Origin of the sequence: Streptomyces sp. NBC_01317 (assembly GCF_035961655.1) — a bacterium.
Classification (GTDB): Bacteria; Actinomycetota; Actinomycetes; order Streptomycetales; family Streptomycetaceae; genus Streptomyces.
Genome location: NZ_CP108393.1, coordinates 5826552 through 5883172, shown reverse-complemented (window position 1 = coordinate 5883172; position 56621 = coordinate 5826552). Strand labels below are relative to the sequence as shown.

50 protein-coding genes and 1 pseudogene (2 of these 51 cut by a window edge) are annotated in these 56621 nt (G+C 71.1%); 24 read left to right on the top strand and 27 right to left on the bottom strand.

Going from position 1 to position 56621, the window contains the following annotated elements:
• On the bottom strand, positions 1 to 1910 hold the 5' portion of the coding sequence (locus tag OG349_RS25545; protein WP_327236808.1) for a phosphoribosyltransferase. The gene continues 649 nt to the left of window position 1, outside the view; 1910 of the gene's 2559 nt are visible here — the first part of the coding sequence; its start codon is at positions 1908 to 1910; the stop codon falls past the left edge of the window.
• A gap of 71 nt (positions 1911 to 1981) precedes the next feature.
• Positions 1982 to 3145, bottom strand: coding sequence for an HpcH/HpaI aldolase/citrate lyase family protein (locus OG349_RS25540; RefSeq protein ID WP_327236807.1), 1164 nt, complete (start codon positions 3143 to 3145; stop codon positions 1982 to 1984).
• A 177-nt stretch (positions 3146 to 3322) separates the two neighbouring features.
• Between OG349_RS25540 and OG349_RS25535 the strand changes: the two genes are divergently transcribed.
• Positions 3323 to 4216: a TerD family protein gene (locus tag OG349_RS25535; protein WP_327236806.1), complete on the top strand. Its 894-nt coding sequence runs from the start codon at positions 3323 to 3325 to the stop codon at positions 4214 to 4216.
• A 53-nt stretch (positions 4217 to 4269) separates the two neighbouring features.
• Here OG349_RS25535 and OG349_RS25530 read toward each other — a convergent pair whose 3' ends face one another.
• The 5 genes from OG349_RS25530 to OG349_RS25510 all read right to left on the bottom strand — a co-directional run bounded on the left by OG349_RS25530 (position 4270) and on the right by OG349_RS25510 (position 8845).
• Complete coding sequence (locus OG349_RS25530) at positions 4270 to 5010, bottom strand: TerD family protein (protein ID WP_327236805.1); 741 nt, start codon at positions 5008 to 5010, stop codon at positions 4270 to 4272.
• Positions 5011 to 5205: 195 nt separating this feature from the next.
• The gene (locus OG349_RS25525; RefSeq protein WP_327236804.1) at positions 5206 to 6354 is read right to left on the bottom strand and encodes a DUF475 domain-containing protein; all 1149 of its coding nucleotides are present in this window, start codon (positions 6352 to 6354) and stop codon (positions 5206 to 5208) included.
• Positions 6355 to 6404: 50 nt separating this feature from the next.
• Complete coding sequence (locus OG349_RS25520) at positions 6405 to 6980, bottom strand: TerD family protein (RefSeq protein ID WP_161310873.1); 576 nt, start codon at positions 6978 to 6980, stop codon at positions 6405 to 6407.
• 165 nt (positions 6981 to 7145) lie between these two features.
• Positions 7146 to 7724 carry an HD domain-containing protein gene (locus OG349_RS25515; RefSeq protein WP_327236803.1) on the bottom strand — a complete coding sequence of 193 codons (579 nt, stop codon included), beginning with the start codon at positions 7722 to 7724 and terminating at the stop codon, positions 7146 to 7148.
• 17 nt (positions 7725 to 7741) lie between these two features.
• Positions 7742 to 8845: an XRE family transcriptional regulator gene (locus OG349_RS25510; RefSeq protein WP_327236802.1), complete on the bottom strand. Its 1104-nt coding sequence runs from the start codon at positions 8843 to 8845 to the stop codon at positions 7742 to 7744.
• Positions 8846 to 9006: 161 nt separating this feature from the next.
• On the opposite strand from OG349_RS25510, the gene tgmA reads away from it, so the two are divergent.
• Genes tgmA through tgmC form a run of 3 tightly spaced genes read left to right on the top strand, consistent with a single transcriptional unit; the run spans position 9007 to position 11385 of the window.
• Positions 9007 to 9264, top strand: coding sequence for a putative ATP-grasp-modified RiPP (tgmA, locus tag OG349_RS25505; protein WP_327236801.1), 258 nt, complete (start codon positions 9007 to 9009; stop codon positions 9262 to 9264).
• A gap of 4 nt (positions 9265 to 9268) precedes the next feature.
• Positions 9269 to 10225, top strand: coding sequence for an ATP-grasp ribosomal peptide maturase (tgmB, locus tag OG349_RS25500; protein WP_327236800.1), 957 nt, complete (start codon positions 9269 to 9271; stop codon positions 10223 to 10225).
• Positions 10222 to 11385 (top strand): ATP-grasp peptide maturase system methyltransferase, encoded by a 1164-nt coding sequence (tgmC, locus tag OG349_RS25495; protein ID WP_327236799.1) that lies wholly within the window; start codon positions 10222 to 10224, stop codon positions 11383 to 11385. The genes tgmB and tgmC overlap by 4 nt, the downstream gene beginning before the upstream one ends.
• 64 nt (positions 11386 to 11449) lie before the next feature.
• Here the strand turns inward: tgmC and OG349_RS25490 are convergent, their stop codons facing one another.
• The 3 genes from OG349_RS25490 to OG349_RS25480 all read right to left on the bottom strand — a co-directional run bounded on the left by OG349_RS25490 (position 11450) and on the right by OG349_RS25480 (position 13257).
• On the bottom strand, positions 11450 to 12025 hold the full coding sequence (locus tag OG349_RS25490) for a TerD family protein (protein WP_161310879.1): 576 nt from the start codon (positions 12023 to 12025) through the stop codon (positions 11450 to 11452).
• Between the two features lie 180 nt (positions 12026 to 12205).
• On the bottom strand, positions 12206 to 12700 hold the full coding sequence (locus tag OG349_RS25485; protein ID WP_327236798.1) for a peroxiredoxin: 495 nt from the start codon (positions 12698 to 12700) through the stop codon (positions 12206 to 12208).
• 119 nt (positions 12701 to 12819) lie between these two features.
• Positions 12820 to 13257: a DUF3052 domain-containing protein gene (locus OG349_RS25480; RefSeq protein WP_161310881.1), complete on the bottom strand. Its 438-nt coding sequence runs from the start codon at positions 13255 to 13257 to the stop codon at positions 12820 to 12822.
• A gap of 392 nt (positions 13258 to 13649) precedes the next feature.
• Here OG349_RS25480 and aceE point away from each other — a divergent pair, with 392 nt between their 5' ends.
• Positions 13650 to 16394: a pyruvate dehydrogenase (acetyl-transferring), homodimeric type gene (gene aceE, locus OG349_RS25475; protein ID WP_327236797.1), complete on the top strand. Its 2745-nt coding sequence runs from the start codon at positions 13650 to 13652 to the stop codon at positions 16392 to 16394.
• A gap of 194 nt (positions 16395 to 16588) precedes the next feature.
• On the opposite strand, the gene OG349_RS25470 is transcribed toward aceE, so the two are convergent.
• Together OG349_RS25470 and OG349_RS25465 are read right to left on the bottom strand one after the other, a co-directional pair.
• Positions 16589 to 17002: a peptidase inhibitor family I36 protein gene (locus OG349_RS25470; protein ID WP_327236796.1), complete on the bottom strand. Its 414-nt coding sequence runs from the start codon at positions 17000 to 17002 to the stop codon at positions 16589 to 16591.
• Positions 17003 to 17181: 179 nt separating this feature from the next.
• Positions 17182 to 18789 (bottom strand): MFS transporter, encoded by a 1608-nt coding sequence (locus OG349_RS25465; protein WP_327236795.1) that lies wholly within the window; start codon positions 18787 to 18789, stop codon positions 17182 to 17184.
• 126 nt (positions 18790 to 18915) lie between these two features.
• Between OG349_RS25465 and OG349_RS25460 the strand changes: the two genes are divergently transcribed.
• The 3 genes from OG349_RS25460 (at position 18916) to OG349_RS25450 (ending at position 21939) form a co-directional block, all read left to right on the top strand.
• Complete coding sequence (locus tag OG349_RS25460; RefSeq protein ID WP_327236794.1) at positions 18916 to 19578, top strand: TetR/AcrR family transcriptional regulator; 663 nt, start codon at positions 18916 to 18918, stop codon at positions 19576 to 19578.
• Positions 19579 to 19753: 175 nt separating this feature from the next.
• On the top strand, positions 19754 to 20974 hold the full coding sequence (locus OG349_RS25455) for an alpha/beta hydrolase (RefSeq protein ID WP_327236793.1): 1221 nt from the start codon (positions 19754 to 19756) through the stop codon (positions 20972 to 20974).
• A gap of 56 nt (positions 20975 to 21030) precedes the next feature.
• The gene (locus OG349_RS25450; protein ID WP_327236792.1) at positions 21031 to 21939 is read left to right on the top strand and encodes a DUF4429 domain-containing protein; all 909 of its coding nucleotides are present in this window, start codon (positions 21031 to 21033) and stop codon (positions 21937 to 21939) included.
• 509 nt (positions 21940 to 22448) lie between these two features.
• Here OG349_RS25450 and OG349_RS25445 read toward each other — a convergent pair.
• A complete protein-coding gene (locus OG349_RS25445) occupies positions 22449 to 23477 on the bottom strand; it encodes an aldo/keto reductase (RefSeq protein WP_327236791.1) in 1029 nt (342 codons plus the stop codon).
• Positions 23478 to 23483: 6 nt separating this feature from the next.
• Positions 23484 to 23948 (bottom strand): MerR family transcriptional regulator, encoded by a 465-nt coding sequence (locus tag OG349_RS25440; protein WP_327236790.1) that lies wholly within the window; start codon positions 23946 to 23948, stop codon positions 23484 to 23486.
• 86 nt (positions 23949 to 24034) lie between these two features.
• On the opposite strand from OG349_RS25440, the gene OG349_RS25435 reads away from it, so the two are divergent.
• Positions 24035 to 24505 (top strand): GNAT family N-acetyltransferase, encoded by a 471-nt coding sequence (locus OG349_RS25435; protein WP_327236789.1) that lies wholly within the window; start codon positions 24035 to 24037, stop codon positions 24503 to 24505.
• A gap of 17 nt (positions 24506 to 24522) precedes the next feature.
• Positions 24523 to 25341, top strand: a complete 819-nt coding sequence (locus OG349_RS25430; RefSeq protein ID WP_327236788.1) for a serine hydrolase domain-containing protein — start codon at positions 24523 to 24525, stop codon at positions 25339 to 25341.
• Positions 25342 to 25369: 28 nt separating this feature from the next.
• On the opposite strand, the gene OG349_RS25425 is transcribed toward OG349_RS25430, so the two are convergent.
• The gene (locus OG349_RS25425; protein WP_327238721.1) at positions 25370 to 26026 is read right to left on the bottom strand and encodes a pirin family protein; all 657 of its coding nucleotides are present in this window, start codon (positions 26024 to 26026) and stop codon (positions 25370 to 25372) included.
• Positions 26027 to 26101: 75 nt separating this feature from the next.
• On the opposite strand from OG349_RS25425, the gene OG349_RS25420 reads away from it, so the two are divergent.
• The 5 genes from OG349_RS25420 (at position 26102) to fabF (ending at position 30987) form a co-directional block, all read left to right on the top strand.
• Positions 26102 to 27283 carry a PucR family transcriptional regulator gene (locus OG349_RS25420; protein WP_327236787.1) on the top strand — a complete coding sequence of 394 codons (1182 nt, stop codon included), beginning with the start codon at positions 26102 to 26104 and terminating at the stop codon, positions 27281 to 27283.
• 89 nt (positions 27284 to 27372) lie between these two features.
• Positions 27373 to 28314, top strand: coding sequence for an ACP S-malonyltransferase (locus OG349_RS25415; RefSeq protein WP_327236786.1), 942 nt, complete (start codon positions 27373 to 27375; stop codon positions 28312 to 28314).
• A gap of 14 nt (positions 28315 to 28328) precedes the next feature.
• Complete coding sequence (locus OG349_RS25410) at positions 28329 to 29330, top strand: ketoacyl-ACP synthase III (protein WP_327236785.1); 1002 nt, start codon at positions 28329 to 28331, stop codon at positions 29328 to 29330.
• A gap of 66 nt (positions 29331 to 29396) precedes the next feature.
• A complete protein-coding gene (locus OG349_RS25405) occupies positions 29397 to 29645 on the top strand; it encodes an acyl carrier protein (RefSeq protein ID WP_327236784.1) in 249 nt (82 codons plus the stop codon).
• A gap of 79 nt (positions 29646 to 29724) precedes the next feature.
• Positions 29725 to 30987: a beta-ketoacyl-ACP synthase II gene (gene fabF / locus OG349_RS25400; protein WP_327236783.1), complete on the top strand. Its 1263-nt coding sequence runs from the start codon at positions 29725 to 29727 to the stop codon at positions 30985 to 30987.
• A gap of 104 nt (positions 30988 to 31091) precedes the next feature.
• Here the strand turns inward: fabF and OG349_RS25395 are convergent.
• Together OG349_RS25395 and OG349_RS25390 are read right to left on the bottom strand one after the other, a co-directional pair.
• A pseudogene (locus OG349_RS25395) lies at positions 31092 to 32033 on the bottom strand (NAD(P)-dependent oxidoreductase); the annotation flags it as partial.
• Entirely contained in the window at positions 32014 to 32508 is a 495-nt protein-coding gene (locus OG349_RS25390; protein WP_327236782.1) for a DUF3145 domain-containing protein, read from the bottom strand. The gene OG349_RS25390 and the pseudogene OG349_RS25395, both read right to left, overlap by 20 nt.
• A 343-nt stretch (positions 32509 to 32851) precedes the next feature.
• Between OG349_RS25390 and OG349_RS25385 the strand changes: the two genes are divergently transcribed.
• Positions 32852 to 33847: an SGNH/GDSL hydrolase family protein gene (locus OG349_RS25385; RefSeq protein ID WP_327236781.1), complete on the top strand. Its 996-nt coding sequence runs from the start codon at positions 32852 to 32854 to the stop codon at positions 33845 to 33847.
• 32 nt (positions 33848 to 33879) lie between these two features.
• Positions 33880 to 34869, top strand: coding sequence for an aldose epimerase family protein (locus OG349_RS25380; protein ID WP_327236780.1), 990 nt, complete (start codon positions 33880 to 33882; stop codon positions 34867 to 34869).
• A gap of 97 nt (positions 34870 to 34966) precedes the next feature.
• On the opposite strand, the gene OG349_RS25375 is transcribed toward OG349_RS25380, so the two are convergent.
• Complete coding sequence (locus OG349_RS25375; protein ID WP_327236779.1) at positions 34967 to 37459, bottom strand: glycoside hydrolase family 3 protein; 2493 nt, start codon at positions 37457 to 37459, stop codon at positions 34967 to 34969.
• Positions 37460 to 37597: 138 nt separating this feature from the next.
• Between OG349_RS25375 and OG349_RS25370 the strand changes: the two genes are divergently transcribed.
• Both OG349_RS25370 and OG349_RS25365 read left to right on the top strand, forming a co-directional pair.
• Entirely contained in the window at positions 37598 to 38182 is a 585-nt protein-coding gene (locus OG349_RS25370) for a TetR/AcrR family transcriptional regulator (RefSeq protein WP_327236778.1), read from the top strand.
• 96 nt (positions 38183 to 38278) lie between these two features.
• Positions 38279 to 39574 carry a pyroglutamyl peptidase gene (locus tag OG349_RS25365; RefSeq protein ID WP_327236777.1) on the top strand — a complete coding sequence of 432 codons (1296 nt, stop codon included), beginning with the start codon at positions 38279 to 38281 and terminating at the stop codon, positions 39572 to 39574.
• Positions 39575 to 39593: 19 nt separating this feature from the next.
• Here OG349_RS25365 and OG349_RS25360 read toward each other — a convergent pair whose 3' ends face one another.
• Positions 39594 to 40448: an EI24 domain-containing protein gene (locus OG349_RS25360; RefSeq protein WP_327236776.1), complete on the bottom strand. Its 855-nt coding sequence runs from the start codon at positions 40446 to 40448 to the stop codon at positions 39594 to 39596.
• A gap of 115 nt (positions 40449 to 40563) precedes the next feature.
• Here OG349_RS25360 and OG349_RS25355 point away from each other — a divergent pair, with 115 nt between their 5' ends.
• Positions 40564 to 43140: a M14 family zinc carboxypeptidase gene (locus tag OG349_RS25355; RefSeq protein WP_327236775.1), complete on the top strand. Its 2577-nt coding sequence runs from the start codon at positions 40564 to 40566 to the stop codon at positions 43138 to 43140.
• Between the two features lie 107 nt (positions 43141 to 43247).
• On the opposite strand, the gene OG349_RS25350 is transcribed toward OG349_RS25355, so the two are convergent.
• Together OG349_RS25350 and OG349_RS25345 are read right to left on the bottom strand one after the other, a co-directional pair.
• Positions 43248 to 43676: an organic hydroperoxide resistance protein gene (locus tag OG349_RS25350; protein WP_161307978.1), complete on the bottom strand. Its 429-nt coding sequence runs from the start codon at positions 43674 to 43676 to the stop codon at positions 43248 to 43250.
• Positions 43677 to 43755: 79 nt separating this feature from the next.
• On the bottom strand, positions 43756 to 44775 hold the full coding sequence (locus tag OG349_RS25345; RefSeq protein ID WP_327236774.1) for an NADP-dependent oxidoreductase: 1020 nt from the start codon (positions 44773 to 44775) through the stop codon (positions 43756 to 43758).
• A gap of 120 nt (positions 44776 to 44895) precedes the next feature.
• Here OG349_RS25345 and OG349_RS25340 point away from each other — a divergent pair, with 120 nt between their 5' ends.
• A complete protein-coding gene (locus OG349_RS25340) occupies positions 44896 to 45330 on the top strand; it encodes a MarR family winged helix-turn-helix transcriptional regulator (protein WP_327236773.1) in 435 nt (144 codons plus the stop codon).
• Between the two features lie 6 nt (positions 45331 to 45336).
• Here OG349_RS25340 and OG349_RS25335 read toward each other — a convergent pair whose 3' ends face one another.
• On the bottom strand, positions 45337 to 46134 hold the full coding sequence (locus tag OG349_RS25335; protein ID WP_327236772.1) for an SCO2400 family protein: 798 nt from the start codon (positions 46132 to 46134) through the stop codon (positions 45337 to 45339).
• A 182-nt stretch (positions 46135 to 46316) separates the two neighbouring features.
• Between OG349_RS25335 and OG349_RS25330 the strand changes: the two genes are divergently transcribed.
• From OG349_RS25330 to OG349_RS25320, 3 genes are all read left to right on the top strand, one after another.
• Entirely contained in the window at positions 46317 to 46880 is a 564-nt protein-coding gene (locus OG349_RS25330; RefSeq protein ID WP_327236771.1) for a hypothetical protein, read from the top strand.
• Positions 46881 to 47084: 204 nt separating this feature from the next.
• Positions 47085 to 48128 (top strand): rod shape-determining protein, encoded by a 1044-nt coding sequence (locus OG349_RS25325; protein WP_327236770.1) that lies wholly within the window; start codon positions 47085 to 47087, stop codon positions 48126 to 48128.
• Positions 48129 to 48145: 17 nt separating this feature from the next.
• Positions 48146 to 49765 (top strand): GAF domain-containing protein, encoded by a 1620-nt coding sequence (locus OG349_RS25320; protein ID WP_442806311.1) that lies wholly within the window; start codon positions 48146 to 48148, stop codon positions 49763 to 49765.
• Between the two features lie 67 nt (positions 49766 to 49832).
• On the opposite strand, the gene OG349_RS25315 is transcribed toward OG349_RS25320, so the two are convergent.
• The 5 genes from OG349_RS25315 to OG349_RS25295 form a co-directional block, all read right to left on the bottom strand.
• Positions 49833 to 52964, bottom strand: a complete 3132-nt coding sequence (locus OG349_RS25315; protein ID WP_327236769.1) for a ThuA domain-containing protein — start codon at positions 52962 to 52964, stop codon at positions 49833 to 49835.
• Between the two features lie 258 nt (positions 52965 to 53222).
• Positions 53223 to 54062 carry a hypothetical protein gene (locus OG349_RS25310; RefSeq protein WP_327236768.1) on the bottom strand — a complete coding sequence of 280 codons (840 nt, stop codon included), beginning with the start codon at positions 54060 to 54062 and terminating at the stop codon, positions 53223 to 53225.
• Positions 54063 to 54181: 119 nt separating this feature from the next.
• Positions 54182 to 55210, bottom strand: coding sequence for an LLM class flavin-dependent oxidoreductase (locus tag OG349_RS25305; RefSeq protein WP_327236767.1), 1029 nt, complete (start codon positions 55208 to 55210; stop codon positions 54182 to 54184).
• Positions 55211 to 55340: 130 nt separating this feature from the next.
• A complete protein-coding gene (locus tag OG349_RS25300; protein ID WP_442806310.1) occupies positions 55341 to 56108 on the bottom strand; it encodes a metallophosphoesterase family protein in 768 nt (255 codons plus the stop codon).
• Between the two features lie 110 nt (positions 56109 to 56218).
• On the bottom strand, positions 56219 to 56621 hold the 3' portion of the coding sequence (locus tag OG349_RS25295) for a hypothetical protein (RefSeq protein ID WP_327236766.1). The gene runs 23 nt beyond the window's last position; only the last 403 of its 426 coding nucleotides appear in the window; its start codon lies off the right edge, out of view; it ends in the stop codon at positions 56219 to 56221.

Below are 56621 nucleotides of genomic sequence, written 5' to 3'. Positions count from 1 at the left end.
CCCTTGCCGGTCCAGCCGTCGACGAACACAACGTCGGCCGGGTCGTGGTGGGCGGCCAGCCAGCGGACGGCGTTGGCGTCGATGCCCCGGCCGCGCACGATGGACACCGCGTAGTGCGGCAGGTCCAGGCCGTGCCGGTGCTGGGCCCAGCGGCGCATCAGGACGCCGACGGGGGTGCCCGCGCGGGCCAGGGAGACCAGGACGGGGCGCGGCGAGCGCTCGGCGAGGACGGTCTCCGTCACCGTGCCGACGGCGCGGGCGATCCGGGCGGCCGAGGTCTCCAGGGCGGCCTTGAACAGCTCCTGGTACTGGTCGCTGGGCTGGTACTCGACGGGGAGGGACTCGGCGTAGTGCGCGCCACCGCTCTGTATCGCCTCCTCCCGCTCCTCCGTGGGGGCCTCCAACTCCACGTCGGACAGGTCCTGGAGGAGCCAGCCGACCTCGTCGGCCGCGTACGAGGAGAAGGCGGGGCCACGCAGGGGTTCGGGCAGCATGGGGCGTTCCTGCCGTTCGGGGTGGTTCACGGGTGGGGGGACGTACGGGGGCGGAGCGACGTACGCGGGCACGGGAAGGTACGTAGGGACCACGGCCAGCACCACACGCGGGACGTGCGCCGCGAGGCGGGCCAACAGGCCGCCGGGGCCGTGCAGTTCGGCGGAGTCGGCCAGGGAGTCGACCACCGCGACCACGGCGTCGAAGCCGCCGCCCGCGACGTTGTACGCGTACCGGTCGCCGCGCCCGTCGGCGCCCTCGCCTGCCTCGTTGGCCGGGAAGGCAGCGGTGTCGTGCGCGGGGAAGACCAGCCGGGTCCGTATCGCGTACCCGGGGTCGTCCACGGCCAGGACGGGCGAGCGGGTGGTCGTTGAATACCGCACCTCGGCGGGGGCGGGCAGGGTCCGCTCCAGCTCCTGGGCCAGCCGCAGCGGCACGTACATCAGCTCCTCGAAGCCCAGGACGAGCACGTTCCTGGCGCCGCCCAGCTCGGCGGCGAGGGTGGCCGCCATGCCGGGGAGGGCGGATTCCAGCCGGGCGCGGTGGGCGGGGGTGAAGCCGTGCCGGCCGCCGTCGGGCAGCCCTTCGGGCCAGCCGAGATCGACCCGGGTCACCGGGCGGCCCGGCGTACCGGCACCGGAGGCGGCGCGAGAGTCACCGGCGGCGGACCCGAGGGCCGCAGCCGCAGCCCGCACCTCCGCCTCGTGCTCCGCCACCAGCGCCTGCCCCTTCTCCAGCACGCCCTCCGGCAGCACCACCGTGCCCGAGGCGAGGGCTATCAGGTCGACCCGCGCCCCGATCTCCCCCGCGAACTCCGCCAGCCGCCCCTGGTCCGCCGCCGAGCGCATGTCGACCAGGGCCACGATCACGTACCAGGAGCGGGGATAGCGCTCGTGGAGGGCCCTGATGGTGTTCAGGACGGTGTTCCCGGTCGAGAACTCGTCGTCCACCAGCACCAGCGGACCGTCCCCGGCGAACGCCTCGGGGTCCTCCGGCAGCAGCAGGTGCGAGGTCGCGTGCGAATGCGACTCCTCGAAGCCGCCCGCCCGCGCGACACCCGGCACAGGACGTCGGGTGGAGTGCAGATACGGCGCGTCCCGCACCCCGTCCGCGACCGCGTGACCGAGACCGGTCGCGGTCTCCGCGTACCCGAGCACCAGCGCGCGGGCGACGTCGGGGCCGAGGAGCGTACGGACCCGCTCGCCGAGGGCGACACCCGTGCCGTATACGAGTCCGGGGTGCTGCGGCACGTGTTTGCCTAGGACGTTCGAGACAAGGAGGTGCGCCCGTTTGGGGTTGCGCCGCAGGGCCAGACCGAGCAGATCCCGCAGGTTCTCAGCGCCGGCGGGATCGTCCGCGACACCACCCGCGAGTTCGACTCCCAGCCGTTCGGCGACCCATGTACCCGACCACACCATTCCGGGGATCGCTTCCTTCCCTGTGGATTCCGGCCCTGTGGATTCCGGCCCTGTGGATTCCGGCGCTTCGCTCACTCCGCGAGGCCGGCGGTGAGCAGCTCCACGAAGCCGACGTCCTCGCGCGCGACACCGAAGACCTCGGCGCGCTGGAGGGTGCGTTCGGCCCACGCGCGGTGGGGCTTCACCTCGTTCATCTTGTTCGTGTACGCCGACCTCAGCACACCGCCCCCGCCCCGCTCGGGCCGCAGGATGTCCTGCGCGTCCGAGAACTCCTCGTGACTGACGACCGACAGCGCGTGCACGGGCAGGACGTGCGAGGGATGGATGCAGGTCTTGCCCTGGAGCCCGTTGGCCCGGTCCAGCTCGATCTCGCGCAGCAGCCCGTCCAGGTCGTGCTCGATCAGGGCCGTACGCAGCTCCTCGGCGCGCCCCTCCTGGAAGGGGCTGCGGCGCAGCTGGGGCTTGAACATGCGCTCCTGCGTCCTGAAGTACTCCCAGACGGGGCCGGTGACCGTGAAGCCCGTACCGTCCGCGCGGCCCAGGACGTTCACGACGTCCTCGATGATCCCGGCGACGATCCGTACGTCGTACGCCGTCATGTCGGGCGAGCGCCGGAGGCCGTACGCCGAGCAGAAGTCGGTGACGCCCAGGCGCAGTGCCAGGACCCGCTCGCGGTACTTGTCGACGACCCCCGCGATGCCGGTGAGCGTCTCGGTCCTGGTCTCCAGATGGAGCAGCTCGGGCGATTCGAGGACGGGCATGGCGAAGAGCCGGTGGCCGGTGCGCTCCTCGGTATCGGTGATCGCTTCCAGGAAGGGGGTGCCGCGTTCGGCGGTGAACTTGGGGAGTACAAATCCGGACAGCAGCCCGGCGGCGGGTCCGATCCGCGCCACGAGGTCCGGAATCTGCTCCGGTTCACGGACGCGGATGAAGAGCAGGGGCAGTTCGTCCCCGCGTGTGTCAAGATCGGCGAACTGCCGGACGAGGTTGTCCTCGCCGGCCTCGACCTCCGAGTCATCGATGGAATCTTCCAGGCAGAGCACCATGGAGACCACTCCGGAGCGGTGCTGTTTGATCACGTCGTCGGCGAGGCGCGGGCGCGTCGCCGGGCTGTAGAGCGTCGCCCCGAGGGCGGCCGACATGATGCGTGCCGGGGAGTCGGCGGTGAACTCGCACGGCTCCTGATGGAAGAGGCCCTCGCGGGCAGTGGGCGGGATATGCCCGAAATGACGCATGTGGATCCCCCGTACTGCCGGTGTGGCCGGTTGGACATGTGGCCGGTAATAGTACGTATGGACAGGTGTCAAGAGTTCCCCGTGTGCGTGAAATCCAGGTAACTCGTCCGCTTCGTGGCTGTGTCCTGGACATGGAGGGCGGCCCCACGTTGTCCCTACTGCCCTGGGGAAGGCAGGATGACCCGCATGACGCACGCGATGCTGAAGGGCTCGAACGTCCCGCTCGACGCCACCGCCGTACGGGCCGTGCTGCGCTGGTCCCCGGGCACCGGAGTGCCCGATGTGGACGCCTCGGCCCTGTTGCTCGGGACCGACGGCCGGGTGCGTTCGGACGACGACTTCGTCTTCTACAACCAGCCCCGTCATCCGTCCGGGCTGGTCAGAAGGCTGTCCAAGAAGCAGGTCAGCGAGGGGCTGACCGATTCCGTCGAGGCGGACCTCGGCGCGCTCGACCGCACGGTGGACCAGGTGGTCCTCGCGGCGTCCTGCGACGACGAGGGGGAGGACGCGGGCACCTTCCGGCAGGTGCGTGACCTGCGGATCCTGCTGTACGACGCCCAGGTGACCGACGGCGAGCCGCTGGCCGTGTTCGACGTGCAGCCGGAGACCGGCGACGAGACCGCCGTGATCTGCGGCGAGCTGTACCGGCGCGGGGACGGCTGGAAGTTCCGGGCGGTGGGGCAGGGCTATCTGAGCGGTCTGATCGGCCTGGCCACGGCGTTCGGCGTCTCCGTGGACGACACGGCCGATCCGGCCGACTCCGCCCCTGAGCCGGCCGCGCCCTCCCCCGACGACCAGGCGACCGCCGCCTGGCCGGGGCCGGGGCCCGTGACGGCCGTACAGCCGCCCGCCCCCGCCGCGTACGTACCGCAGCCGCCGCTGCCGTCCCAGCCGCCCGCGTACGGCTACCCCCAGCCCGCCGCGGGCGACCCGTCCGGATACGGCTATCCGCAGCCGGCGGCGTCGCCGCAGCCCGCGTACGGATATCCGCAGCCCGCCGCGGCGGCCGCCCCCGCCCCCGACCCGAATTTCCGGCTGCCCCCGATGGGCCCCCAGTTCCTCAGCTCCTAGGAGCTGAGGAACACACCCCGGGGTGCGCCGGGGTCTCCGTACGGGGGACATGCTCAGGTCTTCGTCTTGTAGCCGCGTCCCCATTGCAGGCCCCAGCCGTACAGCCGGTCCAGCTCCGCCTGGAAGCCGTAGACGAACTTCACCTCGCGCCGCACGATCAGCTCGCCCTTGACGGTCTCCAGTGAGAAGACCGCGCAGGAGCGGGCCTGCGGCGCGTGCTCGTCCAGTTCGATCTCGACGCGGGGGCCGTTGCTCGGATAGAGCGTGATCGTGGCGTGCGTACGGTCGAAGGCCGGCGTCTGGTCGTAGATGTAGACGAAGACCAGGAGCCGCTTGATCTCCTCGCGGTGGTCGAGGTTGATGAAGATCGTCTCGCCCGAGGAGCCGCCGAACCGGTCGTCACCGCTGAGCTTGATGTACGGCGCCGCATTGAGGTCGCCGAAGAAGCCGCCGAGCGGCTGGACCACGCCCTTGCTGCCGTCGGTCAGTTCGTACATGCAACCCAGGTCGAGGTCCACGTTGACGAACCCCTGCGTGTGCGCCTGCACCACCTCGGGCTGGAAGAACTTCAGGGGGTGGCGCAGCAGCTGGCCGCTCTGCTTGGAGCGGCCGCCGATGTCGGACGTACGCATCCGCCAGGAGAGGTTCACCCGCAGATTGCCCGCCGCCGCGCCCTGCTTGGAGAGCGAGACCGACGGGCGGCGCTTGGTCAGTTCGATGGAGTTGGTGTGCGAACTCCCCGAATCGAACTGCGAAGCGCGTCCCCCCTGCCACAGGTTGTCCCAGAACGCCATGTCCCACCCCAAACTTCGTCGTCGACTCACCGGCACCCCACCGGACAACGGGGCGGCCGCGAGGCTTCCGCCTCTCGGCCGCCCCGTCCGGAGCGTTCCCTCGTTCCCCGTCCTGCCACACCCGGCGGGCCCGGGCTCACCACGGGCTCACCGGAGCACGGGTCCCGCGCGGGTCAGGTACGGATCAGGTACGGATCAGACGCTGACCGCTGTTTTGTCCTCGTCCGGATCCTTGCGGTCCTCGTCACCGCCCGCGGCCTCCAGCGCCCTGTTACGGCGCACGGAGGACCAGAAGGAGGCGGCGATCAGAACAATCCCGACAAGTCCGGTGATCACTTCGTTGATCGAGTGCTGGATGGTGACCAGCAGGATCACGGAGAGCGCACCGATCGCGTAGTGCGCGCCGTGCTCCAGGTAGACGTAGTCGTCCAGGGTGCCCTGGCGGACCAGGTAGACGGTGAGCGACCGGACGTACATCGCGCCGATGCCGAGGCCGAGCGCCATCCAGAAGATCTGGTTCGTGATGGCGAAGGCGCCGATGACCCCGTCGAACGAGAAGGAGGCGTCGAGGACTTCGAGGTAGAGGAAGAGGAAGAACGCGGCCTTGCCGGCCAGGCCGATCGCGGAGATCTCCTTGCCCTCGGCCCGGGCCTTCTCCTCCGCCTCGTGCTCCTGCTCCTCCTGCTCCTCCAGGCGGTTCTCGAAGAACGAGGAGAGTCCGCCGACGACGAGGTAGGTGATCAGTCCGGCGACCCCGGCGAGCAGGACGGTGGCCGACTTGTCCTGGGTGCCGGTGCTGGTGTGGGCGTGGGTGGCGAAGGTCAGCGCGGTGCCGAGCAGGGCGATCAGCGCGACGCAGACGGACAGCATGTCGACCTTGCCGAGCTTGGCCAGCGGGCGCTCCAGCCAGGCGAGCCACTTGATGTCCCGGTCCTCGAAGATGAAGTCGAGGAAGATCATCAACAGGAACATGCCACCGAAGGCGGCGATGCCCGGGTGCGCGTCGGTGACGAGGTCCTTGTAACGGTCGGGATCGTCGAGCGCGAGCTGCACCGCGTCGATGGGACCGACCTTGGCGCTGATGGCGACAATGACGACGGGGAACACCAGCCGCATGCCGAACACCGCGATGAGGATGCCCACGGTGAGGAAGATCTTCTGCCAGAAGGCATTCATCTTCTTCAGGATCCCGGCATTGACGACCGCGTTGTCGAACGACAGGGAGATTTCGAGGATCGACAGGATCAGTACGATCCCGAACGCCTCCCACCCCCACTGCCAGGCCGCGAAGGCCAGGCCGACCGCCGTGATGGCGAACGACCAGCCAAAGGTTTTCAGGATCACTGGCTACCCCATCTGGTTTTACGAGGTTTTCCCCCGCGCAGAGCTCTGCTTTACGAAACGTTGACCCCGAAGTCTAGAGCGATGCCCCGCAGACCGGACGCGTACCCCTGCCCTACCGCACGGAACTTCCATTCACCGCCGTACCGGTAGAGCTCGCCGAAGATCATCGCGGTTTCGGTGGAGGCGTCCTCGCTCAGGTCGTACCGGGCGAGTTCCTGCCCGTCCGCCTGGTTGGCCACCCGGATGAAGGCATTGCTGACCTGACCGAAAGTCTGCCCGCGATTGTCGGCGTCATGGATGGACACCGGGAAAACGATCTTGTCGCAGTGGGCCGGCACCTTGGAGAGATCGACCAGCAGCGATTCGTCGTCGCCGTCCCCCTCACCGGTCAGGTTGTCGCCCGTGTGCTCGACGGAGCCGTCCGGGCTCGTCAGGTTGTTGTAGAAGATGAACCATTCGTCGCCCAGCACCCGGCCCGACTGGCAGAGGAGTGCGCTGGCGTCCAGGTCGAAGGGCGCTCCGGTGGTGGAGCGCGCGTCCCAGCCGAGACCGACCAGCACCTGGGTGAGATCGGGTGCGGCCTTGGAGAGGGAGACATTGCCTCCCTTGGCGAGCGTGACGCCCATGATGGTGAGTCCTCCCCGAGGTGGTGTGATGCGGTACTGCCTGCCATGACGCGCCTGACGTCATGCCCGTTCCCGCCCTGTTCATGCCGTTCGGGCCCGTACCGTACCCGTGAACATCCGGACGAGCACCGTCCGGGGTCCTTCTTCTTGGCGGCTCGCAGCCGGTCAGGACAGGTACGTCTTCTGCCATTCCACCGAGGTCATGTTCAAGGCGGCCTCGGCAAGCGCCTGAGCCGAGGCGGTCTTGAGCTTCTCAAGGCTGCTGTCGATCCATCCCTGAACGTTCGCGCAGCCCTGCTCGCGATACTCGACCGCCTGGATGAGGCACTCGAGTTTGTCCGCGTCGTGCGCACAGATGACTTCCAGGGAGTCGCCCGTCTCGTACTCCTCGACGATCCGCTGAGCCCCCGCTCGCACCGCCGGGTGCGCCGCCGACACCTGGTCCGCGGTCACCTTCTCGTTCGATGCCGCGTCGAGGTAGCGGCGGCCAATGTGAGGGATGTCGCTGACGCGCGTCTCCTGCGTGTCGTGCCAGAGACCGAGCAGCGCCGTCTTCGCCGGGTCGGCGCCTTCCATCATGGCGAGGACCGAACCGATGAGGCCGACACGGAAGGAGTGCTCGGCGATGGTCTCCGGGTCCTTGACGCCGGCGATCCACCACCCGGACCGTTTGGCCCGCTTCAGCATGCCCATCTCGAACAGGAATCCTGCGGTGCCCTTCGCCTGATCCGTGTCTTCCGCCATGTCGTGCGCCTCCCTTTTCACCTGCGGTGGTCGCGTAGAACGTAGTGCACCTCACTGAGTTCCCGCCTTGAACGCGGTGAGATCCGGCAGCCGTCGAGCAGTGCCCCAGTCTGCTCGCAAAGCCGGACGGCCAGATCGGGCGAGACGAGAGGGAGCCACTTGTGGGCCGTCACGAGCGCCCAGAGGGAGTGCACGTACAGGTCGACATAGCCGGGTGCCTGATGAAGACCCTCGACCAACGAGCGCAGGAGTGACGGAGGCTCCCACCCCGGGGGTACCCGGCTCCGCATGAAGCCGTCGTTCGCCTGCGGCAGGGGCGAGACGCCCAGCCAATACGCCCAGTAGTTGAGGTTCGCGGTCTCGGCGGTGTCGTCATCGGCCATCGAGCGTTCGATGAAGTCGAGCAGGGGCTGCGGGTCTCCGAGACGTGCGAGAGCGGTCGTGGTCGAGCGGGCCTCGGCCCAGCGCGGCGTCCAGCCTCGGACCGCGAGGACGTCTCGGCGGGCGTGAAGGGCTTGGGCCCGCCATCCCGACGCCTCCGGACTCCGATCGTACGAGGTGAGGTAGAGCGCCTGGCGGTGGAGCAGGGCGCCGCCCTCCCCCGAGCCGCCGGCGGACTCGGCCACTTCCCAGAGGTGCGTGAAAAAGGCGTCGCGCTCCTGCGAGCCGAGGAGAGGAGCTTTGGCCACAGGGCCCCGGCGGGGCGGAACCGGACAGTTCGCCAAGGCGGGCGGAGTGGTGCCGTTCACAGCCCAAGCGATCATGTGGGCGGTGTCCCGGGTGTGCACCCAGCCGGCGAGGGGGTGCTCGCGCACAGGACCCGGGGGATCGAGAGCCGTACCGATGAGACGGTCGGCGTCCATCGCGGCGTCGAGCAGTCGAAGGACCGAAGCGGCCGCACCCAGGGCGGCCAGTCGGCGCCGCAGGTCTGAGAGAGTGCCTGCCTTCACGTTGGCCAGCGGACGACGACCGGACTCCCATCCCTGCACCGTGGCGAGGTCTGCCGTCAACTCCTCCGCCAACTGAGCCTGGGTACGCGGGATGCTCTCGCGTGCGAGACGGAAGACGAACCCCGCGACTGCGCCCGTAGCGGCACGGCTCGCCGGCGACCTGGCGATCATGAGGCCCCCCGTGCGCTCATCCGTCCAACCCGTACTCACAGTCAGTCCTACCGCACTCACGGCAACTTTACGGTGGTTTCGACGGATCCAACCAGGGCCTCCACGCTCCGTCCGTCCGTACGTTCCAGTTCCGACATCCACTCCGCTTTTGAGGAGACGCCGTGACAACCGCCGTCGAACAGCCCGCCACCGCGCCGTGGGGCGTCGCCCGCCTCGCCCCGTACCCAACCACCGTCCAGCGCCCGCACGCCTCGGTCGCCGTCGACGCCGGCACGCAGCTCGGGGTGTTCCGCGACCTCGCCGGCCGGGTGGTCGAGATGGGTGCGCACGGCACCAGCAAGGGCACCGAGACCTCGACCACAACGAACTCGGACTCCAAGAACGATCAAGGGCAGGACCAGGACTCCGAGCAGGACTGACGACGTGACCGAGGAGAGGCCGGTCCTGGTGGCCACGGAGGCGGACGACCTGACCGCCGACATGGTGATCACCGAACTCAACCGGCGGAACGTGCCCGTGGTCAGATTCAACCCTGCGGACATCGGCGCCGATCTCACCGTCTCGGCTCGGTTCGGCACCTGCTCGGCCTCCATGACCGGGCAGATTCGTACTCCATCGAGAGCCGCTGACCTGACCCGCGTCCGGGCGGTGTACTGGCGCCGCCCCGAGTGGCCCGCCTTCCCTCACCTGGAACCGGACGACGCGCGGTTCGCGGCAGCGCAGGTTCGCTTCGGGCTCGGGGGCGCCCTCTACGGGATGGACTGTCCGCTCTGGGTCAACCACCCCCTGCGTATCGCTGCCGCCGACTACAAGCCCGCTCAGCTCGCTCTCGCTCAGCGGCTCGGTCTCGGCGTACCCCCTACCCTCGTCACCAATGACCCGGCCGAGGCTCGCGAGTTCATCACCGACCGGCGCGACGTGATCTTCAAGACCTTGCGCTGGACGCCGTACGCACGGGACGGCGTGCCGGTCACCGGATGGGCTGATCCGGTAACGGCCGACGAGATCGACGAAAGCGTTCGTGTCACCCCGCACTTGTTCCAGTCCCGCGTGGACAAGGTCGCCGACCTCCGTGTGCTGATCGTCGGCCGACACACGTTCGCCGTACGGATCGAATCCGACCTGCTGGACTGGCGCAAGGATTACGGCGCTCTCACCTACACCGTCGAGCACCTCCCCGACCAGCTGACGAAGGGACTGCACCGTTACCTGGAGTTCCTCGGCCTGGTATCGGGGAGCTTCGACCTCGCCGTGGACCGGGCGGGAAACCACTGGTGGCTGGAGCTGAATCCGAACGGCCAGTGGGGGTGGCTCGAGAGGGAGACCGGCCTCCCGATGTCCTCCGCGTTCGCCGACCTGCTCACACAAGGAGAAACATGACCGACTCCGCGCGCGAGCGCCGCCGACTCGCCGCACTGCTGGCGGAGAACGGCGTCCTCACGTCCCCATCGCTGCGCACTGCCGTCGAAGCCGTGCCACGCGAACTGTTCCTTCACCCAGGGGTGTTTCTCGATGAGGGCGCTGTCTGGCGGCCCGTCACGGCCGCCGGAACCGATCCGGCCGAGTGGCTCAAGATCGCGTACAGCTACGACACCCTCACCACTCAACTGGACGGACATCTGACCGCCGACCGGACCGCTCAGCCCGTTGCGGGAGTGCCCACCTCTTCGTCCACCACCCCGGCCACGGTGGTCAGCATGATCGAGAGCCTCGGCCTGACAGCGGGAACCCGCGTGCTGGAGATCGGCACCGGCACGGGCTACTCCTCCGCTCTGATGTGCCACTGCCTCGGCGCGGACAACGTGACCACGGTCGAGGTCGATCCGGACGTGGCGGAACGCGCGGACACCGCGCTGGAGACGCTCGGATTCTCGGCCTGGACCGTCACCGGCGACGGTCTCCTCGGACACCCCCGAAACGCACCGTACGACCGCGTGATCGCCACCTGTGCCGTTCGGCGCATCCCGCACACCTGGGTCCGCCAGACCAAGCCGGGCGGCGTCATCCTGGGCACGGTGGGCTCCTGGCCGTACGGGACCGGCCTGGCCAAGGTGACCGTGGACAACGACGGCAATGCCGAGGGCCGGATCATCGGCCGCTCCTCGTTCATGCGGGCGCGGTCCCAAGCCGTCGTGCCGGTGGCCGGCGACCTGTCCGCCAGGACCGCCTACGTGGATGACGAGCGGGAGACCAAGGTGTCCCCTGCCCTGCTGGACGACTGGATGCCCGCGTTCCTCGCACAGCTCGCCGCGCCCGGCGCGCATCTCGTCCGCGCCGCCCGGGCCGACGGAACCCGACTGCTCTACCTCTTCGACCCCGATCTGGAGTCTTTCGCGGAGTTCGTCGTCCAAGGTGACGGGTGGATGGTCCGACAAGGCGGCCCTGTGCTCCTCTGGAACAGGATCGAGGAGACGCTCGTCGCCTGGGAGGCCGCGGGACGCCCCGAGATCGACACTGTCCAGCTCCGCATCACGCAGGCATCACATCGCTATTGGATCGAGGGAGCACCGGTTCTGAACTGGGAGCACCGTCTCGGCTGATGCAGGTCAGGGAGGGGACGCCCCTTTAAGGGGCGTCCCCTCCCTGACCTGCATGTTTGCTATTTCAGACGTTGACGCCGAAGTCCTGGGCGATGCCGCGCAGGCCCGAGGCGTAGCCCTGGCCGATGGCGCGGAACTTCCACTCCGCGCCGTTGCGGTACAGCTCGCCGAAGACCATCGCGGTCTCCGTCGAGGCGTCCTCGCTCAGGTCGTAGCGCGCCAGCTCGCTGTTGTCGGCCTGGTTCACGACGCGGATGAACGCGTTGCGGACCTGGCCGAAGGACTGCTGGCGGCTCTCGGCCTCGTAGATCGAGACAGGGAAGACGATCTTGTCGACGTCGGCGGGGACGGCGGCCAGGTTGACCTTGATCGCCTCGTCGTCGCCCTCGCCCTCGCCGGTGAGGTTGTCACCGGTGTGCTCGACGGAGCCGTCCGGGCTCTTGAGGTTGTTGAAGAAGACAAAATTGCCGTCGGTGGCGACCTTGCCCTCGGCGTTCGTCAGCAGCGCGCTGGCGTCGAGGTCGAAGTCACCGCCGGTGGTCGTACGGACGTCCCAGCCCAGACCCACGGTGACCGCGGTCAGGTTGGGCGCGGCCTTGGTCAGCGAGACGTTTCCGCCCTTGCTGAGGCTGACTCCCACGAGTCCTCCCTATGTGTTCTCGGGGCCGGGCAACCATGGTCGGCGACTCACGCCGCGGGCCGCGCGCCCCCTGGAGCGTTGGCATCGGATCAACGACTGGATCCTAGTGACCGGTTCCCGGCGGCTGTGCGATTTCCCGGGGTCCTGACCGATTGGTCCTGACCGGTTCACCGGACGGATTCAGAGGGCGTCGAGTGCCCGGACGTACTGCTGGAGGTCCCTGGCGTCCGGCAGACCGTTGACGATCTTCCAGCGCACCACGCCCTCCTTGTCCATGATGAACGTCCCGCGCACCGCGCACCCCTTTTCCTCGTCGAAGACGCCGTACGCCCGCGAGACCTCGCCGTGCGGCCAGAAGTCCGACAGGAGCGGGAACTCCAGCCCCTCCTGCTCGGCGAAGACACGCAGGGTGTGGATGGAGTCGTTCGAGACGGCGAGCAGGACGGTGTCGTCGGCGGTGAGCGCGGGCAGCCCGTCGCGCAGGGCCCGCATCTCGTCCGTGCAGACACTGGTGAAGGCGAAGGGGTAGAAGACCAGCACCACGTTCACGGCGTCGGCGTCGGCGTCGGCGTCGCGCCCGTGCCCGTGCCCGTGCAGGTCGGACAGCCGTACCGTCCGCCCGTGGTTGTCCCGCAGCTCGAAATCCGGGGCGGTGTCGCCCACCTCGATGGCCATGGCGTACAGCCTACGGACGCACGGGGCCCCCGCCGACCTGGGTCGGCGGGGGCCCTCAGGGCTGCCTCGAAGGCTGCTGACTGCTGCGGCTTGCGCGCTCGGATGCGGCGCTCGGAGTGTCAGCGCTTGGACTTCGCCGCCTTGGGCGTGACGAGCCTGCTGCCTGTCCAGTCCTTGCCGGCGCTCACGCTCCGGGTCTGGGACAGGCCCGCGGTCTGGCCGGCCTCGTTGATGTCGCTCGGCTCGACATAGCCATCACGGCCGGTCTTCGGCGTCATCAGCCAGACCGCACCGCCGTCCTCGATCAGACCGATGGCGTCCACCAGCGCGTCCGTAAGGTCGCCGTCCTCGTCACGGAACCAGAGCAGGACGGCATCCGCCACATCGTCGTAGTCCTCGTCGACGAGGTCCTGGCCGATGAGTGCCTCGATGGACTCGCGGAGCTCCTGCTCGACGTCGTCGTCGTAGCCGATCTCCTGGACCACCTGTCCGGGTTCGAACCCCAGCCTTGCGGCAAGGTTGGTCCGTTCCTCCGCGTGGTCCGCGGTCGCGCTCACGGATTGCCTCCTGATCATGTTTTGGGAAATGCGTCAGCCGCGCGCGTACGCGGGGCATTGGCCGTAGTCCACACGGGCGGGGCGGATCGCGCAAGTACCCGGAGGTCGAGACCGCCGAAACGGTGACGTTCCGGGCCCCTTCGTCGCATCTCCTGCCACTTCGACACCGCCTCCTGTGATGCCCGCCACACTTTTCGTCCTTCTTTGCAAGGTTATGCCGGATCGGTACGCCATTCGGGTCGCCCTCATCGAACAGAACACGGGGACGGGGCGGGCGTAAGCTTGCGGTCCGACGGGTTACCCCACAGTAGAGATGACGTTTCCGCCGCCGCGGTACACGATGGATCGACCCCGTGCAGCGGCACGCCCCGACCGAACAGCGAAGGAACAGCGTGGCTTCCGGATCCGATCGCAGCCCGATCATCATTGGCGGCCTTCCCAGCCAGGTCCCGGACTATGACCCCGAAGAGACCCAGGAGTGGCTCGACTCGCTCGACGCCGCCGTCGACGAGCGCGGGCGCGAGCGTGCCCGTTACCTGATGCTCCGGCTGATCGAGCGGGCCCGCGAGAAGCGGGTTGCTGTGCCGGAGATGCGCAGCACGGACTACGTCAACACCATCGCCACCAAGGACGAGCCGTTCTTCCCCGGCAACGAGGAGATCGAGCGCAAGGTCCTCAACGCGACGCGCTGGAACGCGGCCGTGATGGTCTCGCGCGCCCAGCGCCCGGGGATCGGCGTCGGCGGCCACATCGCCACGTTCGCCTCCTCCGCCTCCCTCTACGACGTGGGCTTCAACCACTTCTTCCGGGGCAAGGACGACGGCGACGGCGGCGACCAGATCTTCTTCCAGGGCCACGCCTCCCCCGGCATCTACGCCCGCGCCTTCCTGCTCGACCGGCTGAGCGAGGCGCAGCTCGACGCGTTCCGCCAGGAGAAGTCGAAGGCGCCGTACGGCCTGTCCAGCTACCCGCACCCGCGGCTCATGCCGGACTTCTGGGAGTTCCCGACCGTCTCGATGGGCCTCGGCCCGCTCGGGGCGATCTTCCAGGCGCGGATGAACCGCTACATGGAGGCGCGCGGCATCGCCGACACCTCCGCCTCGCACGTCTGGGCGTACCTGGGCGACGGCGAGATGGACGAGCCCGAGTCGCTGGGCCAGCTGTCCATCGCCGCCCGTGAGGGCCTGGACAACCTGACCTTCGTCGTGAACTGCAATCTCCAGCGGCTCGACGGCCCGGTGCGCGGCAACGGCAAGATCATCCAGGAGCTGGAGTCGCAGTTCCGGGGCGCCGGCTGGAACGTCATCAAGCTGGTCTGGGACCGCTCCTGGGACCCGTTGCTCGCGCAGGACCGGGACGGCGTGCTGGTCAACCGGCTGAACACGACGCCGGACGGTCAGTTCCAGACGTACGCGACCGAGACCGGCGCGTACATCCGCGACCACTTCTTCGGGGACGACCAGCGGCTGCGCGCCATGGTCGAGAACATGACCGACGAGCAGATCCTGCACCTGGGGCGCGGCGGCCACGACCACAAGAAGGTGTACGCCGCCTACGCCGCGGCCAAGGCCCACAAGGGCCAGCCGACGGTGATCCTGGCGCAGACCGTCAAGGGCTGGACCCTGGGGCCGAACTTCGAGGGCCGCAACGCGACCCACCAGATGAAAAAGCTCACGACCGCCGACCTCAAGGGGTTCCGCGACCGGCTGCACCTACCGATCCCGGACAAGGAGCTGGAGGACGGCGCGCCGCCGTACTACCACCCCGGCAAGGACTCGGAAGAGATCCAGTACATGCACGACCGGCGCAAGGCGCTGGGCGGGTACGTGCCCACGCGGGTCGTCCGGGCGAAGCCGCTGGCGCTGCCCGAGGACAAGACGTACGCGGCGGTGCGCAAGGGCTCCGGGCACCAGTCGATCGCCACGACGATGGCGTTCGTACGGCTGCTCAAGGACCTGATGCGGGACAAGGAGATCGGCAAGCGGTTCGTGCTGATCGCGCCGGACGAGTACCGCACGTTCGGGATGGACTCGTTCTTCCCGAGCGCGAAGATCTACAACCCGCTGGGGCAGCAGTACGAGTCCGTGGACCGCGAGCTGCTGCTCGCGTACAAGGAGTCGCCGACCGGCCAGATGCTGCACGACGGCATCTCGGAGGCGGGCTGTACGGCCTCGCTGATCGCGGCGGGCTCGGCGTACGCCACGCACGGCGAGCCGTTGATCCCGGTCTATGTCTTCTACTCGATGTTCGGTTTCCAGCGGACCGGTGACCAGTTCTGGCAGATGGCCGACCAGCTCGCGCGCGGTTTTGTGCTGGGCGCGACCGCCGGCCGTACGACACTGACCGGTGAGGGGCTCCAGCACGCGGACGGGCACTCGCACCTGCTGGCGTCGACGAACCCGGCGTGTGTCGCGTACGACCCCGCGTACGGCTTCGAGATCGCGCACATCGTGAAGGACGGCCTGCGCCGGATGTACGGCCCGGCCGTGGAGGGCGAGAGTCAGGACGTCTTCTACTACCTGACGGTCTACAACGAGCCGATCCAGCACCCCGCCGAGCCGGCCGACGTGGACGTCGAGGGCATCCTCAAGGGCATCCACCGCTTCAAGCAGGCTGAGCGGGGCGAGATCCCGGCGCAGATCCTGGCATCGGGTGTGGCCGTGCCGTGGGCCGTGGAGGCTCAGCGGCTGCTCGCCGAGGAGTGGAACGTACGGGCCGATGTCTGGTCCGCGACGTCGTGGAACGAGCTGCGCCGCGAGGCGGTCGACGTGGAGCGGCACAACCTGCTGCACCCGGAGGAGGAACAGCGCGTCCCGTACGTGACGCGGAAGCTGTCCGGCTCGCGGGGTCCGTTCGTGGCGGTGTCCGACTGGATGCGGTCCGTGCCGGACCAGATCTCGCGCTGGGTGCCCGGTACGTACCAGTCGCTGGGCGCGGACGGGTTCGGCTTCGCGGACACGCGGGGCGCGGCCCGGCGCTTCTTCCACATCGACGCGCAGTCGATCGTGCTCGGGGTCCTCACGGAGCTGGCGCGGGAGGGCAAGGTGGACCGCTCGGTGCTCAAGCAGGCCGTGGACCGCTATCAGCTGCTGGACACGGCGGCGGCCGACCCCGGCCCTGAGGGCGGCGACGCGTAGCCCGTACCCGTGGCGGATACGCCGAAGGGCGGCGGGACTCCGGTCCCGCCGCCCTTTGTGTCGCCGAACCCGGCTTCCGTGATACGCCGGGTGTTTTCCGCGGGCCGGCCCGGTCCGCGACCTCCGCGGCCGCACGAGCGGGGGCCCGCACCCTGCGGGTACCCCCGCTCAGCGACTCAAACATGCGTTCCCCGTCAGGTCTCCCAGACCTTGAACGCCCGGACGCGGTACGGCGAGCGCGGCACCCACGTGCCGCCGCCCGGGTACGTCTCGAACTCCCCCGTCTCTCCGCACTCCGCGGACTGGTAGGTGGTCACGGGCCGTCCGGTGCGGTTGGCCAGCGAGGCGGCCGTGGCCCCCGCCGGGAGCGGTACGCAGCTGTCGATGTCGAGTCCCGACAACTCGTGGATCCACCGGGAGCCGGTGAAGTCGTCCTTCCCCCAGAGGCACAACTCGCCCGCCGCGCACGCCCCCAGACGCGGCGGTGCGGCGGTGGCGCTGCCGGCCGGCAGCAGGGTGGTGGCGAGCAGCGCCCCCAGGGCGAACAGGCTCGTGCGTGTGATGGTGCTGATTCGGTTGGTTCCGTTGAATCCGTTGGTTCCGCGCATGCGGATCATCCCCCGTCGTCGTACGTGTTCTTGTCGGTCATCCGTACCCTGACCTGCGCGGGACCCGCCGGGGAAGAGGTCTCGGGGCGTACCACCCGGATAGGCGACGGCCCCGCCGGAAGGTTCCGGCGGGGCCGTGTGGGGAGCGGAATTGACGTCGGGTCAGCCGGAGGCTGACATCAGATGTGCACCCCCGCGTCGGCGGCGTCCGCGTTGACGCCCCGCTTCGTCAGCAGCGCGACGAAGACCGCCACGGCGCCGACGCCGGCGGCGACCAGGCAGGCCAGCCCCATGCCGGACATGAAGGTGTCGTGCGCGACGGAGGTGATCTTCGCGGCGATCTCGGCGGGGGTGCCTGGCGCCACCGGCGGCACACCGACCTGGACGGCCTCGGCCGCCTTGTCCGCCTGGTCAGGCGTGAGCGGCGGCAGGCCCGCGTCGGTCCAGTTGCCCGGCAGGTCGTTGGAGACCTTCGAGGCCATGACCGCGCCGAGCACGGCCGTACCGAGGCTGCCGCCGATCTGCATGGAGGCCTGCTGGAGGCCGCCCGCGACACCGGACAGCTCCATCGGGGCGTTGCCCACGATGACCTCCGTCGCGCCCACCATGACCGGCGCGAGACCCATGCCGAGCAGGGCGAACCAGATCGACATGACAAAGCTGCTGGTGCCTGTCTCCAGCGTGGACATGCCGAACATGGCGACGGTGGTGAAGATCATGCCGGCCGCGAGCGGGATCCGGGGGCCCACCTTGGTGATGACCACCCCGGCGAGCGGCGAGGCGACGATCATCATGCCGGTGAGCGGCAGGAGGTGCAGACCGGCGTCGACCGGGCTCATGCCGTGCACGTTCTGGAGGTAGAACGTCACGAAGAACAGGCCGCCGAGGAAGGCGATGGCCATCAGCGCCATCAGCACCACACCGGCGGAGAGCGGTACGGAGCGGAACAGGCCCAGCGGGACGAGCGGTTCCTTGACCTTCGTCTCCCAGAAGGCGAAGAGCCCGAAGGCGACGAGGGAGCCGATGATGAAGAGCCAGGTCAGGCCCGAGCCCCAACCCCACGTCGGGGCCTGGATGATCGCCCAGACCAGGCAGAACATCGCGGTGGAGAGCAGCAGGATGCCGAGGACGTCGAACGACTTCGGCGCCTTCTCGGCGCGGTGGTCCTTGAGGATCACGATGCCGATCCCCAGGGCCACGATGCCCACCGGCACGTTGATGAAGAAGACCGACTGCCAGCTGACGTTCTCGACGAGCAGACCGCCGATGATCGGGCCGCCCGCGGTGGAGGCGCCGATGACCATGCCCCAGATGCCGATGGCCATGTTCAGCTTCTCGGCGGGGAAGGTCGCACGCAGGAGACCCAGCGCGGCGGGCATCAACAGGGCGCCGAAGAGGCCCTGGAGCACACGGAAGACGACCACGAGCGCGATGCTGTGGGAGAGGCCGATGGCCCCCGAGGCGGCGGCGAAGCCGGTGACGCCGATGAGGAAGGTCTGGCGGTGGCCGAAGCGGTCACCGAGCTTGCCGGCCGTGATCAGGGCGACGGCGAGGGCGAGGAAGTAGCCGTTGGTGATCCATTGGACGTCCGCGAAGCTCGCGCCGAGGTCCTTCTGGATGGCCGGGTTGGCTATCGCCACGATGGTGCCGTCGAGCGCCACCATCATCACACCGATGGCAACTGAGAAAAGAGTCAACCAGGGGTGGCCGCGCAGCCCTTTGGCGGGCGTCGGTGCCGGGGGTTCCGGGGTCTGCGGCGCTGTGTCGACGGTGGTCTGACTAGTCATACCGAGCACGCTAGTGTCAGTCACTGACAGTTGACAAACCATTTCACAAGTCGGTAACTGTCACGTAGCTCACAGATACACTGAGCAGGTCAAAGCGGTGCGAAGCGGTGGAACGAGGACCAATCGGTGGTGCATGAAACGGTGACCGGGCATCCGGTCGGGCTGCGCGCCCGCAAGAAACAGCGCACCCGCGACGCGCTGTTGCGCGTGGCACTGGAACTCTTCACCACACAGGGGTACGAACAGACCACGGTCGACGAGATCACGGACGCCGTCGAGGTCTCCCAGCGCACCTTCTTCCGCTACTTCGCCGGCAAGGAGGAGGTCGTCTTCTCCGTCGTACGGATGGTGGAGGGGCGGTTCGTCGAGGCGCTGCGTGTACGGCCCGCCGCCGAGGGGCCGTTCGAGGCGATGCGCCGGGCCGTCACCTCCGCCTGGCAGGGTGTCAGCGAGGCGATCGAGGCCGTCGTCCCCGTCGAACTGCACATGCGGACCTATCAGCTGATCGAGTCGACGCCCGCGCTGCTCGCCGTGCACCTGCGGCGTTCGGCCGAGTTGGACGAGGAGATCGCGCGGCTGATCGCGGACCGCGAGGGGCTGGACGTGGACGCCGACCCCCGGCCCCGGGTGGCCGTCGCCGCGTTCACCGGCGTGATGCGGGTGACGGGCCGGCTCTGGGGCCAGGGCCAGGACACGAGCGTGGAGTCGCTGGGCGCGCTGTCGGAGACGTACCTGGACCATCTGGGTCCCGCGCTCGCGGAGGACTGGCGGCGGCCGGACACGCCCTAGGGCCGATTCGACCTTACGCGACGTCATCTTCGGTGACTTGCACGCGTGTCGCGCGCCGGAGCGTACGCGCCGCGCGTACCCATGGTGACGTTACCGTCGGTTCATTCCTTCGTTGCGCGTGATGTGCCTCACCCTCGCCACGAGGGCACCTACGCGCGTCCTAGGCTGGTAGTTAGTGACTTCCTTCGAAACTGATCCTCCGTTGAGCGCCTGGCGCATGCTTCTCGCGCTCGCCGTTGTCTTCGTCCTCCTGGCCACCACCGGGTGGACCGCGGTACGCCATCACCGCGGCCCCAGCGAGCCCCTGGAGATCGCCGTCTCCGCGTGGGAGCGGGGCCGTATAGGAGCACGGGACCTCCCCGACACGGACACCTCACCGAAGCTGATCGCGGCCTTCTTCACGTCGCTGACGGCCGCTCAGCAGACCGCGCTGGTGCGCAGATACCCCCTCGTCGTGGGCAATCTCAACGGCGCTCCGGTGACGTTGCGTTACCGGGCCAACCGGCTGGCGCTCCATCAGGCGCGTGAGGTCGAGCGGCGCCGTACGCACGACGTCCGGTTGTCGCCCGACGGGCGCAGGCAGGCGGGGCGCACGATGAACCGCTACACCTCGATGCTCCACCCGGACCGGCGGATGCTCGCCTTCGACCCGTCCGGGAAGGGCCGCGCCGCCGAGGTGTTCGGCGATCTGGACCACGCCGAGCGGGTCTCGATCGTGGTGCCGGGTGTCGACACGAACGTACTGACCTTCGAACGGACCGAACGCAAGTACTCGGCGCCCGCCGGGATGGCGGGGGCGCTGTACGCGGCCGAGCGGGAGGCGGATCCGGACGCCCGTACCGCGGTCATCGCCTGGGCCGACTACACCTCGCCCGCCGGTCTCGGCATGGACGCGGCCATCGGGAAGCTCGCGGAGGCCGGCGGCGTACGGCTCACCGCGCTCGTCCGGGCGCTGCCCGGCCGGTCGCGGGTCTCCCTCTTCTGCCACAGTTACGGCTCCGTCGTGTGCGGGGTCGCCGCAGACGAGCTGCCGGCGCGGGTGACGGACGTGGCGGTCGCCGGGAGCCCGGGGATGCGGGTCGGCAACGCCGCCCAACTGCACACCACCGCCCGGGTGTGGGCCATGCGCGACCGCGACGACTGGATCCAGGACGTACCGTACCTGGCGGTCGGCGGACTCGGGCACGGCGCGGACCCGGTGAGCGGGCACTTCGGGGCGCGGATCCTGTCGGCGGACGGCGCGGTCGGGCACAGCGGGTACTTCGTGCCGGGCACGGACAGCCTCGACAACTTCGCCGACATCGGGGTCGGGTCGTACCGCGCGCTGCGGTGCGCCGACACGGACAGCGACTGCCGGAGCGACCTCCTCCGGGCGGACGCGATCGGACGCGCGTAGAACTCCCCCCGCCGGTGCGGGCGACGCGGCGGCGCGCGGCGCCTACGATGTGCCGTATGGGTGATGTGCTGGGCGGAATTCATGCCACCTGGGAGTTCGAGAGCGATTCCGTGCTCGTCCGCTTCGAACGGGGGATACGCGCGCCGAAGCTCTTCCAGGCCCTCGGTGAACGCCGTGTCCCGCACGCGGCGTTGTCGTCGGTGACGCTCTCCCCCGGCAAGCGCGGGACGGTCGTGCTGCACGCGGTCCCGAGGCCGGGCGCCGATCCCCTGATGGAGGCGGCGGCCGGCCAGCTCAGGGGGAGCAGCGATCCGTACCGGCTGGTGCTGCCGGCCGAGCGCGAGACGCTCGCGGAGTACTACGCGGACGAGCTGCGGGCGGCGCTCGCGGACGGGCCGGGCGCGCGGGAGCGCCTGGAGCCCGCCGAGCGGTTCCTGGTGGACCCGCCGGAACGGCCCAGGACCTTCAAGGCGTTCGACGGCAAGGCCGTCTTCGACGGGGAGCAGGTGTCCTTCCGCTGGTCGTGGACGGGCGCGTCCTCCGCCAAGTGGAAGGCCGGCGACCAGAGTTTCGCGGTCAGGGACCTGCACGGGGTCGAGTGGCGCTCCCCCGAGGTCTTCGACGGCTACCTGCGGCTGCTGCTGCGCGACGGCCAGGGCGCGGACCTGCCGCGGGCCCCGCAGCCGGCCCAGGCCGACCACGACCCGGCGGCCGTGGTCTTCGGCCTCGGCTACGGCCCGGTGCACGAGTCACTGCCGTTCGCGGCGGCGGTCCTCCACGCGGTACGGGGCGCTGGGGCGGCCCCGGGCCCGCCGCGGGTCCCGGTCCACGCGGTGGCGGCGGCCCGCAGCGACCCGGCGGACGTGGCGGAGCGAATCCGCCACCTCGGGGAGCTGCACCAGGCGGGCCTGGTGACGGACGACGAGTTCAGCGCGAAGAAGGCGGAGTTGCTGGCGGAGCTGTGACGGGCCGGCCTCGCGGCCGGGGCCGGCACGGGGGGCGTACCCACGCGCGGGCGCGACCGCCGGCCGACAGAGGGCGCGTGCGATCCCGACCCCGAGCGCGCCCGTCGGCCGGGGCGGGCACGAGCCCGCGCCGCCTGCCCGCAGGGGCGGCCGGCGCGAGGACCGCACGGTCGTACGCCCCCGGCCCCGTACGAGGCGCGACCACCGACCTGGGCAGGACGCGTACGAGCCAGTGCCGCCCGCCAAGCAGCGGCGGGCCGACGCCCAGATCGCAGGGTCGTACGACCCCGACCCCGTACGGGCGAGACCGCCGGCCCGCGCGGGACGCGTACAAGCCTGGGCTGCCGGCCGGCGCCACGGCCGCACCGGCCTGCGCACCCGACCCACACGGCCGAGGCCGACGACCGGCGCCGGGTCGTAGCGGCGTACGCAGCCCGGTCCGCGCGGGCGAGGCCGCCGACCGGCGCCGGGGCGTACCGGAGTACGTAAACCCGCCCGCTGCCCCGCGGCTACTCGCGGCCCTCCGAGACGAACGTCAGGTCCGCGGACCTGCCGCCCGCCACCCGCGACGCGATCGGCTCCAGGAGGTCCAGTTCGCTGTCCGTCAGGACCAGGCGGGTGGCGGCGGTGTTCTCCTCCACCCGGGCGCGGCTGCGTGTGCCCGGTATCGGGACGACCGTCAGTCCGTGGATCGCCGAGCGCTGCTGCGCCCAGGCCAGGGCGACCTGTCCGAGCGTCGCGTTGCGGCCCTCGGCGATCTTGCGTACGGGCTCCAGCAGCGCGGCGTTCGCGCGGGCGTTCGGGCCGTTGAAGCGCGGCTGCCTGCGGCGGAAGTCGTCCTCGCCCAACTCCTGCTCGGCGTTGACGAACGAGCCGGTCAGGAAACCGCGGCCGAGCGGGGAGTACGCCACGAGCGCGACGCCCAGTTCGACGGCGGCCGGCACGATCCGCGCCTCGATGTCGCGGCTGAACAGCGACCACTCCGACTGGAGCGCCGCGATCGGGTGCACGGCCTGCGCGGCGCGCAGCTCGCCGGCGGTGACCTCGCTCAGCCCGAGGTGTTTGACCTTGCCCTCGGCGACCAGTTCGGCCATGGCCCCCACGGTCTCCTCGACGGGGACGCTCACGTCACGGCGGTGCATGTAGTAGAGGTCGATCACGTCGACGCCGAGCCGCGTCAGACTGCCCTCGACACACGCGCGCAGGTACGCCCGGTCGTTGCGGATGGTCCGCAGGGCCGGGTCCGTCGCGGAGACGCCGATCCCGAACTTGGTGGCCAGCACGATCTCGTCGCGGTGCGCCTGGACGAAGGGGGCGATGAACTTCTCGTTCTCCCCCTGCCCGTAGACGTCCGCCGTGTCGAACAGCGTCACGCCGAGCTCCAGCGCGCGCTCCAGCGTCGCCCGCGCCTCCACCACGTCCGTGGTGGGCCCGTAGGTGTCGCTCAGGCCCATGCAGCCGAATCCCTGGGCGCCCACCTCCGGGCCCGTGGTGCCGAGTCGTACCTGGGTCAGGGGTGTGATCGTGCTGTCGCTCATGGGTCTTCAGACCCTTTCCGGCGCCCGACGGGCACCCGCGTAGAAGCTGATCTTGTGGTCGAGCACGGCGACGGTGTCCTGGAGTTCGCTGATCCGGTCGATCACGTCGCGCCGGGTCCGCTCCAGCAGTTCCTGCCGTTCCTCGAACGTCTCCTCGCCTACCCGGATCAGCTCCGCGTACCGCACCATGTCCGCGACCGGCATGCCGGTCAGCCGCAGCTTGGTGACGAACTCCAGCCAGTCGAGGTCCTGGTTGGAGAACCGGCGCTGCCCGGTGTTCGACCGGTCGACGTGCGGCATCAGCCCGATCCGCTCGTACCAGCGCAGGGTGTGCGCGGTCAGTCCGGTGAAGGCGGCGACCTGGCTGATCGTGTAGCGGTCCTTGCCGTCGGGACACGGGTGGGGGCGGGGAGGCGCGGCGCAGACGTCGACAGGTTCTGTCACGGCGGGGCTACTCTCCATCAGCGTCATGCGTCACACGCTAGAACCTTCGAGTGCACTCGAAGCAAGCGAATAATGCGACGAGATTCGCGGCGGGTGGCGCTAGCGTCGTCCGCATGACCCTCGCACGACCCGCCACCCCCGCCGACGCCGAGGAACTCGTCCGGCTCCGCAAGGTGATGCTCGACTCCCACCTCGGGCCCAGTACGGATGTCGGCTGGCAGCCCGCCGCGGTGGAGACCCTCCGGAGGAAACTCGCCGACCCTTCGGGCGATTTGGCCGCTTTTGTCGTGGACCGGCCGGACACCCCCGGCGCACTCGCGGCGACGGCCGTCGGCATCATCGAGTACCGCCTCGGCGGCCCCGCCAACCCCACGGGCACCAGCGGCTATGTGTTCAGCGTCGCCACCGACCCCGACCTGCGCCGCCGCGGCCACTCGCGGGCCTGCGTGGAGGCGCTGCTCGACTGGTTCCGTACGCGCGAAGTCCGGAAGATCGACCTGCGCGCGTCCCGCGAGGGCGAACCGCTGTACGCCTCGCTGGGGTTCGTCCGTACCCCCGACCCCGCCATGAGGCTGACTCTCTAGACCTCTACGCTCGTTGTATGCAGAGTCTGGCGTTGATCGACAACTGGCCCGTGCCGACCGCGGCCGCCGCCGTCGTGCGGGCGGACGGCAGCGTCGTGGGGTCGCGCGGTCCCACCTCGCACCGCTTCCCCCTGGCCTCCGTGACGAAGCCGCTGGCCGCGTACGCCGTACTGGTGGCGTACGAGGAAGGGGCGGTCGAACTGGACGAGCCGGCCGGTCCCGAGGGCTCCACCGTCCGGCATCTGCTCGCGCACTCCAGCGGACTGGCCGCCGACGAGAACCGCGTGACGGCCCCGCCCGGCACCCGCCGGATCTACTCGAACGCGGGCTTCGAGGCGCTGGGCGACCATGTCGCCAAGGCGACCGAGATCCCGTTCGGGGAGTACGTGCGCCAGGCGGTCTTCGAACCGCTCGGTATGACGTCCACCACACTGGACGGCTCCCCGGCCAGGGCCGCCGTCTCGACGGTGGACGACCTGACGCGCTTCGCCGCCGAACTCCAGGCGCCCCGCCTGCTGGACCCGCGCACGGTGCTGGAGGCCATGACGGTCGTCCACCCCGGGCTGTCCGGCATCCTGCCCGGCTACGGGCGGCAGAAGAACAACGACTGGGGCCTCGGCTTCGAGATCCGCGACACCAAGTCCCCGCACTGGACGGGCGGTTCGTCCTCACCGCGCACGTTCGGCCACTTCGGGGTGTCCGGTACGTTCCTGTGGGTCGACCCGGACGCGGGAGCGGCCTGTGTCGCCCTGTCCGACCGGGACTTCGGCCCCTGGGCGATCGAGGCGTGGCCCCCGTTCACGGAAGCGGTGCTGGCGGAACTGCGCGCGGGCTGAGCGACGGGGCCGGTCAACAAGAAAGCGCCTAGAACCGGCCCGACATCTCCCACAACAGGACCTCCGCCGGTCCGCCCGTCACGTCCAGGCCCTCCGCGTCCGTGATCCGCGCCGAGTCCCCCGGTCCCAACTCCTCGCCGTCCAGCCGGACCCGGCCGCGTACGACATGGACGTACACGAACGCCGCGTCCGGTACGGCCGCGCGCTCGTCCTCCCGCAGCCGGCGCACGTGCAGCATCGCCCCGGCCTGCGGCAGGGCGTACGGCGTGGAGTCGGCGATGCCGCGCACGATCTCGTACCCGGGCTCCCCGCCCGGCTCCAGCGGCGCGAGCCACATCTGCACGAACACCAGGGGCAGTTCAGCGTCGTTGCGCTCCACGTGGCGTACCCCGCCCGCCGCGCTGAGCCGCTGGACGTCCCCGGCCCTGACCACCGTGGCGTGACCCGCCGAGTCGCGATGGGTCAGCTCGCCCTCCGCGACCCAGGTGACGATCTCCGTGTGGCTGTGCGGGTGTTCGTCAAAACCGGCGCCCGGCGTGAGCCGTTCCTCGTTGCAGGCGAGCACCGCGCCGAAGCGCAGATTGTCCGGGTCGTAGAACCGTCCGAAGGACAGGGCGTGCCAGGATTCGATACCGGCGGAGGGATCGCCGCCCCGGTAACGCTCCTCTGCGCGCACGACTCGCATCACAGGTCCCACCGTAGGGGATGCCGAGCGCCCCGGCGGCTCCCTCACCCGTACCGATAAGGCAGTCTTGTCCCCGTGCCTGAACCAGCGAACGTAGCCCACTCCCACCCCGCGACACTGCGCCGCCTGGAGCAGTCTGCCGGGCGGCTCGCCGCGAACGCCATCGCGCGCATGGACGCGACGCTGCCGTGGTACCGCGCGATGCCGCCGGAGAACCGTTCGTGGATCGGGCTGGTCGCGCAGGCGGGCATCGCCGCCTTCACCGAGTGGTTCCGCCACCCGGAGACCCCGCAGGCCATCTCCACGGACGTCTTCGGTACGGCTCCGAGGGAGCTGACCCGGGCGATCACCCTGCGCCAGACCGTCGAGATGGTACGGACGACCATCGAGGTCATGGAGACGGCGATCGAGGAGGTCGCCGCCCCCGGCGACGAGTCGGTGCTGCGGGAGGCCCTGCTCGTCTACGCGCGCGAGATCGCCTTCGCCACCGCACAGGTGTACGCGCAGGCCGCCGAGGCCCGGGGGGCCTGGGACGCGCGGCTCGAATCCCTCGTCGTCAACGCGGTCCTCTCCGGGGAGGCCGACGAGGGCGCGGTCTCCCGGGCGGCGGCGCTCGGCTGGAACTCCCCCGAACACGTCTGCGTCCTGCTCGGCACGGCCCCGGACGGGGACAGCGAGCTGACCGTCGAGGCGATCCGCCGGGCCGCCCGGCACGCCAAGCTCCAGGTCCTCACCGGGGTGCTCGGCGACCGGCTCGTGGTGATCGCCGGCGGCAGCGACAACCCGCTCCAGGTCGCCAAGGCCCTGATCGGGCCGTACGCGGCGGGACCCGTCGTGGCGGGCCCGGTGGCGCCCGATCTGCTGGCCGCGACGAAGTCCGCGCAGGCCGCCGCCGCCGGGCTCAAGGCCTGTTTCGCCTGGCAGGACGCCCCCCGCCCGGTCCTCGCCGACGATCTGCTGCCGGAGCGCGCGATCGCCTCCGACCCGGCCGCGCGGGACCAGCTGGTGGAGGAGATCTACAGACCGCTGGAGGAGGCGGGCTCCGCGCTGCTGGAGACTCTGAGTGTCTATCTGGAACAGGCGAGTAGCCTGGAGGGCGCCGCCAGGATGCTCTTCGTCCACCCCAACACCGTGCGCTACCGGCTTCGACGAGTGACTGACGTCACCGGATGGTCACCCTCCGATGTACGGTCCGCGTTCACGCTCCGGATCGCCCTCATCCTCGGGCGCTTGGCCGAGCGGGACGCCCAGTCCTAGACTTTTGTCGTACTCCAACAATTCCCCCGACGGTTCTTCGTCCCTGTCGTCACGGGCGGTGAAGGCCATCCACAAGAGAGAGTGTGAGGGTGCTCGTACTCGTCGCTCCCGGCCAAGGCGCTCAGACGCCCGGCTTCCTGTCTCCCTGGCTCGATCTGCCCGGCGCCGAAGACCGGCTGCGGGCCTGGTCGGCCGCCATCGACCTGGACCTCGTCCACTACGGCACGAAGGCCGACGCGGACGAGATCCGCGACACGGCCGTCGCCCAGCCGCTGCTGGTGGCCTCCGCGCTGCTGTCGGCCCGTCAACTCTTCCCCGTCACCGGCGACCTGGCGCGTGACGTCGGCGCGGTGGCCGGTCACAGCGTCGGCGAGCTGGCGGCCACCGCGCTCGCCGGTGTCCTCACCGACGAGGCGGCCATCAGGCTCGTGCGCACCCGCGGCCTGGCCATGGCCGACGCCGCGGCCGTCACCAGGACGGGGATGTCCGCCCTGCTCGGCGGGGACCCCGACACCACCGTGGCGCACCTGGAGACACTCGGGCTGACGCCCGCGAACGTGAACGGGTCCGGCCAGATCGTGGCCGCGGGCACGCTGGAACAGCTCGCGGCGCTGGAGGCGAACCCTCCGGAGGGTGTACGGCGTGTCGTGGCGCTCAAGGTGGCCGGGGCGTTCCACACGCACCACATGGCCCCGGCGTCCTCGGCGCTCGAAGAGGCCGCCCGCGCGCTCGACCCGGCGGACCCGGCCGTACCGTACGTCTCGAACAAGGACGGTCGGGCCGTCGCCACCGGCGCCGACGTACTGACCCGTCTGATCGGCCAGGTGGCCAGCCCGGTCCGCTGGGACCGGTGCATGGAGACCTTCCAGGAGCGGGGCGTCACCGCGCTGATCGAGCTCTGCCCCGGGGGTACCCTGACCGGTCTCGCCAAGCGCGCCCTGCCCGGCGTGAAGACCTTGGCCCTGAAGACCCCCGACGATCTCGACGCGGCCCGCACCCTGATCGCCGAGCACTCCTCCACGGCTGACTAAAGGAGCCAGAGAGCATGTCGAAGATCAAGCCCAGCAAGGGTGCTCCGTACGCACGCATCATGGGCGTCGGCGGCTACCGCCCGACCCGGGTCGTGCCCAACGAGGTGATCCTCGAGACGATCGACTCGTCCGACGAGTGGATCCGCTCCCGCTCCGGAATCACGAGCCGCCACTGGGCCTCCCCCGAGGAGACCGTGGCCGCGATGTCCATCGAGGCGTCCGGCAAGGCCATCGCCGACGCCGGGCTCACGCCCGAGCAGATCGGCGGGGTGATCGTCGCCACCGTCTCGCACTTCAAGCAGACCCCGGCCATCGCCACGGAGATCGCCGACGCGATCGGCGCGGGCAAGCCCGCCGCGTTCGACATCTCCGCGGGCTGCGCCGGCTTCGGCTACGCGCTGACCCTCGCCAAGGGCATGGTTGTCGAGGGTTCGGCCGAGTACGTCCTCGTCATCGGCGTGGAGCGGCTCTCCGACCTGACCGACCTGGAGGACCGTGCGACGGCCTTCCTGTTCGGCGACGGGGCCGGCGCCGTGATCGTGGGCCCCGCGAAGGAACCCATGATCGGCCCCACGATCTGGGGCTCCGAGGGCGACAAGTCCGACACCATCAAGCAGACCGTGTCGTGGGAGGAGTACCGCCACGGCACGGTGGAGAAGTTCCCCGCCATCACGCAGGAGGGCCAGGCGGTCTTCCGCTGGGCCGTCTTCGAGATGGCGAAGGTCGCCCAGCAGGCCCTCGACGCGGCGGGCATCACCTCCGCCGAACTGGACGTCTTCATCCCGCACCAGGCGAACATGCGGATCATCGACTCGATGGTGAAGACTCTCAAGCTGCCGGACAGCGTCACGGTCGCGCGTGACGTGGAGACCACCGGCAACACCTCGGCCGCCTCGATCCCGCTCGCGATGGAGCGGCTCCTGGCGACCGGACAGGCGAAGAGCGGCGACACGGCGCTCGTCATCGGCTTCGGGGCGGGTCTCGTGTACGCCGCTACGGTCGTTACCCTCCCCTAGTCACGCCGGACCCTCCGGTACGTGTTCCCATATATCCCTCTGCTCAATATCGAAGGAGCGCCCCACATGGCCGCCACGCTGGAAGAAATCGTCGAAGGTCTCGCCGAGATCGTGAACGAGATCGCCGGTATCCCGACCGAGGACGTCCAGTTGGACAAGTCCTTCACCGACGACCTCGACGTCGACTCGCTGTCCATGGTCGAGGTCGTCGTCGCCGCCGAAGAGCGCTTCGACGTGAAGATCCCGGACGACGACGTCAAGAACCTGAAGACGGTCGGCGACGCCGCGAACTACATCCTCAAGCACCAGGACTGACCGCACCGCGCGGCTGACGCCACCCGGTGGTGGCGCCGTATAAAATTCAGCACCCTCTACACGTGGAGAAAGAATTCCAGTGAGCTCGACCAATCGCACCGTGGTCGTCACCGGTATCGGCGCAACCACACCGCTGGGTGGCGACAGCGCATCGACCTGGGAAGGTCTGCTCGCCGGCCGCTCCGGGGTGAAGCCCCTGGAGGGCGAGCGCTTCGCCGGTCTGCCGGTCCGTATCGCCGCCGTCGCGGCGGTCGACCCGGGCGATGTACTTCCCCGTCCGCTCGCCCGCAGGCTGGACCGCTCGGCGCAGTTCGCGCTGATCGCGGCCCGCGAGGCGTGGGCGGACGCGGGTTTCACCGCTCGCGCCGGTGACGACACCTCCGTCGACCCCGACCGCCTCGGGACCGTGATCGCCTCCGGCATCGGTGGCGTCACGACCCTGCTCGACCAGTACGACATCCTCAAGGAGAAGGGCGAACGCCGCGTCTCCCCGCACACCGTGCCGATGCTGATGCCCAACAGCCCGGCCGCCAACGTCAGTCTGGAGGTGGGCGCCCAGGCGGGCGTGCACACCCCCGTCTCGGCCTGCGCCTCGGGCGCCGAGGCCGTCGGCTACGCGGTGGAGATGATCCGCAGCGGCCGGGCCGACATCGTGGTCGCCGGTGGTACGGAAGCGGCCATCCACCCGCTGCCCATCGCCGCGTTCACGAACATGATGGCGATGTCGAAGAAGAACGACGACCCGGCCGGCGCCTCCCGTCCGTACGACACGGGCCGCGACGGCTTCGTCCTCGGCGAGGGCGCCGGCATCGTCGTACTGGAGTCCGCCGAGCACGCGGCCCGGCGGGGCGCGCGGGTCTACTGCGAACTGCTGGGCCAGGGCATCTCGTCGGACGCGCACCACATCGCGCAGCCCGAGCCGACCGGCCGGGGCATCGCGAAGGCGCTGGAGAACCTGCTGGCGTCGACGGACCTCAAGGCGTCCGAGGTCATGCACCTCAACGCGCACGCCACGTCCACCCCGCAGGGCGACGTCGCCGAGATCAAGGCGCTGCGCCGGGTGCTGGGCGACGAGCTGGACCATGTCGCCGTGTCCGCGACGAAGTCGATGACCGGCCACCTGCTGGGCGGCGCGGGCGGTATCGAGACGGTCGCCACCGTGCTGGCGCTGTACCACCGCACGGCCCCTCCGACGATCAACCTGACCGACCAGGACGAGGAGGTCGACGCGGACATCGTCAAGGGCGAGCCGCGCGCGCTCCCCGGCGGGACGATCTCCGCGATCAACAACTCGTTCGGCTTCGGCGGCCACAACGTGGTCCTGGCGCTGCGTACGGTCTGAGTCCGTACGAGCGGCACGCACAACCGCACGGCACGAGGCCCGTCCCCAGGTGGGGACGGGCCTCGCCGCGTGAGGGCTCACGTCACTCGCCCGAACGCCTCATGTCACTCGTCGAAGCTGGCGAAGTACGAGGCCGCCATGTCCTCCTCGCCGTGGCCCAGGTCCCTGGCGCGGCGGAAGCGCTCGGCGCACGCCGCCACGACGTCCAGGTGGACGCCCTCGGCCTCCGCCGCCTCGATGATCAGCCGGGCGTCCTTGGCGCCCGTGTTGACGGAGAAGCTCGGCGTGTAGTCCCCGTCGAGGATCATCCCGGCCTTGGTGTGGAGGTAGGGCGCGTCCATCGGGCCGCCCGAGGTGAGGTCCAGGAACGCCCTCGGGTCGGCGCCGATCCCCTTGGCCAGGGCGAGCGCCTCGGCCGCCGCGTTGGTCAGGGTCAGGGTCCAGCCGTTGGCGACGAGCTTGAGGCGGGTGGCGGAGGCGGAGGCGCCGTCCTCGCCCAGCCAGAGCGTGCGCCGCCCGATGACGTCCAGGACGGACCTGAGGCGGTCCCGGTGCTCCTCGGGGCCCGCCGCCAGCACCGCGAGCTGTCCGTTCTCCGCGGGGCCCTTGGTGCCGACCACGGGCGCGTCGAAGAAGACGACGCCGTACTCCGCCGCGAGGGCCGCCAGCGTGGGGACGTCCGCGAGTCCCACGGTGGTCGACTGGAGCCAGAGGGTGCCGGCGCCCAGGCCGGGCGCGGCGGCGGTGAAGGCGTCCCGGACGGCGGCCGCGTCGTACACGACGGTGAGGACCACGTCGGCGCCCGTCACCGCCTCGGCCGCGGAGGCCGCGACCCGCGCGCCGTCGGCGGCGAGCGCCTCGGCCTTCGCGGGGGTACGGTTCCACACCCGGACGTCGTGTCCCGCGCGGCAGAGGGTGCGGGCCATCGCGGAGCCCATGATTCCGGTGCCGAGGACGGCTACTGCGAGATGATCGGTCATGGGTCCACGGTAGGACGCCCGGACACGGCCCGGCGCTCGGGAGCGCTCAGACGACCTGGTGGAGCCAGCGGACCGGCGCGCCCTCGCCCGCGTACCGGAAGGGCTCCAGCTCGTCGTCCCACGGCTTGCCGAGCAGCTTGGCGACCTCCGCCTCCAGCTGGGTCTCGCCCTGCCGGGAGCGGGCCAGCGCGGCGCGCAGCCGGTCCTCGGGGACCAGGATGTCGCCGTGCATGCCGGTGACCGCGTGGAAGATGCCGAGGTCGGGCGTGGCGCTGTAGCGCTCGCCCTCCGCCGTGGCGCAGGGCTCGGCGGTCACCTCGAAGCGCAGCATCTGCCAGCCGCGCAGGGCGGAGGCGAGCTTGGACGCCGTGCCCGGTTCGCCCTTCCAGGAGAACTCGGCTCTCCAGGTGCCGGGTGAGGCCGGCTGCCGGATCCAGTCGAGCTGGACCCGCAGGCCGAGGACTCCGGCCACCGCCCATTCGACGTGGGGGCACATCGCGCGCGGTGCGGAGTGAACGTACAGAACTCCACGTGTCGTCACCGGGACCTCCAGTGTGGGACGAGGTTCGCCTTTCCCAGCGGCCTCAGTAAACAGCATCGGGAGTGAAACTCCACAAAAGGGACAGTATGTGACATGAGGTAATTTACCGGAGCCACGCGTTCGGGGCCTCTGGTCCGACGTGGGAAAAGCTACCGTGCGGCGGGGTGCCCGGGGTGACGTACCGTCGGTCCTGGGGCCGATATGCGCGAAGCTTTCACTCGCCGGGGCGCCGCCGGATGCCAGGCGCATGTGCCACCGGTACGGGCCGTTCCTGAGCGGCCGGAAGGCGCCGGGAACGGCCCCAGGAGCAACGTCGAACACGAACCGACGGGGAGGACCGCGGATGCGGGAGAGCCGACGGACCGGGAGTGCGACCCCGGCGCGCCGCCGTACGGACGACGGGCGCGCGTGGCGCCGGCGTGGCGGCGCCCGTCCGCGTGTCGCCCGCCGTCCGCGTGTCCTGCTGGCGGCGGTGACCGCCCTGGTGCTCGCCGGTGGCGGGGTGCTGGCCGGCTGTGACACGTCCGGCGGCTCGTCCGCCGACGGCGCGGCGGGCAGGAGCGCCCCGGCCCCCCGGCCGGGGCCCGTGTGGGACCCGGCCCCCGACTCGGTGGCCGCCGTGGGTGACTCGATCACCCGGGGTTTCGACGCCTGCGCGGTGCTCACGGACTGCCCCGAGGCGTCCTGGGCGACCGGGACGGACGGCGAGGTCCGCAGCCTGGCCCAGCGCCTCCTGGGGGCGCCGGGCGCGTCGGGGCGGAGCTGGAACGAGGCCGAGACCGGCGCGAAGGTGTCCGACCTGCCCGCGCAGATGACCCGCGCGGCCCGGCACGACCCCGGTCTGGTCACGGTCATGGTGGGGTCCAACGACGCCTGCCAGGACTCGGCCGCGCAGATGACCCCGGTGGACGCCTTCCGCGCGTCCTTCGAGGCGTCGATGGAGCGGCTGCGGGCCCGCGCGCCGCACGCGCAGGTGTACGTGTCCAGCGTGCCGGATCTCAAGCGGCTCTGGTCCACCGGGCGCGGCGACCCGCTGGGGCGGCAGATCTGGAAGCTGGGCATCTGCGCCACGATGCTGGGGGACGCGCAGGACGTCAGCGCGAAGGCCTCGGCCAGGCGGAGCATGGTGTACGACCGGGTCGTGGCGTACAACGGCGTGCTCAGGGACGTCTGCGCGGAGGACCCGCTGTGCCGGTACGACGGCGGGGCGGTCTTCGACTTCCGGTTCACCGTCGAGCAGCTGAGCCACTGGGACTGGTTCCACCCGAGCAAGGACGGGCAGAGCCGGCTGGCCGCGATCGCGTACCGGAACGTGACGGCGGCGCGTCCGCCGGTCTGACAGCGGGGCGGGACGGTCTAAGGTGCTTGACCGTGACTGCCATAACCACGGAACACGTCGGCGCGACCGACGAGGGCACACCCGTCCTGCGCTGGACCCTCGAACGGGCCGGGACCCTGGTGCGCCTGCTCACGTACGGCGGGGTCGTGCAGTCGGTCGAGGTGCCCGACCGGCACGGGACGGTGGCGGACGTCGTGCTCGGCTTCCCGGACGTCGCGGGCTACCTGGGCTCCCGGGGGCCGTACTTCGGCGCGCTGGTCGGCCGGTACGCGAACCGCATCGCGGGCGGGGCCTTCACGCTCGACGGCCGGACGTACCGGCTGGCCCGCAACGACGGCCCGAACAGCCTGCACGGCGGTGAGCGGGGCTTCGACCGGTGGGTGTGGGACGCGGAGCGGGACGGCGACGGCGTACGGCTGTCGCGGGTCAGCCCGGACGGCGAGGAGGGCTTCCCCGGCCGCCTCGCGGTCAGCGCGACGTACACGCTGGAGGCGGACGGGGCGCTGCGGATCGACTACCGCGCGGAGACCGACGCCCCGACGCCGGTCAACCTGACCAATCACACGTACTGGAACCTGGGCGGCGCGGGCAGCGGCCTCGCGACCGGGCACGTGCTGCGGATCGCGGCGGGCCGGATCACGCCGGTCGACGCCACGGGCGTGCCGACCGGGGAGCTGGCGCCGGTCGGCGGGACGCGCTTCGACTTCCGGGAGCCCCGGGTGGTGGGGCCCGGCTACGACCACAACTACGTGCTGGACGGGGCCCAGGGCGGTACGGGCGTGGCCGCCGAGCTCCACGACCCGGTGTCGGGGCGGGTGTTGACCGTCACGACGACCGAGCCGGGGATGCAGCTCTACACCGGTGACCACTTCGACGGGAAGCCGTACGGTCCCGGGGACGGGATCGCCCTGGAGACCCAGCACTTCCCGGACTCGCCGAACCGCCCGTCGTTCCCGGACACGGTGCTGAGGCCGGGTCAGGTCTTCAACTCCACGACGAGGTACGGGTTCTCGGTGCGCTGAGGCGCGTACGACGCGGTACGTACGGCCCCGAGGCGGTGTCAGGTGCCGCCCCGGGGCCGTACGGTCTGTGTGCCCTGGCCCGCCGAGGGCCCCGCCGTCAGGGCCGTACGTCGATCGTCGTGGTGAGGCGGCGGTCGGCGACCGAGTGGCCGGCCTCGATCTCGTACGTTCCGGAGACCAGCGCCCAGGCGTCCGTCCGCTCGTCCCAGATCTCGAACGCCCTTCGCCGCAGCGGGACATGGACCTCGACCGTCTCCCCCGGGGCCGCCTCGACCGAGGCGAAGCCGGCCAGCCAGCGGGCCGGGCGCTCGGGGGCCACCGCGGGTCCGTCGGCCGGTGTGCCCGTCGGGGCGACGTAGATCTGGACCACCTCGCGGCCCGTACGGACACCGGAGTTGCGCAGCCGGACCCGTACGTCGTCGTGCGTGGCGGAGAGCGTCTCGTACACCCAGTCGGTGTAGCCGAGGCCGTGTCCGAAGGGGTACGCGGGGGTGGTGCCCGCCTTCTCCCAGGCGCGGTAGCCGATGAACAGGCCCTCGTCGTAGCGCAGTCGGCCGTCGGTCGGGGTCGTCGCCGAGACGGGCGCGTCCGCGAGGGTCACCGGCCAGGTGGTGGGCAGCCGGCCGCCGGGCTCCTCGGCGCCGAGGAGGACGTCGGCGAGCGCCGCGCCGCCCTCCTGGCCGGGGAACCAGCTCAGCAGCACCGCCGCGACGTCCTCGCGCCACGGAAGCTCCACCGGGGAGCCGGTGTTGACGACCACGACGGTGTGCGGGTTGACGGCGGCGACGGCCCGTACGAGGTCGTCCTGGCGGCCCGGCAGCCGCAGGCTCGTACGGTCGAAGCCCTCGGACTCGACGCGGGCGGTGGTGGCCACGACCACGACGGCCGTGTCCGCGCCGCGCGCGGCCTCGACGGCCTCCGCGATCAGCTCGTCCGGGTCGTACCGGGGGCCGAGGTGGAGCAGGGAGAAGGCGACGGCCCTGATCGGGGCGTCGGGGAGCGCGAAGACGGTGTGCAGCAGCGAGACCTCGACCGGCTCGCCCGCCGTGAGCACGGCGTGGGCGCGCTCGACCGGGGTGCCGAAGAACGCCTCGAACGGGTCGGCGGCGTCGCCCGGTTCCTGGGTTCCGTCGAAGAGCGTCCCGCCGTCGACGGTCAGGACGAAGCCGCCGAGACCGCGCGTGCCGAAGGCGTGCTCACCGCTCTCCCTCGGCACGAAGCGGCCGGTCAGCTCCACGGTGTGCAGCGTGTCGTGGGTGACGCCGTCGGGCAGGTCGCTGCCCGCCCACTGCACCCGGCCGCCGGGGACGTTCGACGTGCCGAGCACCCGGCCGTCCTCCGCGCGGCAGACGGCGGTCAGCTCGAACCCCTTGTCGGCGTCGGCGAGTTCGTCGCTGGGGTCGGCGCCGAGGGAGTAGGTCAGGGCGCCCTCGGGGAGCGCGGTGGTGAGCCCGTCGAGCGGGGAGACGATGTGGTGCGGGAAGACGACGGCGGAGCCGCCGCCGAGGATCCGCGCGTCGCGGGCGGCGGCGCCGCTGAGGGCGACCGTACCGGCGCGGGCCGGGTCGACCGGCAGGACGGGGTGGTCGCCGCGCACCTCGTTCCGTACGAGCACGAAGGAGCGGCGGGCGACCTCGCGGGCCAGCGCGTCGCCGTCCAGGGGCGCGGGGAGGTCGGTGACGACGGGGGGCGCGCCGTCGAGGGCGCCGACGCGGGCGGCGAGCCGCAGGACGTTCCGTACGGCCTCGTCGACGGCCGGCTCGTCCACCTCGCCGGCCCGGACGGCGGCGGCCAGCGCCTCGCCGTACACGGTCCTCGGTCCCGGCATGGCGACGTCGAGGCCGCCGAGGAGCGCCCCGGTGGTGGAGCGGGCGGCGAGCCAGTCGGAGACGATGAAGCCGTCGAAGCCCCACTCGCCGCGCAGCACCTCCTGCTGGAGGTAGCGGTGTTCGGTCATGGTCGCGCCGTTGACCTGGTTGTACGCGGCCATGATGCCCCAGGGGTGGGCGTTGGCCACGATGGTCTCGAAGGGCGCGAGGTACAGCTCGCGCAGCGGCCGGGGGGCGACGAGGTTGTCGACGGTGAAGCGGTCGGTCTCGGCGTCGTTGGCGACGAAGTGCTTGACGGTCGTGCCGACCCCGCCGTCCTGGACGCCGAGTACGTAGCCGGTGCCGATCTCTCCGGTCAGGTAGGGGTCCTCGCTGTACGCCTCGAAGTGGCGCCCGCCCAGCGGCGAGCGGTGCAGGTTCACCGTCGGGGCCAGCAGGACGTGCACGCCCTTGCGGCGGGCCTCCTGGGCGAGCAGCCGGCCGGCGCGCCGGGCCAGTTCCGGGTCCCAGGTGGCGGCCAGCGCGGTCGGGGAGGGCAGGGCGACCGACGGGTCGTCGGCGGTCCAGCGGACCCCCCGGACGCCGATGGGGCCGTCGGACAGGACGAGGGAGGCGAGTCCGATCTCGGGGAGCGCGGGCAGGGACCACATGTCCTGGCCGGCCAGGAGGCGGGCCTTGGCGTCCAGGTCGAGCTTGCCGAGCGCCGCCTCGACGGCGGCGGTGCGTGCCTGATCGGCCCGGGTGGTGGGTGCGCCTGCCACGGCCGTACCTCCTCGTCGAGTTCGGGTGGACGGTTACATGGTGACCCTGCATCCTGTAAGGAGGTAGGGTTCGTTATTGATTTGTAATATTCGTCGGATGTTCGCGACGGAGCACGGCGGGGTGGGAGGAGCGGGCCGATGGCGAGAGCCAGGAGCGAGGAGCGGCGGGCGGACATCCTGCGCGCCACCCTCGAAGTGATCGCCGAGCGCGGCTACCGGGGGACCACCCTGGGCGGGGTGGCCGAGCGCGTCGGCCTCACCCAGCAGGGCCTGCTGCACTACTTCCCCTCCAAGGAGGCGCTGCTCGTCGCCGTCCTGGAGGAGCGCGACCAGTGGGACACCGGCGGCGGGGGCCGGGGGCGGCGGGGCTGGCGGCTGGAGTTGCTGACGTCGCTGGTGGAGTACAACGCGATGCGCCCCGGGATGGTGCAGACGTTCTCGGCGCTGCTGGGCGAGAGCGTGACGGAGGACCATCCGGCGCGGGAGTTCTTCACCCACCGTTACGACCAGGTACGGGGCAACATGACGGCGGTGCTGCGCGACGAGTTCGGGGACCGCCTGCCGGGCGGGCTCACCCCGGAGCAGGCCGCGCCGCTGCTGACGGCCGTCATGGACGGGCTCCAGTACCAGTGGCTGCTGGACCCGGAGTCGGTCGACATGCCGGGCGCGTTCCGCGACTTCCTGACGCTGCTGCGGGCCGGGGGGCCGGCGCCCGGTTCCTGAGCGGTGTCGTCGAGCGGCGTTCCGGACCGGTATCGCACCATGGTCATCCGGCCGCCCCGAGGCGATACTTCCGCCATCCGACGGAAGGAGCACCCCATGAGGCTCAGGAGCCACACGCGCGTTGGTCTTGTCCTGCTCACCACGGCCGCGCTCGCCCTCGTCGTCCCCGCGCCGTCCGCCCTCGCGCAGGCGCGGGCCGCGTCCGGCCGACAACCCCCCGCCGCACCGGCGTTCACCGTCGAGGAGGCGCGGCTCGACCGGGCCGTACCGCAGGAGATCCTGCGGCGCAGCGGCTTCGACACGGTTGCTCCGGGGCTGGCGCGGGCGCTGGACGGGGCCGGGTCGTACGCCGCCGCCGAGCGGGTGGTCGTACGGCAGGGGCAGCGGCTGTGGCAGCGGGCGGTGGACCGGGTGCAGGGGCGGGGTCCCGCGCGCGGTGACCTGAGCCGGGACGACGACCGGCCGCTGTACTGGGCGCGGTTGGGGATGACCCGCGAACTGCGGGCGTGGCAGCCGGAGTTCCCGCTGTCCGACGCGGCGCGGACGCGGCTGCTCGGGAAACTGGAGCGCGCGTCGCGCGGCCAGGACTCGATGGCGTTCCCCGGCAGGGACCGGCACGGCAAGGCCGTCAAGCGGATCGTGATGACCGGCTTCGACCCGTTCACGCTGGACCGGGACGTCCGGATCAGCAACCCGTCGGGGGCGACGGCCCTGGCCCTGGACGGCACGGTCGTCACGACCGCCGACGGGCCCGCCCGTATCGAGACGGCCGTCTTCCCCGTCCGCTGGGACGACTTCGCGGCGGGAACGGTCGAACAGGCCCTGCGCGGGCCGCTGTCGCGGGCCGACCTCTTCACCACCGTCAGCCAGGGCCGGGTCGGCCGGATCGACGTGGAGCGCTTCAACGGCGCCTGGCGCGGGGGCTTCGGGGACAACGAGAACCTCTCGCGGACCGGGCTCGTCCCCGTCTCCGACCCGGCCTCGCAGCCGCAGTGGACGACGACCAGCCTGCCGTACAGCGCGATTCTCGCGGCGAGCACGGGGCGGTTCCCGGTGTACGACAACACGTCGGTGACGGAGGTGCCGGCGGGTGCGACGGCTCCGGTGGTACGTCCCGGCGGCCCGACCCCGGGCTCGGCGGCCCGCGCCGGGGGCGGCGGCGACTACCTGTCCAACGAGATCGCCTACCGGGCGACGCTGCTGCGCGACCGGCTGGGCCGGGACATCCCCGGCGGCCATGTGCACACGCCGGTCCTGGAGTTCGGACCCGGGAACACCGACCCGGCGACCGGGACGGTGACCGACCCGCAGTTCGTCCGGAACAGGCTGGACATCGTCGCGCAGATCAGGTCGATCATCGTCGTGGCGGCGGGGGGTAGGACGGGAGCGTAGGCCGGGAGCGTAGGCCGCGTCAGAACCGGGGCGGGGTCTGCGGCTCCTGTCCCGGGGCCGGGGGCCAGGTGGTCGTTCCCAGGGTGAGGGTCGCGTCGGGGGCGGGTACGGCACCGTCCCCGGGCGTCGACTCCCGCTCCGGTTCGGTGAGATCGCGGGCCATCAGCGTCGCGCCCGCCACCGCGCCGGGCATCAGGAAGATCGCCACGACCGGGATCAGGAAGGCCAGCGTCAGCGGGACACCGAAGCCCAGGGTGAGCATCCGGCGGCCACGGAGCAGCGCGAGCCGTGCCTTGAGGTCGACCCGCCGCCGCTGGAGGGCCACCGCGACCAGTTCCTCCGTCAGGAAGAACCCGGACACGCAGAAGCCGATCGCGGGCACGACGGTCTGCCCGACGACGGGGATGAACCCGGCGGCGAAGAGCAGCACCCCGTACAGCGCCACCCGCGCCAGAATCCGCACGCTGTCGCGCGCGGAGATCCACAGCTCACGCCAGAGCGGCAGGCCCGACTCCGGGACCTCGCCGCCCTCCGCCCGGTCGACGGCCTCGGACAGCGACTCGTAGAAGGGCTGGCCGACCAGGAGGGTCACCGCCGTGAAGGCGATCACCGCGAGGAAGAGGACCAGTGCGAAGAGGAGCACGACCAGGAAGCCGCGGAAGAGGCCCTGCCACGGCGAGGACCAGTCGTCGGCGAAGGGGGTCGCCCAGGCTGTCAGGTCGTCCGCGCCGTAGCTGAGGCCGACGAGGACCGCCGCGTAGAGCAGGAGGGTGACCAGACCGGGCAGGAGCCCGAATCCGAACCACCGGCCGTGGCCCGCGACCCACCGCTGGCCCTTCATCAAGTAGCCGAAGCCCACACCGAGATCGCCCATGAGGACCACCCTACCGGCGCCTCCGAGACCCTCTTGTTGTCCGGGGGCCACAACCGGTAGACCCTGCGTCACCGATCACTTCCCGTCCACGCGCGCACGCCCCGGAGGCCCTCGCATGCGAATACCCAGACCGGCCCTGATCGCCACCGCCGCCCTGACCGGTGCCCTGCTGCTCGCACCGCCCGCCGCGTCCGCCGTCCACGGCGACGGCGGACAGGCGAACGGCCCGAAAGGCCCGCACCACGTCAGGGAGAGCGGGCGGGAGACCGCCCCGGGCGCCACTCCCCGCACCCGCACCACGAGCCTGCCTTCCGCTCTCACAGGACCGGCGGCCTCGCGCCCGGAGGCCGGCTATCCACGGCGTACGGTCCTCGACGCGCCGCCCGTGGACCCGGCCGACAAGTCGGTCAAGCTCGGCCTGGCGCCCTATCATTCGCTCGCCCCGCGCCTCAACGCCCTCCAGAAGCTGGGCAATCGGGTCAGTGTCGAGGTCGCGGGCCGGTCGGCGGGCGGCCATGAGCTGTATCTCGTCACCGTCACCGCTCCGGAGAGCGCGGGCGAGGCTCGCGAACAGGAGCGGATGCGCGAGCTGATCGAGAACTCCCCGGCGCGGGCCGCCAAGGACCGCCGTATCAAGTCCTCCTACAAAACACCCCTGTTCATCAACAACAACATCCACGGCAACGAGTGGGAGGGCACGGACGCGGCCCTGGAGCTGATCGAGGAGCTGGCGACGGCGCGGGACGCCCGTACCCGCGATCTGCTGGCCACGAACCGGATCCACATCAACGTCACGGCCAACCCGGACGGCAGGATCGCCGGGACCCGGGCCAACGCCGACGGCTTCGACCTCAACCGGGACATGATCACGGCGTCGCAGCCCGAGACCCGCGCGATCCGGCGGATCGCCATCGACAAGCAGCCCGCCGTCATGCTCGATCTGCACGGGTACGTCAACGGCACCCTGATCGAGCCGACCACCCCGCCGCACGGCGAGAACTACGAGTACGACCTCTTCCTCAAGAACGCCTACGCCAACGCCCTCGGCATGGAGAAGGCGGTGAACGACCTCGGCTACACGCCCGGGAAGGACGGTGTGGAGCCGCCCGTCATCCCCTTCCGGGACCAGGAGGAGGGCTGGGACGACTGGCCGCCGGTCTTCACCCCGCAGTACATGCCGTTCCAGGGCGCGGTCGCCTCGCACACCGTCGAGTTCCCGATGACCGTCAACAACCGGTCGTACGACACCCTGCCGGTCGAGGAGCTGCGCCGCCGGGCCGCCATCAACACGGACATCGCGGGCGCCGTGATGCGCGCGACCCTCAACTACACCCTGGACCACCGGACTTCGGTGATCGCCGACCAGATCGAGACGTTCCGGCGGGGCGCGGCGGGTGAGGCGCAGCGGCCGGTGTCGGAGGAGACCGTACCGGGGGTGCCGGGCATCGGCCCCGAGGACGTGTACACCACCGACTTCCCCCGCGCCTTCGTGATCCCGGCCGGGAGCGGGCAGCGCTCGGCGACCGCCGCCGCCCGGCTGGTGGACCACCTGACCGCCAACGACGTCCGGGTCGACCGGGCCACGTCCGGTTTCCGGATCGACGGCCGGGCGTACCAGGCCGGTTCGTACGTCGTCGACCTGCACCAGCCCAAGCGCGGCATCGCGAACGTGATCCTCGGCGAGGGCCGGGACATCAGCGCGGACGTCTCCACGATGTACGACATCTCGGGGTGGAGCCTCGGGCTGCTGTGGGGCGCGAACGTGGACACCGTACGGACCGTGGCGGGCAAATTGCGCGTCCCGGGCCGCCCGGTGACGGCCGCCTCCCCCACCGGCTCGGTGGCCCGCCAGGGCGATCTGCGGCTGCGCCTGGACGACCCGAAGGAGCTGCTCGCCCTCAACTCCCTGCTCGCGCAAGGGGTGAAGGTGCGGCGCGCGGCCGACGGGGCGGCGATCGTGCCGTCGTCGGCCCGCCGCCTCGCGACCGTCCTCGCCGAGCGCCACGGGGTGGTCTTCGCCGCCACGAAGGAGCGGGGGACCACGGCGCTCCACCGCACGCGGGTCGCCGCCTCGGTGACGGCCGGGGAGCAGGCCGCCCTCCGGGAGATGGGCTTCGAGGTGCTGCCGGTGTCGACCGCGATCCTGAACGCGGGCTTCGACTGGTCGTCGGCGGACGTGCTGTACGTCTCCACGGGGCTCCAGTACGGCACGCTCACCCCGGCCGCGCGTACGGCGCTGGACGGCTTCCTCGCCGGGGGCGGCGGGGTGGTCGGCCTCGGTTCCGGGGGTACGGCCCTCAACTCCGCGGCGGGGCTGCTGCCCGTGACGGCGGTCGCCGGGAACGGGGACGCCAACGGCGTGGTGCGGGTGGCCAACGCGGGAGGCGCGATCACCGGCGGCGCACCGGCGCACACCTTCGTCTACGGGCCGCGCTGGTTCACGGCCCTGGGCGCCGGGGTGCGGACGGAACAGTCGTACGGCACCCGCAAGTTGCTGGTCTCGGGCCACTGGCGGGCGAACGAGGACAGCGCGGGTGGTCCCGCCGACGCGGCGGGCCGGGCGTCGGTCGTCAGCGGTACGGCGGCGTCGGGCGCGCGGGTGGTGGTCTTCGGCACCGAGCCGCTCTTCCGCGACCACCCCAAGGGCGTGTTCGCGCAGGTGGGCCGGGCGCTGCTCGGCGCGGCCGGCTGAGCGGGCCGCCGCCGGGGCCGTACCGGACGGTGTGACAGACACGCGGGGCCCGTGTCCCCTGAGGGGATACGGGCCCCGCGCCTCACCGCCTGCTGACCGCTGTGCGATCAGGCGACGGCGAGCGTCACGCTGATGTTGCCACGGGTCGCGTTGGAGTACGGGCACACCTGGTGCGCCTTCTCCAGCAGATCCTTGGCGGTCGCCTCGTCCACGTTCGGGATGACGGCGACGAGTTCGACCTCAAGGCCGAAGCCGCCGGCCTCGGTCTTGCCGATGCTGACCTTGGCGGTCACGGTCGAACCGGATATGTCGGCCTTCGCCTTACGGGCGACCACACCGAGCGCACCCTGGAAGCAGGCGCTGTACCCGGCGGCGAACAGCTGCTCCGGGTTCGTACCGGCGCCGCTGCCACCCATCGAGGTGGGCGGGTTGACGATCACGTCGAGCTGACCGTCGTCGCTGGAGACGCGGCCGTCACGGCCGTTCTCGGCGGTGGCGACGGCGGTGTAGAGAGCGTCGATCTTCTGAATGGTCATGCTGGGAAGGTTCCTTCGCTTGTACGCCGTAGCTCGCGCCCACGGACCACGACGGCCTGGGGTCGAGCATAGGCGGTCGTCAACGGGTAAGTCCGACGATCATCTTTCCAGTGTTCTCACCGCGCAGAACGCCGAGGAACGCGTCGAAGCCGTTCTCGATCCCCTCCACGACGGTTTCGTGGTGCTTGAGTTGCCCCGAGGCGAACAGCGGGCCCACTTCCTGGAGGAACCGGGGCTGGAGCCCCCAGTGATCGGTGACGATGATCCCTTCGAGGCGCAGCCGCTTGGTGACGACGAGGGAGAGATTGTTCGGGCCCGGCGTCGGCGCGCTGTTGTTGTACTGGGCGACCGCGCCGCACAGGACCGCCCGGCCGTGGGTCCTGAACGAGTTGATCGCGGCTTCGAGGTGGTCGCCGCCCACGTTGTCGAAGTAGAGGTCGATGCCGTCCGGGGCGGCGGCCTTGAGCTGCTTCCTGACGGAGCCGTTCTTGTAGTTGAAGGCCGCGTCGAAGCCGTACTCCTCCACCAGGAGCCTGACCTTGTCGTCCGTACCGGCCGAACCGACCACCCGCGAGGCACCCTTGAGCCTGGCGAGCTGGCCGACCTGGCTGCCGACCGCGCCGGCCGCCCCGGAGACGAAGACCGCGTCGCCCTTCTTGAAGGCGCCGACCCCGAAGAGGCCCGCGTAGGCGGTGAATCCCGTCGCGCCGAGGACGCCGAGGTACGCGGAGAGCGGGGCGACGGACGCGTCGACCTTGACGGCACGGCCCGGCTCGAACTCGGCGTACTCCCGCCAGCCCAGGTTGTGCAGGACGTGGTCGCCGACGGCGAACCCGTCCGCGCGGGAGGCGATGACCTCGCCGACCGCCTGGCCGGCCAGCGGCTCACCCAGCTGGTACGCGGCCACGTACGACTTCGCGTCGTTCATCCGGGGGCGCATGTACGGGTCCACCGAGAAGTACAGGTTCCGGACCAGGATCCGGCCCTCCCCCGGTTCGGCCACGGGTATCTCGCGCAGAGCGACGTCACTGGGCCTGGGCCAGCCGTCGGGGCGGGCGGCGAGATGCCATGCGCGGCCGGATACGGGAAGTGCGGTCATGGGGCGGGGCCTCCTCGGTGGGTGCGGGTGGCGGCGGGCCGCCGCACAAAAGCTTCACTACCTGAAAGAACCATGCTCCTAGATATTTCATGTTGTCAAGCAAATGGGTACGCTGGTCCCATGGCCACCACCCGCAGAGACCCGCTGACCCTCGAAGTCGTCGAACTCATCGGCACCGTCGTGGCCCGCTACTACGAGGAGTACGAGCACGCCGCGGCCCAGTACTCCCTCACGGGTGCCCAGGCGCGCGTCTTGGGACTCCTGTCCCTGGAGCCCATGCCCATGCGCCGGATCGCGCAGAAGCTGAAGTGCGAGCCGTCCAACGTCACCGGCATCGTGGACCGGCTCGAAGCGCGTGACCTGGTGGAACGCCGGCCGGACCCGGCCGACCGCAGGGTGAAGCTCGCCGCGCCCACCCCGCAGGGGCTGGAGACGGCGGCGCGGCTGCGGGACTCGCTGAACTTCGCCCGCGAACCGCTGGCGTCGCTGTCGGAGGACGAGCGGCGTGTCCTGCGCGACCTGCTCAAGCGGATGCTGGGCGAGGGCCTGGCCTGACCGGCCTTACGCGCACCACCACAGGATGCGGGTGCAGGTCTCGGTCGGTTCCGGGGTGGGCGTCGGGGACGCCGAGGTCGGGGCGGCCGTCGTGGGCCCGTCCGAGGGGTCCGTCGGCGTGCCGGGACCGGACGCGGAGTCCGAGGGGTCCGGTGAGTCCGGCGCGCCGGTGTCGGCCGGCTCCGTGTCGCCGGGAGCCGGGGATTCCGAGGACGTGGCCGAGTCGCCGGGGTCCGGGGACTCCTTGCCGCCCGGCTTCCCGCTGCCGTCCGGGCCGGGTGAGCCGCCCTTCCCCGTACCGCTGGTCGCGGCGGGACCCGGATCGTCGGGCGCCACCGGCTTCGCCGTGCCGTCCGGGCGCCCGTCGAACTCGGTGGACGCCTCCTCCTTGACCGCGGAGGCGCCGTCGTCGCCGGGCGGCTCCAGCGCCAGCTGGGCCAGACTCAGCGCCCCCGCCGCGAGGACCACCGCGAGCACGCCGACGACGATCCTGCGGCCGCGCTTGCCGCGGGCCCTGCGGGGTCCGGTGCGGGACGGGGCCGAGCGGCGGCGGTCGGGGCGCTCACGGCGGTCGGAGCGGTCGCGGTCGGGGTGATGGCCCACGAGGGGCTCGATCTCACTCTCCGGCGCGTCCGCGAACTCTTCGTGACCTTGATCGGCCCTGCCGTCCTGTCCCGGGGAGCGATTCTGTCGCGGTGCGGGCGGTTCGGGGGCGCTCTGCCGCAGCTCCTCGGCGGGGGTGCCGCATCCGGCGCAGGTCAGTGCGCCGTTGAGGTGCCGACGGCACTGATGGCAGTAGTCCATGGCGCCCGCAGATTATGCGGCCGTGGCGGGCCGTGGAGAACCCGGGCTGTGAAGATCTTGTAAGGGGTCGACGGTTCCGGGTGTGTCATCCCGATTCGGGCGGGTGGCGCGGCGGGCCGGGCAGGCGGTACGGGCGGTATGCGCCGCGCGGTGCGGCGGAACGTACCGGGCAGGATGGCCGTATGACGTCCACCGGGCCGTTCGGGCCGCTCCAGTTCCAGCTCGTCCTGCTGCGCAGAATGGCCGACCACCACCCGGAGCTGGTCGACGACGCCCGCCGCGAACTCGGCGCGTCCCTGGCCGACATGCGGGAGGCCAACCGCCGCTGGCAGGCGATGGTCCGCTCCCCGCGCGCCCGCGGCACGCTCTCCCGCTACCGCTCGGTGCTCGGCCCGCCCGAGCGGACCTTCCCGCGGAAGGCCGGCGACCTGGAGTGCGAGGCCCTCCAGTGGCCCGTACCGCTCTGGCCCGACCTGCGCTTCGAGGCGATGGCCGGGCCCGGCGGGGCCGTATGGAACGAATGGCTGGTCCGTGCGCCGGGGGTGGCCGGACCGGAGCCGCGTACGGCCGAGGACCTGCGGCCCTGGTCGTGCACGGTGGACGAGGTCGCGCGGGCCTTTCCGCCGGCCCGGCCGATGGAGGGCAGCGCGCCGACCCGCCTCCGGCTGGCGTTCACCCTGCCCGGCGGCGGGGGCGCCGTGGCCGATTTCACCTGGGGGCTGCTCCAGGGCTGGACGAGGGGCTGACCGGCCGTGCGGTACGGACACGGCGGCCCAGCGACACGGACCTGGCGTCCCGTCAGCTCCGTACCCCCATCGGGCAACCGCCGGTCAACCGTCCGTACTCCTGACGGCTCATCCCAGCGCGCGCCCCGCTCCCCCCGGCCGCACGATGCGAACAGGACCGGCGGCCGCCGGTGCATCAGATCAGCGCTCTCGGGAGATCCCGCGGTGACCGTCAGTCTTGAGCAGTTGCGCCGTTGCCACATCGCCGTCGACCTGGGGGCCGCCAGGACCCGGGTCTTCGTGAAGGGAGCCGGGCTCGTCGTGGACGAGCCGAGCGTCGCCGCGGTGAACACCCGCACCGGCGCTCTCATCGCCGTCGGCGCGCTCGCCGAGCAGATGACCGGCCGTACCCCCGACTACATCCGGGTGATGCGTCCCGTACGGGGCGGCACCGTCGTCGACGTCGAGATGGCCCAGCGGATGCTCCGCCACCTCCTCGGCGACAAGCTCCGCCGCCAGCTGCGCCGCAAGCCCCGGCTGCGCGCCGCCGCGTCCACCCCGCACGACAGCGACCCGCTGGCCCAGCGCGCGGCCGTGGAGACGCTCGTCGGCCTCGGCGCGCGCCGGGTCGAGCTGGTCGACACCCTCATCGCGGCGGCCGTCGGCTGCGGGCTGCCCGTGGAGCAGCCCACCGCCACCATGATCATGGTGTGCGGCGCGGCGACCACCCAGATCGCGGTGCTCTCGCTGGGCGCGATCGTCACCGCCCAGCGCATCCCTGTCGGCGGCAACGCCATCGACCACGCGGTGATCCAGCACCTGCGCCACCAGCACGAGCTGATGCTGCCCAGCCAGTCCGTACGCCCGCTCCAGCTGGCGCTCAGCGGCAACGGGCTCAGCCCGGACGGACCCACCTCCACCGAGATCCACGGCCGGGACGTCGCCACCGGCATCGCCCGCTCGGTGCTGGTCGACACCGCCGCCGTACGGGACGCGATCTACTCCCCGCTGACCGCCGTGGTCGACGGCATCGGCAAGGTGCTGCGCGACTGCCCGCCCGATCTGGTGGCCGACCTCGCCGACCGCGGGATCATGATGGTGGGCGGCAGCGCGCTGCTGCCGGGCCTCGACCAGATGCTCAGGAACGCCACCGGCATGCCGGTCGCCATCGCCGAGCGCCCCGACATTTGCGCCGTGCTCGGTCTCGGCGCGATGCTGGAGGGCAAGATCCAGCCGATGGTCCTGGATCCGCTGGCCGACGCCCACTGAGGTGGAACGACGTTGCGATGAGTGAGGGTGGCGGGGGCGGGGGGACCCCCAGGGACACCGCCAGGGACACCGACCCCATGGAGTCGATGCCCCGGCTGCCCATGCTGCTCGAAGCGGTCCTGGGCATCGGTACGGATCTCGAACTCCGCGCGACCCTCCAGCACATCGTCGCCACCGCCACGGAGCTGATCGGGGCGCGGTACGGGCTCCTGGCGGTGGCGGACCCCGGCGGCGGCACGCTCGCGGACCTGTTCTCGGCCGGCCTGAGCCCGGAGGAGCACGAGAGCGTCCTGCGGATCCCCGGCGGCAGCGCCGGCCTGCTGGGCGTGCTGTTCCGGGATCCGCGCCCGCTGCGGCTGGACGACATGGCGACCGATCCGCGCGCGCTCTGGGTGCCGCACTCGGATCCGGAGCACCGCAGGTTCCTCGGGGTCTCCATCCAGGTGGACACCGAGATCTTCGGCAGCCTGTGCCTGACGGCCAAGGAGAGCGGTCCCTTCACGGAGGAGGACGAGGCGCTGCTCCAGGTGCTCGCCGCGCAGGCGGGGATCGCGATCGGCAACGCGCGGCTGTACGGGACGGCCCGGCAGCGCGAACGATGGATCGAGGGCGCCGCCGCCGTCACCACCGCCCTGCTGACCGGCGAGAGCGCGGCCGACGCCCTGATGACCGTGGCCGAGTCGGCCCGCGCCCTCGCCGGCGCCGACGCCGGGGTGGTGCTCCTGCCCACCCCCGAGGGCGGCATGGAGATCGTCACGGCGTCGACGGACAACGATCCGGCGGGCATTCTCGGTACGACCATCGCGCCCGGCGCGCCCGTCCTGGTCCAACTGCTGGGCGGTGAGCCGGTGTTCATAGAGGACTCGGCGACCGATCCCCGGATGACCACCCATGTGCGCTCGCGCTTCGGGCCGAGCATGATGCTGCCGCTCCAGAGCGGCGGGAAGCTGATCGGCACGCTCGCCCTGCCGCGCCGCCGGGGCGGACGCCCGTACACGGCGGAGGACAAGCTGCTGGCCACCCAGTTCGCCTCGCAGGCCGCGCTGGCGCTGGTGCTGGCGGACGCCCAGCACAACCGGGAACAGCTGGCGGTGTACGAGGACCGTGACCGGATCGCCCGTGACCTGCACGATCTGGTGGTCCAGCGGCTCTTCGCCACCGAGATGATGCTGGAGTCGACGCGGCGGCGCGCGGCGACCACAGAGCTGGACGAGCTGCTCGGGCGGGCCGTGGACGAGCTGGACTCGACGATCCAGGAGGTACGGACCGCGATCTTCGCGCTCCAGCAGCCGCCCGCCGACGCCCCGACCAGCGTCCGGGGCAGCGTACTGCGCGAGACGGACGGGGCGGCGGTCCTCTTCGGCTTCCGGCCGTCCGTGCGGTTCACGGGCGCGGTGGACACGCTGGTGAACGAGGCGGTGGGGCGGCGGCTCCTGGCGGCGCTGCGCGGCGCGCTGGCGGCGGCGCACCGGCGGGAGGGGATGACGGCGATGGAGGTGGAGGTGGACGCGACGGTCCGGCTGCCGGACGGGCACGGGGGCGTACGGCTGCTGGTGACCGACAACGGGGCGCGGGAGGACGGCGGGGGCGGCGGCACGACGGTGACGTGGCAGGCGGCGCGGACGGACACGCTCTAGGGACCGTCCGCCTGTCTCTTCACGGCGGACGGTCCCCGGAGGGTGTGCGGGTCAGAGCATGTGCGGGTCAGTTCTTCAGGGGCGCCTCTCCCGCCGCGTACCGGATCCCGCCCAGCAGCAACTGCCGGAAGAGGGGATCGGCGTACGACTCCTGGGTGTGGCCCAGCCCGGTGTAGAAGGACCGGCCCTCGCCCTGCGGGTGGTACCAGGTGATGGGGTGGTCCCCGCTCATCTCCCCACCGCTGTACGTGCTTTCGTCCAGGCTCTGGAGCACCGTGACGTCCGCGCGCGGATTGGTGCGGTAGTTGTACCACTCGTCGGTACGGGACCAGGTGGCGTCGAGGTGCGAGGTCGCGGGATGGGTCCTGTCCTCGGTCTTGACGGTCGCCTGCTGGATGGCCGGGTGGCTCTTGAACCAGGCGCCGACGAGTTTCCCGTACGCGGGCGACTCGTACTCGGCGTCGGCGGCCGCGTGGACGCCCACATAACCGCCTCCCCCGTCGACGTACCCCTGGAGCGCGTCCTCCTGGGCGTCGGTGAGCATGTCGCCGGTCGTGGAGAGGAACACCACGGCCTCGTACCCGGCGAGGTTCTCCGGGGTGAAGGCCGCGCCGTCCTCGGTGGCGGTGACGGTGAAGCCGTTCCCCTCACCGAGGGTCTGGATCGCCGCGATCCCCGCCGGGATCGAGTCGTGCCGGAATCCGGCCGTCTTGGAGAAGACGAGCACCTGGTACGGATCGGCTTCGGTGGTCGCCGTCGTCGTGAACGTGAAGGCGTCCACGTCGAAGAGGTTCCCCTGGCCCGTCGGGCCCTTGAAGACGAGGAACAACTCCGTTGAGCCGGAGGGTGCGTCGGTCAGGTCCGCCGTCACGTCGGCGAAGTTGTCCCAGCCGCCGGTCGGTGCGACGGTCGCCGTGCCCAGCAGGGTGCCGGTGGCCGACCCGGCCCGTACCTCGATCGTCCCGCCGACACCGCCGGAGGAGACCCGGGCGGTGAACGTGGCGGCGTTGTCGAGGGCGTACGGCTCGAAGGAGATCCAGTCGCCGTTGTCGGTGAAGCCGACGGTGTTGCCGCCCTCGGCACCGCCGTGGGCCGCGACCTCGATGCCGTTCTGCGCCGAGAAGTGCTCCGCCTGCCGGTGCCGGGGCTGGAGGATGCTCTGGCTGTGCGCGGTCAGGCCGCCCGCGTCGGTGTACTCGGCGTCGAACACCCCGTACAGGTTGGCGGCGCTGTCGTGCTCGCCGTCGGCCGGGACCACGAGGGACCCCGTGCAGCCGTCGGCGGCGGTGATCTGGTGCTGGTGGCTGTCGTGCCCCAGCAGATAGGTCACCTTGACCTTGGCGCAGTCGATCGGGCCATCCTCGGGGTCGCTGCCCTCGACGGAGAACGGCACGGTGTCGCCGAAGGAGAACAGCTCGCCGTCGGTGGGCGTGACGAGCTTGACGGTGGGGGCGGTGTTGCCGACGGTCACCACGAGGCTCGCGGTGCCCGTGAGCCCTTCCGGGTCCTTGACGGTGAGCGTGGGCCGGAAGGTGCCTGTCTCCGTGTACGTGTGGCTCGGGTTCGCGTCCGTGGACGTGGCGCCGTCGCCGAAGTCCCAGGCGTAGGTGAGCGCGCCGCTCTCGGGGTCGGAACTGCCCGCAGAGGAGAAGGCGACGGCGAGCGGCGCCTGACCGGAGGTCTTGTCGGCGGCGGCCTTGGCGACCGGGTTGCGGTTGCTGCCGGCGAGGTATTCGACGCGGTAGAGCGCCTGGTTGCCGGAGCCGGTGCCGTAGTCGAGGACGTACAGCGCGCCGTCGGGGCCGAAGGCCTGGTCCATCACCTGCGTACCGGTCCAGGGGAAGGTGTCGATGGCTCCCGGGGAACCGTCGGCGTGGACCTCGATGGGCTTGATCCACTTGCGGCCGTACTCGGCGGCGAAGAAGCGGCCGTCGAGGGACTCGGGGAACTTCACATTCGAGTCGAGACCGGCGTCGAAGTTGTATACGGGTCCGCCCATCGGGGACTCGGAGCCGCCGCCGAACTCGGGCGGGGAGCCCGCGTCACCGCCGTACTTGATCCAGGCGGCCTTGGGGGCGGGCAGCTTGTCGAGGCCGGTGTTGTGGGGGGAGTTGTTGGCGGGGCCGCCCGCGCAGTCGTACTTCGCGCCCGAGGGACCGCTGGGGAAGGTGTACTCGCTGTACGTCTCCGAGGCGGTGTTCGTCCCCGTGCAGTACGGCCACCCGAAGTTGCCGGGGCCGGTCAGGCGGTCGAACTCGACCTGGCCGCTGGGCCCGCGCTCCGCGTCGGTCACGCCGGCGTCGGGGCCGTAGTCGCCGACGTAGACCGTGCCGGTGGGCTTGTCGACGGATATCCGGAAGGGGTTGCGGAAGCCCATCGCGTAGATCTCGGGGCGGGTGTTCGCGGTGCCCGGTGCGAAGAGGTTGCCGTCCGGCACGGTGTAGCCGCCGTCGGCGGTGGGCTTGATGCGCAGGACCTTGCCGCGCAGGTCGTTGGTGTTCCCGGAGGAGCGCTGGGCGTCGAACTGCGGGTTGCGGTCGGCCCGTTCGTCGAGCGGCGCATACCCCTGGGACTCGAAGGGGTTGGTGTCGTCGCCGGTCGAGAGGTAGAGGTTGCCCTGCGCGTCGAAGTCGATGTCACCGCCCACGTGGCAGCACTGGCCCCGGTCGTTGGCGACTTCGAGGACGACCTTCTCACTGGCCGCGTCGAGGGTGCCGTCGGCCTTGAGGGTGAACCGCGAGAGGTTCAAGTGCCCTTTGAACGGGGCGAAGTCGGCGGCGGTGCCGGTCACCGGGGCGTCCCCGGCGGGAGTGTCCAGCTTGGGCGAGTAGTAGAGGTAGAGGAAGCGGTTGTCGGCGAACCCGGGGTCGGCCGCGACGCCTTGGAGACCTTCCTCGTCATGGGTGTAGGTGTCGAGCTTGCCCGCGACCTTGGTGTTGCCCGCGGCGTCGGTGAGCCGGACCGTACCGTCCCTCGCCGTGTGGACGACCGACCGGTCGGGCAGCACGGCGAGTGACATCGCCTCGCCCAACTCGGCTGCTCCGGTTGCGAGTTGGACCTGCTGGTAGTCGGAGGCGGGGATGTCGGCGGCGGGGTCGGTGGGGTGGGCGGTCGCGGTGGCGCCGACGGCGACCGAGCCGCCGAGCGCGAGGGTGAGGGCGACAAGAAGTCTGGACCACACGGGGGGCCGTACGGGCATCGTGTTTCCTTCCTGACGTGCTGACGTGCGGTGGGGGGACATGCGTCAGTCAGGCAGGGCGCGCGCCGTCGCGCCGTGCTACGGGTGGGGCAGGGGTCCGTCCGTGGGGTGTCGGGAGCCCTGGTTCCGCGGTAGGCGTTTGCATGCTGGCAACACGAAATTAATTTGTCAAGGACGTATCAAAATTCCGGACCGGCCACCGAACGGCCTCCGAATCCGGCCAAGTTGGCCCCTGGGGGCCCGGACCTGCGAACACGCTCAGGCGGTGTGGCTCCGCAGGAGATCGTGCAGGGAGGCGGTCATCCGCGCGACGAACGCGTCCTGGGTGGCGGTGTCCACCGACTCCAGGGAGAGATACGGGTTGAGATCCTCCAACTCGACCAGCAGCAGCTCCCCCTCGGGGGCACGGCAGGCATCGACCCGCTGGATCCCGTGCTCCAGCGTGTTCCACTCGACGAAGCGCCGCGCGAAGGCGAGATCGTCCGCGGTGGCGTCGTACGGCACCAGCTCCCAGCGCCGCGCCGGGTCCGGTGCGTGGAGCGCGTACTGGAAGTCGTGGTCCACGAAGTAGAACGAGACCTCGTAGCGGAACGGGATCAGGGGCTGCACCAGTACGCCGCCGAAGGCGATCTCCCCGAGCCGCTCCGCCGGGACGGTCTCCATCCCTATGGAGTCCGCGCCCGCCTCGGGCTTGACCACGTAGGCGGGGGCGGCGGGCAGCCGGCCGAGGTCCTCGGCGCGGTCGACGGTCGGGATGACGGGATACCCGGCGGCGCTCAGCTCCACGAGGTACCGCTTGCCGGTCATGTCGGCGCGCCCGGTCAGCGGGTTGTACACCAGGACCCCGTCCGCCGCCGCGCGCTCGCGGAAGAGGTCGTACTGCGCCTGGTAGTGCAGCACGGGCCCGCTGTTGCGCACCACGACGGCGTCGAAGGACCCCATGAGCCGTACGGCGTCGAGGGGGTGGCAGAGCGCGAGGTCGAAGTCGCTCCGCAGCCGGGACGACAGCCGGATGTCCTCGTCGCAGTAGCGGCGCCCCTTGGCCTCGTAGGCGAGGTCGGTGACGTAGAGGACGCGGGGCGGGTTCTGGGGGCGCATGGGTGGGTCCGGTCTCGGGGATGCGGCCGGCCCCTTCCGTACGGGCCGGAGAGGGGCCGCTTGCTCCCGCCAGACCTTACGGCGTGGGACCTACGTCGCCACAGGTGTGGGTGTCGGTGTCAGCGCCAGCCAAGGGCGGGGGCGGGCGCGACGTGAGTGAGGATGTTCTCCAGGACGTGACTGTTGTAGTCGACGCCGAGCTGGTTGGGCACGGTCAGCAGCAGCGTGTCGGCCTCGGCGATCGCCTCGTCCTCGGCGAGCTGCTTCACCAGGACGTCGGGCTCGGCGGCATACGTCCGGCCGAAGATCGCGCGCGTGGTCGCGTCGATGTTGCCGATCTGGTCGGCGCTGTCCCCGTCGCGGCCGAAGTACGCCTGGTCCTGGTCCGTGGTGAGCGCGAAGATGCTGCGCGACACGGAGACGCGCGGTTCACGCTCCCAGCCCGCCTCGGCCCACGCCTCGCGGTAGGCGCGGATCTGGGCGGCCTGCTGTACGTGGAAGGGCGCGCCGCCCTCGTCGTTCTTGAGGGTCGAGCTCATCAGGTTCATGCCGAGCTTGGCCGCCCAGACCGCGGTGGCGTTGGACGCGGCACCCCACCAGATGCGCTCCCGCAGTCCCTCGGAGTGCGGCTCGATGCGGAGGAGTCCCGGCGGGTTGGGGAACATGGGCCGCGGGTTCGGCTGGGCGAACCCCTTGCCCTCCAGTACGGACAGCAGCACCTCGGTGTGCTTGCGCGCCATGTCGGCCTCGGTGTCGTCGCCACTGGGCGCGTACCCGAAGTAGCGCCAGCCGTCGATGACCTGCTCCGGGGATCCCCGGCTGATGCCGAGCTGGAGCCTGCCGCCGGAGATGAGGTCGGCGGAGCCGGCGTCCTCGGCCATGTAGAGGGGGTTCTCGTACCGCATGTCGATCACACCGGTGCCGATCTCGATCCGCGACGTCCTGGCGCCGATCGCGGCCAGCAACGGAAACGGCGAGGCCATCTGCCGCGCGAAGTGATGGACCCGGAAGTAGGCACCGTCGGCCCCGAGCTCCTCGGCCGCGACGGCGAGGTCGATCGCCTGGAGCAGCGAGTCCGCGGCCGTCCTGGCCTGGGAGTGCCTGGTGTCGGACCAGTGCCCGAAAGACAGAAAACCGATGCGCTTCATGACGTCGTGAACAACCCACCCGTTTAGTTGATTCCTCAATCAAGTAACGGATCAACAAACCAAGCGCGGCGTATCGGGAGCGGGAACGTCTGCCGCCGACCGACGGCCCGACCGGGACGCCCCCGCTCCGCTACGCCACCGGCGTCCGTCCGTCCCGAGGGCCGAAAGCCTCCAGAGCGTCTTCGTCGGTGGCGCGGGCGTGCGGGAAGTGGTCGGCCCACTCGGCGATTCCCGGGTACGCGGAGTCGTGGCCGACCCGGATGGCGGCGGCCTCGACGTCGAAGGTCGTGGTACGCAGGTCGACCCCCGGCCCCAGCACGGCCCAGTGCGCTCCGGCTCGTCCGTACGGCATACCGACGCTGCCGGGGTTGACGACGAGACGTCCGTGCGCGAGGCGGACGAACGGCATGCATGTGGGTGTGGCCGCGGACCACGGTGCGGAGGTCGGGATCGAGACCGCCGAAGACCTCCTTCCAACGGTCGAGGCGGGAGTCGACCAGGACGACCTCTTCATCGTCACGGGGGGGGTGGCGTGGCAGAACAGCACCTTCCCCAGGCCCCGTACGGACAGGGAGAGCGACCGCGACAACGCCCCGAGAAAGCCGAGGTGGTCGTCCCGAAGCTGCTCGGCCGCCCACGGGGCGATCGGATCGGAAATCGAGTCGCGGAGCCCACGCCGGTACTCGACGAGTTCACGGTCGGCATTACCGCTGATCCAGACAACGCGGTCCCCAAGACCGGTCAACAGGTCGAGAACCTGGACGGGTTGCGGACCGGCCGCGATGTCCCCGGTGAGCACGACGCGATCGGCGCCCCGCACCTCCGGCTCGGCAAGCACGGCCTCCTGGGCCGGCAGGACTCCGTGAATGTCGGACAGGACAGCTACGCGGTTCAGCATGCTCACCACTGTGCGAGCCCGGACAGCCGAGGGACGGGATCGTTCGCCCGACGCGTAGCCCGGGGCGCGACAGCCGCAGACCGTCTGCCGCCAAGCCGACCTCCCAGCCCTCAGGTCAGAACGATCGGATTGCTGAGCGCCGCCATCCGCCCCTCCGCGTCTCGGACCTCCACGCGGACGAACGCCGACTCCTCTTCGCTGGTGACCCACTCGACCGTGCCCGATCCCGTCCCGGTCAACAACGAGTGGTGCGCCTTGCCTTGCTCTGTATGGAAGCTGACGGTGCCGGAGGGCACGCCCTGGACGTCCACGCGCAGCACGGCAGGCTGATCACCGCTGTTCAACCGGTCGCCGATACCGGCACTGCGACCACGGGCGGAGGCGGTGAACGACAGCTCGACGGCGGCCGAGGCCGCGATCCAGCTCCTCCCGGCGCGGATGCCGTCAAGGATCGCGGCCGTATTCAGCTCGTCGGCCAGCACGACAGTGTGCGGAACACCGATCTGACCCTCC

What these genes read in the sequence shown, in the direction of transcription:
- OG349_RS25540 (WP_327236807.1), bottom strand. Translation starts at nt 3,145, where the DNA reads ATGCGTCATTTCGGGCATATCCCGCCCACTGCCCGCGAGGGCCTCTTC.
- OG349_RS25535 (WP_327236806.1), top strand. Translation starts at nt 3,323, where the DNA reads ATGACCCGCATGACGCACGCGATGCTGAAGGGCTCGAACGTCCCGCTC.
- OG349_RS25530 (WP_327236805.1), bottom strand. Translation starts at nt 5,010, where the DNA reads ATGGCGTTCTGGGACAACCTGTGGCAGGGGGGACGCGCTTCGCAGTTC.
- OG349_RS25520 (WP_161310873.1), bottom strand. Translation starts at nt 6,980, where the DNA reads ATGGGCGTCACGCTCGCCAAGGGAGGCAATGTCTCCCTCTCCAAGGCC.
- OG349_RS25515 (WP_327236803.1), bottom strand. Translation starts at nt 7,724, where the DNA reads ATGGCGGAAGACACGGATCAGGCGAAGGGCACCGCAGGATTCCTGTTC.
- OG349_RS25510 (WP_327236802.1), bottom strand. Translation starts at nt 8,845, where the DNA reads ATGATCGCCAGGTCGCCGGCGAGCCGTGCCGCTACGGGCGCAGTCGCG.
- tgmC (WP_327236799.1), top strand. Translation starts at nt 10,222, where the DNA reads ATGACCGACTCCGCGCGCGAGCGCCGCCGACTCGCCGCACTGCTGGCG.
- OG349_RS25485 (WP_327236798.1), bottom strand. Translation starts at nt 12,700, where the DNA reads ATGGCCATCGAGGTGGGCGACACCGCCCCGGATTTCGAGCTGCGGGAC.
- OG349_RS25470 (WP_327236796.1), bottom strand. Translation starts at nt 17,002, where the DNA reads ATGCGCGGAACCAACGGATTCAACGGAACCAACCGAATCAGCACCATC.
- OG349_RS25465 (WP_327236795.1), bottom strand. Translation starts at nt 18,789, where the DNA reads ATGACTAGTCAGACCACCGTCGACACAGCGCCGCAGACCCCGGAACCC.
- OG349_RS25450 (WP_327236792.1), top strand. Translation starts at nt 21,031, where the DNA reads ATGGGTGATGTGCTGGGCGGAATTCATGCCACCTGGGAGTTCGAGAGC.
- OG349_RS25445 (WP_327236791.1), bottom strand. Translation starts at nt 23,477, where the DNA reads ATGAGCGACAGCACGATCACACCCCTGACCCAGGTACGACTCGGCACC.
- OG349_RS25440 (WP_327236790.1), bottom strand. Translation starts at nt 23,948, where the DNA reads ATGACGCTGATGGAGAGTAGCCCCGCCGTGACAGAACCTGTCGACGTC.
- OG349_RS25435 (WP_327236789.1), top strand. Translation starts at nt 24,035, where the DNA reads ATGACCCTCGCACGACCCGCCACCCCCGCCGACGCCGAGGAACTCGTC.
- OG349_RS25430 (WP_327236788.1), top strand. Translation starts at nt 24,523, where the DNA reads ATGCAGAGTCTGGCGTTGATCGACAACTGGCCCGTGCCGACCGCGGCC.
- OG349_RS25425 (WP_327238721.1), bottom strand. Translation starts at nt 26,026, where the DNA reads ATGCGAGTCGTGCGCGCAGAGGAGCGTTACCGGGGCGGCGATCCCTCC.
- OG349_RS25410 (WP_327236785.1), top strand. Translation starts at nt 28,329, where the DNA reads ATGTCGAAGATCAAGCCCAGCAAGGGTGCTCCGTACGCACGCATCATG.
- OG349_RS25405 (WP_327236784.1), top strand. Translation starts at nt 29,397, where the DNA reads ATGGCCGCCACGCTGGAAGAAATCGTCGAAGGTCTCGCCGAGATCGTG.
- OG349_RS25385 (WP_327236781.1), top strand. Translation starts at nt 32,852, where the DNA reads ATGCGGGAGAGCCGACGGACCGGGAGTGCGACCCCGGCGCGCCGCCGT.
- OG349_RS25370 (WP_327236778.1), top strand. Translation starts at nt 37,598, where the DNA reads ATGGCGAGAGCCAGGAGCGAGGAGCGGCGGGCGGACATCCTGCGCGCC.
- OG349_RS25365 (WP_327236777.1), top strand. Translation starts at nt 38,279, where the DNA reads ATGAGGCTCAGGAGCCACACGCGCGTTGGTCTTGTCCTGCTCACCACG.
- OG349_RS25360 (WP_327236776.1), bottom strand. Translation starts at nt 40,448, where the DNA reads ATGGGCGATCTCGGTGTGGGCTTCGGCTACTTGATGAAGGGCCAGCGG.
- OG349_RS25355 (WP_327236775.1), top strand. Translation starts at nt 40,564, where the DNA reads ATGCGAATACCCAGACCGGCCCTGATCGCCACCGCCGCCCTGACCGGT.
- OG349_RS25350 (WP_161307978.1), bottom strand. Translation starts at nt 43,676, where the DNA reads ATGACCATTCAGAAGATCGACGCTCTCTACACCGCCGTCGCCACCGCC.
- OG349_RS25345 (WP_327236774.1), bottom strand. Translation starts at nt 44,775, where the DNA reads ATGACCGCACTTCCCGTATCCGGCCGCGCATGGCATCTCGCCGCCCGC.
- OG349_RS25340 (WP_327236773.1), top strand. Translation starts at nt 44,896, where the DNA reads ATGGCCACCACCCGCAGAGACCCGCTGACCCTCGAAGTCGTCGAACTC.
- OG349_RS25335 (WP_327236772.1), bottom strand. Translation starts at nt 46,134, where the DNA reads ATGGACTACTGCCATCAGTGCCGTCGGCACCTCAACGGCGCACTGACC.
- OG349_RS25330 (WP_327236771.1), top strand. Translation starts at nt 46,317, where the DNA reads ATGACGTCCACCGGGCCGTTCGGGCCGCTCCAGTTCCAGCTCGTCCTG.
- OG349_RS25320 (WP_442806311.1), top strand. Translation starts at nt 48,146, where the DNA reads ATGAGTGAGGGTGGCGGGGGCGGGGGGACCCCCAGGGACACCGCCAGG.
- OG349_RS25315 (WP_327236769.1), bottom strand. Translation starts at nt 52,964, where the DNA reads ATGCCCGTACGGCCCCCCGTGTGGTCCAGACTTCTTGTCGCCCTCACC.
- OG349_RS25310 (WP_327236768.1), bottom strand. Translation starts at nt 54,062, where the DNA reads ATGCGCCCCCAGAACCCGCCCCGCGTCCTCTACGTCACCGACCTCGCC.
- OG349_RS25305 (WP_327236767.1), bottom strand. Translation starts at nt 55,210, where the DNA reads ATGAAGCGCATCGGTTTTCTGTCTTTCGGGCACTGGTCCGACACCAGG.
- OG349_RS25300 (WP_442806310.1), bottom strand. Translation starts at nt 56,108, where the DNA reads ATGCTGAACCGCGTAGCTGTCCTGTCCGACATTCACGGAGTCCTGCCG.